The organism is Kitasatospora sp. NPDC048722 (assembly GCF_040650235.1).
GTDB lineage: Bacteria > Actinomycetota > Actinomycetes > Streptomycetales > Streptomycetaceae > Kitasatospora.
The window spans coordinates 54764-100724 of sequence record NZ_JBEZGX010000032.1 but is presented as its reverse complement, the minus strand read 5'-3'; the positions used below and the strand labels follow the sequence as shown (position 1 = coordinate 100724).

General features: G+C 73.9%; 42 protein-coding genes. 25 read left to right on the top strand and 17 right to left on the bottom strand.

Annotated features, from left to right (window positions below):
* Positions 1 to 154: 154 nt before the first annotated feature.
* Positions 155 to 301, bottom strand: a complete 147-nt coding sequence (locus AB0C76_RS23590) for a hypothetical protein (RefSeq protein ID WP_359968762.1) — start codon at positions 299 to 301, stop codon at positions 155 to 157.
* A gap of 262 nt (positions 302 to 563) precedes the next feature.
* On the opposite strand from AB0C76_RS23590, the gene AB0C76_RS23585 reads away from it, so the two are divergent.
* From AB0C76_RS23585 to AB0C76_RS23545, 9 genes are all read left to right on the top strand, one after another.
* Positions 564 to 1364: a pentapeptide repeat-containing protein gene (locus AB0C76_RS23585; RefSeq protein WP_359968760.1), complete on the top strand. Its 801-nt coding sequence runs from the start codon at positions 564 to 566 to the stop codon at positions 1362 to 1364.
* A gap of 201 nt (positions 1365 to 1565) precedes the next feature.
* Positions 1566 to 2354 carry a response regulator transcription factor gene (locus tag AB0C76_RS23580; protein WP_329928966.1) on the top strand — a complete coding sequence of 263 codons (789 nt, stop codon included), beginning with the start codon at positions 1566 to 1568 and terminating at the stop codon, positions 2352 to 2354.
* A 12-nt stretch (positions 2355 to 2366) separates the two neighbouring features.
* The gene (locus AB0C76_RS23575; RefSeq protein WP_359968757.1) at positions 2367 to 3884 is read left to right on the top strand and encodes a HAMP domain-containing sensor histidine kinase; all 1518 of its coding nucleotides are present in this window, start codon (positions 2367 to 2369) and stop codon (positions 3882 to 3884) included.
* A gap of 135 nt (positions 3885 to 4019) precedes the next feature.
* On the top strand, positions 4020 to 5348 hold the full coding sequence (locus tag AB0C76_RS23570) for an EF-hand domain-containing protein (protein WP_359968754.1): 1329 nt from the start codon (positions 4020 to 4022) through the stop codon (positions 5346 to 5348).
* 443 nt (positions 5349 to 5791) lie between these two features.
* Positions 5792 to 7336, top strand: a complete 1545-nt coding sequence (locus AB0C76_RS23565; protein ID WP_359968751.1) for a cytochrome ubiquinol oxidase subunit I — start codon at positions 5792 to 5794, stop codon at positions 7334 to 7336.
* Between the two features lie 19 nt (positions 7337 to 7355).
* On the top strand, positions 7356 to 8357 hold the full coding sequence (cydB, locus tag AB0C76_RS23560; protein ID WP_359968748.1) for a cytochrome d ubiquinol oxidase subunit II: 1002 nt from the start codon (positions 7356 to 7358) through the stop codon (positions 8355 to 8357).
* A gap of 1 nt (position 8358) precedes the next feature.
* Complete coding sequence (gene cydD / locus AB0C76_RS23555; protein WP_359968745.1) at positions 8359 to 11880, top strand: thiol reductant ABC exporter subunit CydD; 3522 nt, start codon at positions 8359 to 8361, stop codon at positions 11878 to 11880.
* A gap of 26 nt (positions 11881 to 11906) precedes the next feature.
* On the top strand, positions 11907 to 13715 hold the full coding sequence (locus AB0C76_RS23550) for a GAF domain-containing protein (RefSeq protein WP_359968742.1): 1809 nt from the start codon (positions 11907 to 11909) through the stop codon (positions 13713 to 13715).
* Between the two features lie 189 nt (positions 13716 to 13904).
* Positions 13905 to 14366 (top strand): hypothetical protein, encoded by a 462-nt coding sequence (locus tag AB0C76_RS23545; RefSeq protein WP_359968739.1) that lies wholly within the window; start codon positions 13905 to 13907, stop codon positions 14364 to 14366.
* 132 nt (positions 14367 to 14498) lie between these two features.
* On the opposite strand, the gene AB0C76_RS23540 is transcribed toward AB0C76_RS23545, so the two are convergent.
* A complete protein-coding gene (locus AB0C76_RS23540) occupies positions 14499 to 15362 on the bottom strand; it encodes an HAD family hydrolase (RefSeq protein WP_359968768.1) in 864 nt (287 codons plus the stop codon).
* A gap of 178 nt (positions 15363 to 15540) precedes the next feature.
* On the opposite strand from AB0C76_RS23540, the gene AB0C76_RS23535 reads away from it, so the two are divergent.
* On the top strand, positions 15541 to 15735 hold the full coding sequence (locus AB0C76_RS23535; RefSeq protein WP_359968736.1) for a hypothetical protein: 195 nt from the start codon (positions 15541 to 15543) through the stop codon (positions 15733 to 15735).
* Positions 15736 to 15751: 16 nt separating this feature from the next.
* Here the strand turns inward: AB0C76_RS23535 and AB0C76_RS23530 are convergent, their stop codons facing one another.
* Both AB0C76_RS23530 and AB0C76_RS23525 read right to left on the bottom strand, forming a co-directional pair.
* Positions 15752 to 16645, bottom strand: coding sequence for an LLM class flavin-dependent oxidoreductase (locus tag AB0C76_RS23530; protein WP_359968733.1), 894 nt, complete (start codon positions 16643 to 16645; stop codon positions 15752 to 15754).
* A gap of 340 nt (positions 16646 to 16985) precedes the next feature.
* Complete coding sequence (locus tag AB0C76_RS23525; protein WP_359968730.1) at positions 16986 to 17897, bottom strand: serine/threonine-protein kinase; 912 nt, start codon at positions 17895 to 17897, stop codon at positions 16986 to 16988.
* 86 nt (positions 17898 to 17983) lie between these two features.
* Between AB0C76_RS23525 and AB0C76_RS23520 the strand changes: the two genes are divergently transcribed.
* From AB0C76_RS23520 to AB0C76_RS23465, 12 genes are all read left to right on the top strand, one after another.
* Entirely contained in the window at positions 17984 to 18529 is a 546-nt protein-coding gene (locus tag AB0C76_RS23520) for an RNA polymerase sigma factor (RefSeq protein WP_359968727.1), read from the top strand.
* Positions 18526 to 19374, top strand: a complete 849-nt coding sequence (locus tag AB0C76_RS23515; protein ID WP_359968724.1) for a hypothetical protein — start codon at positions 18526 to 18528, stop codon at positions 19372 to 19374. The genes AB0C76_RS23520 and AB0C76_RS23515 overlap by 4 nt, the downstream gene beginning before the upstream one ends.
* Positions 19375 to 19468: 94 nt before the next feature.
* Positions 19469 to 20173: a hypothetical protein gene (locus AB0C76_RS23510; protein ID WP_359968721.1), complete on the top strand. Its 705-nt coding sequence runs from the start codon at positions 19469 to 19471 to the stop codon at positions 20171 to 20173.
* Between the two features lie 274 nt (positions 20174 to 20447).
* Positions 20448 to 21041 carry a hypothetical protein gene (locus AB0C76_RS23505; RefSeq protein WP_359968718.1) on the top strand — a complete coding sequence of 198 codons (594 nt, stop codon included), beginning with the start codon at positions 20448 to 20450 and terminating at the stop codon, positions 21039 to 21041.
* Between the two features lie 268 nt (positions 21042 to 21309).
* Complete coding sequence (locus AB0C76_RS23500; RefSeq protein WP_359968716.1) at positions 21310 to 22203, top strand: hypothetical protein; 894 nt, start codon at positions 21310 to 21312, stop codon at positions 22201 to 22203.
* A 52-nt stretch (positions 22204 to 22255) separates the two neighbouring features.
* Positions 22256 to 23176, top strand: a complete 921-nt coding sequence (locus AB0C76_RS23495) for a hypothetical protein (protein WP_359968713.1) — start codon at positions 22256 to 22258, stop codon at positions 23174 to 23176.
* Positions 23173 to 24072, top strand: coding sequence for a hypothetical protein (locus tag AB0C76_RS23490; protein WP_359968710.1), 900 nt, complete (start codon positions 23173 to 23175; stop codon positions 24070 to 24072). Before AB0C76_RS23495 ends, AB0C76_RS23490 begins: the two co-directional genes overlap by 4 nt.
* The gene (locus AB0C76_RS23485; RefSeq protein ID WP_359968707.1) at positions 24069 to 25133 is read left to right on the top strand and encodes a hypothetical protein; all 1065 of its coding nucleotides are present in this window, start codon (positions 24069 to 24071) and stop codon (positions 25131 to 25133) included. Before AB0C76_RS23490 ends, AB0C76_RS23485 begins: the two co-directional genes overlap by 4 nt.
* A gap of 165 nt (positions 25134 to 25298) precedes the next feature.
* Positions 25299 to 26255 carry an ABC transporter ATP-binding protein gene (locus tag AB0C76_RS23480; protein ID WP_359968704.1) on the top strand — a complete coding sequence of 319 codons (957 nt, stop codon included), beginning with the start codon at positions 25299 to 25301 and terminating at the stop codon, positions 26253 to 26255.
* Entirely contained in the window at positions 26245 to 27141 is an 897-nt protein-coding gene (locus AB0C76_RS23475; RefSeq protein ID WP_359968701.1) for an ABC-2 transporter permease, read from the top strand. The genes AB0C76_RS23480 and AB0C76_RS23475 overlap by 11 nt, the downstream gene beginning before the upstream one ends.
* 45 nt (positions 27142 to 27186) lie before the next feature.
* Positions 27187 to 28104 carry an ABC transporter ATP-binding protein gene (locus AB0C76_RS23470; protein ID WP_359968699.1) on the top strand — a complete coding sequence of 306 codons (918 nt, stop codon included), beginning with the start codon at positions 27187 to 27189 and terminating at the stop codon, positions 28102 to 28104.
* A gap of 29 nt (positions 28105 to 28133) precedes the next feature.
* Positions 28134 to 28850 (top strand): ABC transporter permease, encoded by a 717-nt coding sequence (locus AB0C76_RS23465; RefSeq protein ID WP_359968696.1) that lies wholly within the window; start codon positions 28134 to 28136, stop codon positions 28848 to 28850.
* Between the two features lie 60 nt (positions 28851 to 28910).
* On the opposite strand, the gene AB0C76_RS23460 is transcribed toward AB0C76_RS23465, so the two are convergent.
* From AB0C76_RS23460 to AB0C76_RS23410, 11 genes are all read right to left on the bottom strand, one after another.
* Positions 28911 to 30164 (bottom strand): MFS transporter, encoded by a 1254-nt coding sequence (locus AB0C76_RS23460; RefSeq protein ID WP_359968694.1) that lies wholly within the window; start codon positions 30162 to 30164, stop codon positions 28911 to 28913.
* A 72-nt stretch (positions 30165 to 30236) separates the two neighbouring features.
* A complete protein-coding gene (locus AB0C76_RS23455) occupies positions 30237 to 30968 on the bottom strand; it encodes a FadR/GntR family transcriptional regulator (protein ID WP_359968691.1) in 732 nt (243 codons plus the stop codon).
* Positions 30969 to 31094: 126 nt separating this feature from the next.
* Complete coding sequence (locus AB0C76_RS23450; RefSeq protein ID WP_359968688.1) at positions 31095 to 31955, bottom strand: HAD family hydrolase; 861 nt, start codon at positions 31953 to 31955, stop codon at positions 31095 to 31097.
* Positions 31956 to 31993: 38 nt separating this feature from the next.
* On the bottom strand, positions 31994 to 33271 hold the full coding sequence (serS, locus tag AB0C76_RS23445; protein ID WP_359968686.1) for a serine--tRNA ligase: 1278 nt from the start codon (positions 33269 to 33271) through the stop codon (positions 31994 to 31996).
* Positions 33272 to 33778: 507 nt separating this feature from the next.
* Positions 33779 to 34714, bottom strand: coding sequence for a prephenate dehydratase (gene pheA / locus AB0C76_RS23440; protein ID WP_359968683.1), 936 nt, complete (start codon positions 34712 to 34714; stop codon positions 33779 to 33781).
* Positions 34715 to 34834: 120 nt separating this feature from the next.
* Positions 34835 to 36100, bottom strand: a complete 1266-nt coding sequence (gene efeB / locus AB0C76_RS23435; protein ID WP_359968680.1) for an iron uptake transporter deferrochelatase/peroxidase subunit — start codon at positions 36098 to 36100, stop codon at positions 34835 to 34837.
* A gap of 2 nt (positions 36101 to 36102) precedes the next feature.
* Positions 36103 to 38133, bottom strand: a complete 2031-nt coding sequence (locus AB0C76_RS23430) for a FixH family protein (protein WP_359968677.1) — start codon at positions 38131 to 38133, stop codon at positions 36103 to 36105.
* Positions 38134 to 38144: 11 nt separating this feature from the next.
* The gene (locus AB0C76_RS23425) at positions 38145 to 38663 is read right to left on the bottom strand and encodes a copper chaperone PCu(A)C (protein WP_359968675.1); all 519 of its coding nucleotides are present in this window, start codon (positions 38661 to 38663) and stop codon (positions 38145 to 38147) included.
* Positions 38664 to 38715: 52 nt separating this feature from the next.
* Positions 38716 to 39384, bottom strand: a complete 669-nt coding sequence (locus tag AB0C76_RS23420; protein ID WP_359968672.1) for an SCO family protein — start codon at positions 39382 to 39384, stop codon at positions 38716 to 38718.
* A gap of 77 nt (positions 39385 to 39461) precedes the next feature.
* A complete protein-coding gene (locus AB0C76_RS23415; protein ID WP_359968669.1) occupies positions 39462 to 40223 on the bottom strand; it encodes a YcnI family protein in 762 nt (253 codons plus the stop codon).
* A 183-nt stretch (positions 40224 to 40406) separates the two neighbouring features.
* Positions 40407 to 41249 (bottom strand): hypothetical protein, encoded by an 843-nt coding sequence (locus AB0C76_RS23410; RefSeq protein ID WP_359968667.1) that lies wholly within the window; start codon positions 41247 to 41249, stop codon positions 40407 to 40409.
* Between the two features lie 229 nt (positions 41250 to 41478).
* Here AB0C76_RS23410 and AB0C76_RS23405 point away from each other — a divergent pair, with 229 nt between their 5' ends.
* Entirely contained in the window at positions 41479 to 42114 is a 636-nt protein-coding gene (locus AB0C76_RS23405; RefSeq protein ID WP_359968664.1) for an ATP-binding protein, read from the top strand.
* Between the two features lie 12 nt (positions 42115 to 42126).
* Here AB0C76_RS23405 and AB0C76_RS23400 read toward each other — a convergent pair whose 3' ends face one another.
* The gene (locus AB0C76_RS23400; protein ID WP_359968661.1) at positions 42127 to 43008 is read right to left on the bottom strand and encodes an LPXTG cell wall anchor domain-containing protein; all 882 of its coding nucleotides are present in this window, start codon (positions 43006 to 43008) and stop codon (positions 42127 to 42129) included.
* A 95-nt stretch (positions 43009 to 43103) separates the two neighbouring features.
* Entirely contained in the window at positions 43104 to 44042 is a 939-nt protein-coding gene (locus tag AB0C76_RS23395; protein ID WP_359968659.1) for an LAETG motif-containing sortase-dependent surface protein, read from the bottom strand.
* Between the two features lie 231 nt (positions 44043 to 44273).
* On the opposite strand from AB0C76_RS23395, the gene AB0C76_RS23390 reads away from it, so the two are divergent.
* Complete coding sequence (locus AB0C76_RS23390) at positions 44274 to 44504, top strand: hypothetical protein (RefSeq protein ID WP_359968656.1); 231 nt, start codon at positions 44274 to 44276, stop codon at positions 44502 to 44504.
* Positions 44505 to 44533: 29 nt separating this feature from the next.
* Complete coding sequence (locus tag AB0C76_RS23385) at positions 44534 to 45856, top strand: amidase (RefSeq protein ID WP_359968653.1); 1323 nt, start codon at positions 44534 to 44536, stop codon at positions 45854 to 45856.
* Positions 45857 to 45961 lie beyond the last annotated feature (105 nt).

The window sequence follows — 45961 nt, the reverse complement described above, 5'->3', positions numbered from 1 at the left end:
AAACGCTCGGCTGGGAAACCCCAGCCGAGCGTCTGCATAAACTCATCGCGGCCTAGACAACCGACCACGTGTTGCAACGACCCCTAGAAACCGCCGTCGTCGGGCGGGGGCCTTCGTGCGTGTTGAACCTCGCCGTCGTCCGGACGTTTGATCCTCAGGTCGCGACGACGCCGAGGGCGACGGTGACGATCGCGATCGCGAGGAGGGCGAGGAGGACGGCGCCGACGACGAGCAGAGTGCTCGAGGCCGCGCGCTGCTCCTGGCTCGACCACAACCGCTCCCGCCGCATGTGGTTCGCCATCACGGCGGGGGCGGACGGGCAGTGCGCTACCCGGCCCCGGACGGAAACTCGTTCAACCGGAGGCTTTGAGAGACGGGCGATGGACCGCGAGCGACACCTGTGGCGTCGATCCGCACCTCATGAGGTTCGCCGGCCGACCCGCGGTGGCGGGAACCGGTGGGGGCTGGTATCGGTGGAAAGTGAGGTCTGCGGGGCGCAGGTCGTGCCCCGGTTCCAGTCGGCCGCGCGCCCGGTCGTGTAGTGCGCAGAATGTGGTTCTCCCATGCCCGGAATCAGTCCTTGGCAGTGGATTCTGGTTGGAATCCTGGTACTCGTGGGAGTGTTCCTCGCCGCTCTCGCCTGGCGGCTGGCAGCGCACCCCACGCTGACGGGGGACAGCCAGGCCGAAAGCAGCGTGCTCTCCGGGGTGGGTGGTGGTCTGATCGCCGGATTCGCCGTCGGGCTGTCGGTGATGTTCCTCCAGCAGGCCATCGGGAAGTCGGAGGAGGCGGCGGCCTGGCGGGCGGACGTGGCGATCGCCTCCACCATCCCCGGGTTCGACTCCCACGCCCATTCGATCAAGGGACTGAACTTCAGCGGCAAGAGCCTGCGGGACGCGGATTTCAGTCACCAGGACCTCACCGACTTCGAGTTCCGCGACGCCGATCTCCGGGGAGCCGACTTCACCGGTGCGGACCTCAGGAACGCGGACCTGATCGGAGCGCGCGTCACGGCGGCCGAACTCAGGGGGGCCAAGTTCGAAGGTGCCCTGCTCCAGGACGCGGACTTCAGCTGGAGCGACACGACCGTGATAGGCACGCTCGCCGGCGCGCAGGCCAACGAACGGACCTGCTGGCCACCGGGTTTCCTGAACGACCCGCTCATGCGGGGTGTCGATGCCGAGCAGTGGCGCAACGTGGCGGACAACACGGTCCATCCGCCGTCCAAGGGCAAGGAAGGGCCGTGCAGCCCGCTGGAGGTCGGCAGCCAGGAGAGCACCGGGGATTCCACCAACGGATTCGTACCGCTCCTCCTCTCGACCCAGTGGCCCTATGCCACGGTCCGGGCAGTCCGGCCGTCGTGATCGGGGGCGGCCCCGGCACGGGTTCCGCCCGGCCGCGATCCGCCCTACCCGCCAGTACGCACACCATCCAGCCCGTCGCCGTGGGCCTGTCGGCCAAAAACCGACCGATAAGGTGTTAATCCAACATTCATCCATGCCGCATAGCCTCCGGGGGCTAGCCTCATGCTGAACGCCATCGTCCGACCGGGAGGCGAAACCCCCGTGCAAGGCACTGTGACCACGCCAGGCGGCTCCGCCGTGGCCGGCGGGCCGGGTGAGGCCTTCCTCCTCGTCGTCGACGACGAGCCCAACATCCGTGAACTGCTCTCCGCCTCCCTGCGGTTCTCCGGCTTCCGGGTCGCCTCCGCCGCGACCGGCACCGAGGCCCTGCGGCTGATCGCCGACGAGCGCCCCGACCTCGTCGTCCTCGACGTCATGCTCCCCGACCTCGACGGCTTCACCGTCGTCGAGAAGCTGCGCGAGCAGACCAGCCGCGGCCAGATCGCCGGGCCCGCCCACGGCCACCCCGGCGACCACCTCCCGGTGCTCTTCCTCACCGCCAAGGACGGCGTCGGCGACAAGGTCCAGGGCCTCGCCGCGGGCGCCGACGACTACGTCACCAAGCCGTTCAGCCTCGAAGAGCTGATCGCCCGGATCCGCGCCATCCTGCGCCGGGCCGGCGGCCCCGCCGAGGACGGCCGACTGATCGTCGCCGACCTCAGCCTCGACCCCGTCGCCCACGAGGTCACCCGCGGCGGCATCCCGGTCTCGCTCTCGCCGACCGAGTTCAAGCTGCTGCACTACCTGATGGCCAACGTCGGCCGGGTCGTCTCCAAGGCCCAGATCCTCGACCACGTGTGGGCCTACGACTTCGGCGGCGACCTCTCCATCGTCGAGTCCTACATCTCCTACCTGCGCCGCAAGCTCGACTCCGGCCCCGCCCACGGCCCCAAGCTGATCCACACCGTGCGCGGCATCGGCTACGCCCTGCGCCGGCCCCCGCAGGGCTGACCGGCCCCGCCCGTGCCGACCCGCTTCACCTCCCAGCTCTCGCTGCGCGCCCGGCTGCTCGTGCTCGTACTCGCCCTCGTCACCACCGGACTCGTGGTCAGCGACACCATCGTGCTCGGCACCGTCCGGATGCAGCTGGTCGAGCAGCTCGACCAGCAGCTCCAGCGCTTCGGGCTGCCGCTGTCCCACCGGTCGCCGGGCAAGCTCAGCCCGCCCGACGCCGGGGGACGGCCGACCGTCAACGGGCGGCGCGGGCAGGGCCTGCCCAGCCAGTACCTGGTGCAGTACCTCACCTCCGACGGCAAGGTGCAGGGCGTCATGCGCCAGCCCGTCTCCGACAGCGACCCGGCGCCCCAGCTGGCCGGCCTGGACCCGGCCGCCACCGCCCCCGACGTGCCCTTCGACCTGCCCGACCAGCGCGGCCACCGCAGCTGGCGGGTGCTCGTCCTGCCGCTCCAGCCGGCCAAGGCGGCCGGCCCCGGGACGGTCGCCAGCCCCTACGCGTCGCCGCTCGTCACCCCGACCTACCTGATGGTGGCCGTCTCCCGCGAGGACATCGACGCGACCATCGGAAAGCTCCGCACCTCCTTCCTCGCCATCGGCGGCGCCGTGTTCGTCCTCATCGCCGCCCTCGGCTTCTTCGCCGTCCGCACCGGGCTGCGCCCGTTGCGGCGCATCGAGGCCGGCGCGGCCCGGATCGCCGCCGGCGAGCTCTCCCACCGCATGCCCGGACCCTCCCGCCGCACCGAGGTCGGGCGGCTGTCCATCGCGCTCAACGGGATGCTCACCCAGATCGAGGCCGCGTTCGCCGCGCGCGCCGAGTCCGAGGCCCGCATGCGGCGGTTCATCGCCGACGCCTCGCACGAACTGCGCACCCCGCTGGCCGGCATCCGCGGCTTCACCGAGCTGTACCGGATGGGCGCGCTGCCCACCGAGGAGGACGTGCGGCGCACCATGACCCGGATCGAGAGCGAGGCCGTGCGCATGGGCGCCCTCGTCGAGGACCTCCTGGTGCTCGCCCGGCTCGACGAGGAACGCCCGCTCGACCTCGCCCCGATGGACCTGCGCACCCTCGCCGCCGACGCCCTCCACGACCTCACCGCCCTCGACCCGACCCGCCCGGTCGCCCTCACCGGCCCGGCCGGGACGGGTGCCCCCGGCGCGGCCCCCGTCCTCGGCGACGAGGCGCGGCTGCGCCAGGTCGTCACCAACCTGGTCGGCAACGCCGTCAAGCACACCCCGCCCGGCACCCCCGTCCGGATCGGCGTCGGCGGGGCCCCCGGCGGCGTCTGCCTCCTGGAGGTCGCCGACGCCGGCCCGGGGCTCACCGAGGACCAGGCCCTCCAGGTCTTCGAGCGCTTCTACCGCGTCGACCCTTCCCGCAGCCGCCACGACGGCGGCGGGGCCGGCCTCGGCCTCGCCATCGCCACCGCCCTCACCCACGCCCACGGCGGCACCCTGACCCTCGAAACCTCCCCGGGCGCCGGCGCCACCTTCCGCGTCGAGCTCCCGACGACCACGGCCTCCTGACCCCGATCGGGTGAATCCAGGCTGTTCCCCGGGCCCCTGCCCCGGTCGAGTGCGACGGTTCCAGCGGCTCGGTAGAGGCGGTCGCGGGGACCGGAAGAGCTGAAGGGGCGGGTGGCGGTGGGGTTTCGGCGGGACTTGGCCGAGTGGCGGGTGGCGCTGGTCGCGTGGCGACTGCTGGTGTTGCAGGCGGCGCATCCGGTGGTCGGGGCGGGGATGGACGAGCACTCGACGTACCGCGCGCATCCGTGGCGGCGGGTGGAGCACACGCTGGGGAGCGGGCGGCGGCTGTTCCACCAGGACGCCGACGCGCTCCGGCGGGAGATCGCGCGGCTGGAGCGGGCGCACAAGCGGATCCGCGGGACGGACGCGGACGGGCGTGCGTACGACGCGAAGGACGCGGCGACCAGGGCGTGGGTGCTGCTGACGCTCTTCGAGGCCGTCGTCACCATGCGGGAGCTGGGAGGTGATCCGTACGACCGCGGCGAACTCGACCAGGCGTACCGCGAGTTCGTCGAGGCCGTCGCGGCGTTCGGTCTTCCGGACGGTGAACTTCCACGGTCCGCAGCCGACCTGCCCGGGTACTTCGTCAAAGTCGCCCGCGAGCAGCTGGAGTTCACCGAGTCCGCCCGCTACCTGCTGTTCGACATCCTGCGCGAGGCGCCCCGGCCGCGCCGGCTCCGGTTCCTCGGGGACGCGGGCTGGCGCGCGGTGCGGGCGGTGGTGGCCCGGGCGGTGACGGCGCTGACGGTCGCCGACCTGCCGCCCGTCGTCCGGGAGCGTCTCGGTCTGGTCCGCACCCGCCGTGCCGCCCTGCTGTCCCGGCTGCTGCACCGCGGCGCCGGGGGCGTCCTGCGCCGTCTGCCGGACCACCTGCGCTACCGTCCCCCGGAGCAGCGCCCGCCGTCCCGATGGCGCCCGACGCGGCGGGACGCCCGCCGGCCCCGGCTGGACCGGTTCTTCCGCGAGGTGCTCGACCAGACCGGCGACGGCCGGCTCACGGTGCACGACCTGCGGGCGATGGCCCACAACGTGTGCTGGCAGCTGGAGCTCGACGACGCCGGCGAGGCCGCCGTCCACACGGCCTTCGAGGGCTGGTGGGAGCAGCTGCGCGAGAGCATGGACGCCGACGGCGACGGCGAGGTGAGCCGCGAGGAGTTCGTCGCCGCCACCATCGCCGGCTGCGACCGCGACCCCGCCTACCTGGAGGCCGGCCTGCTGCCCGCGTTGCGCGCCGTCTTCACCGCCGCCGACACCGACGGTGACGGCCACCTGGACGCCGACGAGTACCGCGCCGTCTTCGGCGGCCCCCGCGTCCACCCGGCCGAGCTCTCCCACGGCTTCCGCCGGCTGGACACCGACGGGGACGGCCGGATCACCCTCGACGAGTTCCTGCACGGCTTCACCGCCTTCTTCACCGCCCGCGCCGCCTCCACTCCGGGCACCCACCTCCTCGGCCGTCCGTAGCGCCTCCTGCGATCGGCTGCCACCGGCGGGCCGCCCCCGAGCGGGAGGCGCAGGGCTTAGGGGCCGGACCCGGGGCCGGATCCCGCGCGGCCGTCGGCGGGGTTGCTCACGCGCGACGGCCGGGAGCCCGCCGCGGTGGAGGCGGCACCGAAGGGGCGGCCGTGTCAAGTGCCGGGTCGTCCAAGACGATCACCGGATCCGCCCGAGCGTTCGTTGTCGCTGCCGCGGGCGGCTCCGCAGACTGTGCGCACCGCCTTGCAGGCCTTCGCCCTGGTCAGACCCAACCCCGCGTGAGGACCCCCCGTAAGGATGATGGATACTGGCCCTTGTGAACGTGTTCACGTTCACAAGCGGACAAGCTTGCGTGGTTAGGCAGCGGTCTACGGCTATAGAAGAAGTTTGTCCTGAATGTGCCCGAAAGGGCAGGTTGGAGAGAGGGCGACGTGGAACTGGCAATCGCTCACGAAACCATCGCCAGATGGCAATTCGGCATCACCACCGTCTACCACTTCCTCTTCGTCCCGCTCACCATCAGCCTGGCCGCCGTCGTGGCCGGGCTGGAGACCGCCTGGGTGCGGACGAACAAGGAGAAGTACTTCCACGCCACGAAGTTCTGGGGGAAGCTCTTCCTGATCAACATCGCGATGGGCGTGGTCACCGGGATCGTCCAGGAGTTCCAGTTCGGGATGAACTGGTCGGACTACTCCCGGTTCGTGGGCGACGTCTTCGGGGCCCCGCTCGCGATGGAGGCGCTGATCGCCTTCTTCTTCGAGTCCACGTTCATCGGCCTGTGGATCTTCGGCTGGGACAAGCTGCCGAAGAGGATCCACTGCGCCTGCATGTGGATGGTCGCCCTCGGTACGGTGCTCTCCGCCTACTTCATCCTCGCCGCCAACTCCTGGATGCAGCACCCGGTCGGCTACGTGGTCGACCCGGTCACCGGCAAGGCGCAGCTCACCGACATCACCAAGGTGCTGTTCCAGAACACCACCCTCACCGTCGTCGCGCACACCCTGACCGCCGCCTTCCTCACCGGCGCGGCCTTCATGGTCGGCATCGCCTCCTTCCACCTCTGGAAGGCCAAGCGCAAGCCGGAGACCGCGGACCCCAGGAAGACCGCCGTGATGCGCACTTCGCTGCGACTCGGCCTGGTGCTGGCCGTCGTCTTCGGCCTGGGCACCGCGATCAGCGGCGACTCGCTCGGCAAGGTGATGTTCGAGCAGCAGCCGATGAAGATGGCCGCCGCCGAGGCGCTGTGGGACACCCAGTCGCCGGCGCCGTTCTCGGTCTTCGCGATCGGTGACGTCAGCAAGGGCCACAACTCGGTCGAGCTGGAGATCCCGGGGATACTCTCCTTCCTCGCGCACAGCGACTTCAGCTCCTCCGTCCCCGGCATCAACGACACCGCGGCCGCCGAGGCAGCCAAGTACGGCGGCGATCCGAAGGACTACATCCCGAGCATCTTCATGACCTTCTGGGGCTTCCGCCTCATGATCGGCTTCGGGATGACCTCCTTCGTGGCCGGCCTGGTCGGGCTCTGGACCACCCGGCGCAGATTCCTCCTGCACCCCGACTTCCGCACCGGCGACACCGAGGTGCCGCGGCTGATGCTAACCCCGAAGCGCGAGCTGGGCCCGCTGCTCACCAAGTGGAGCTGGCGGATCGGCATCCTGACCATGGGCTTCCCGCTGATCGCCAACAGCTTCGGCTGGATCTTCACCGAGATGGGCCGCCAGCCCTGGGCCGTGTTCGGCCTGATGACCACGGCCAGTGCGGTCTCCCCCAACGTGAGCGTCGGCACCCAGGTCGGGGCCCTCGTCACCTTCACCACGCTGTACGCGATCCTCGCCGTCATCGAGGTCCGGCTGCTGGTCAAGTACGCCAAGGCCGGTCCGGTGGTGTCCGAGCAGCCGCCGACCGTGGACCCGTCCCTGCGCGGACCGTCCGCGGACGAGGACGCCGACAAGCCGCTCGCGTTCGCCTACTGAGCACCACAGGGGATCTGACATGCAACTCCACGACGTCTGGTTCGTCCTGATCGCCGTCCTGTGGATCGGCTACTTCTTCCTGGAGGGCTTCGACTTCGGGATCGGCGTGCTCACCAAGCCGCTGGCCAGGACCACCGCCGAGCGGCGGGTGCTGATCAACACGATCGGCCCGGTGTGGGACGGCAACGAGGTCTGGCTGCTGACCGCCGGCGGCGCGACCTTCGCGGCCTTCCCCGACTGGTACGCGACGCTGTTCAGCGGCTTCTACATCCCGCTGCTGGCCATCCTGGTCTGCCTGATCGTGCGCGGCGTGGCCTTCGAGTACCGGGCCAAGCGCGACGGCGAGCGCTGGCAGCGGAACTGGGAGGAGGCCATCTTCTGGACCTCGCTGATCCCGGCCTTCCTGTGGGGCGTGGCCTTCGCCAACATCGTGCGGGGCGTGGACATCGACGCGCAGAAGAACTACGTCGGCACCTTCTGGGACCTCCTCAACCCGTACGCGCTGCTCGGCGGTCTGGTGACGCTCAGCCTCTTCACCTTCCACGGCGCGGTGTTCGCCGCGCTGAAGACGGTCGGCGAGATCCGGCTGCGGGCGCGCCGGGCCGCGCTCCTGGTCGGGACGGTGACGGCGGTGCTGGCGCTCGCCTTCCTGCTCTGGACCCAGGCCGACAGCGGCAACGGCCGGAGCCTGGTGGCCCTGGTGATCGCCGTGCTGGCCCTGGTCGGCGCCTTGGTGGCCAACCAACTCGGCCGTGAGGGATGGGCGTTCGTCCTCTCCGGGACGACGGTCGTAGCCGCCGTGGCGACGCTCTTCCTGGCGCTCTTCCCGAACGTCATGCCGTCGACGCTGCAACCCGAGTGGAGCCTGACCGTCACCAACGCCGCGTCCTCGCCGTACACGCTGAAGCTGATGACGGTCGTCGCGGCCGTGTTCACCCCGCTCGTGCTGCTCTACCAGGGCTGGACGTACTGGGTGTTCCGCAAGCGCATCGGCGTCCAGCACATCCCGGCCGGGCACTGACATGAGGCCGGTCGACCCGCGACTCCTCGGGCACGCCCGCACCACCCGGGCCTTCCTCGCCGGATCCGTGCTCCTCGGCGCGGCGGGCGCCGTCCTGGTCGTCGCGCAGGCGAGCCTGCTCGCCGGGATCGTCGTGCGCGGCTTCCAGGACAGGGCGACGCCCGGGGAGCTCACCACCCCCCTGGTGCTGCTCGCCCTGACCGCCGTCGGACGGGGGCTGGTCGGCTGGCTCACCGAGCTCACCGCGCACCGGTCCGTCGCCCGGGTGAAGTCCACCCTGCGGCGCCGGCTGCTCGACCACGCCACCGCGCTCGGCCCGGCCTACCTGGCGGGCCGGCGCACCGGCGAGCTCACCACCCTCGCGACCCGCGGCGTCGACGCCCTCGACGACTACTTCGCGCGCTACCTCCCGCAGTTGGCGCTCGCGGTGGCCGTTCCGGTGATCGTGCTGCTGCGGATCGCCGGGGCCGACTTCACCTCGGCCGCGATCATCGCCGGCACGCTGCCGCTGATCCCGCTGTTCATGGTGCTGATCGGGATGGCCACCCAGTCCCGGATGGACCGGCAGTGGCAGACCCTCGCCCGGCTCTCGCACCACTTCCTCGACGTGGTGGCCGGCCTGCCCACCCTCAAGGTGTTCAACCGGGCGCGCGCGCAGGCCGCCACGATCGCCCGGATCACCGCCGACTACCGCCGGGCGACCCTGCGCACGCTGCGGATCGCGTTCATCTCCTCGTTCGCGCTGGAGCTGCTCTCCACGCTGTCGGTCGCGCTGGTCGCGGTGTCCATCGGCTTCCGGCTGGTGGACGGCACGCTCGACCTGGAGACCGGGCTGCTGGTCCTCGTCCTCGCTCCCGAGGTGTACTTCCCGATCCGCCAGGTCGGCGCGCTGTACCACTCCAGCGTGGAGGGGCTGACGGCGGCGGACGAGATCTTCGAGGTGCTGGAGACGCCGCTGCCCGCCGCCGGGGTCGTCCCGGCCCCCGCGCTCGCCGGCGCGACGGTGACGGCGGACGGCCTGGTCGTGCGGCACCCCGGGCGGACGGAGCCCGCGCTGGACGGCGCCGGGCTGACGTTGCGTCCGGGCGCCACCGTCGCCCTCACCGGACCGAGCGGGGCCGGCAAGTCGACCCTGGTGTCCGTCCTGCTCGGCCTCACCGCGCCGGACGCCGGCACCGTCCGGATCACCGCCGCCGACGGCCGCACGTACGACCTGGCCGAGCTCGACCCGGCCACCTGGCGGCGGCAGATCGCCTGGGTGCCGCAGCACCCCCACCTGTTCGCCGGGACGGTCGCCGAGAACCTGCGCCTGCACCGGCCGGAGGCGAGCGACGCCGAGCTGTGGACGGCGCTGCGGTCCGCGCACGCACTGGACTTCGTGACGGACCTGGACGCCGTCCTCGGCGAGGACGGCGCCGGGCTCTCCGCCGGGCAGCGGCAGCGGATCGCGCTCGCCCGCGTGCTGCTCGCCGACGACCGCCCGCTGGTGCTGCTCGACGAGCCGACCGCCAACCTGGACGGCGCCTCCGAAGCGGCCGTCGTGGACGCCGTCCGGGCGCTCGCCGAGGACCCGGCGCGCACGGTCCTGGTGGTGGCCCACCGGCCCGCGCTGCTGGCCGTCGCGGACGAGCGGGTGCGGCTGGCGGGTGCCGCCGCTCCGGCCGCCGCCGCTGCCGTCCCGCACCCGGCCCACAGCGGTCGGCCGGTGGCCGCGACCGCCGTCGAGGACGAGACCCCGGCCGGCACCGCCGCGCCCCGGCTCGCGCTGTCGATCCTGCTCGGCGCGCTCGCCCTCGGCTGCGCCGTCGCCCTCATGGCCACCTCGGGCTACCTCATCTCGTACGCCTCCGAGATGCCGCCGGTGCTCTACCTGATGATGGCCGTCACCTCCGTCCGTGCGTTCGGCATCGGCCGCAGCGTCTTCCGGTACGCCGAACGGCTCGTCTCGCACGACGCCGTGCTGCGCACCCTCGGCACGCTGCGCGCAGCCGTCTACCGGCGGCTCACCGTGCTCGCCCCGGCCGCACTGCCCGCGTTCCGGCGCGGCGACCTGCTCTCCCGGCTGGTCGCCGACGTCGACGCGGTCCAGGACCACTACCTGCGCTGGCGACTGCCCGCCGCCGTCGCCGGCGTCGTGTCGCTCGCCGCGGCCGTCGCGATGGGCGCCTTCCTGCCCTCCGCCGGCGCCGTCCTCGGCATCGGACTGCTGCTCGCGGGCGCGGTGGTGCCGGCTCTGGCCGCTCGCTGGTCGGCCGGCGCCGAGCGTCGGCAGGCCCCGGCGCGGGGGCGGCTCACCACCGCCGTCGTCGACGCCTTCTCCGGCACCGCCGAACTCACCGTCGCGGGCGCGCTGCCCGGCCGGCTCGCCGCCGTCCGCAGGGCCGACGCGGCGCTGACCGGGCTGGCCGCCCGCTCGGCCGCCACCACCGCACTCGGCACCGGGCTGATCACTCTGCTCGCCGGACTGACGGTGACCGCCGCCGCGGCCGTCGGCCTGCGCGGCGTGCACGCCGGGGCGCTGGCGCCGGTCTGCCTGGCCGTCGTCGTGCTCACCCCGCTCGCCGCGTTCGAGGCCGTCACCGGGATGCCGCTCGCCGTCCAGGCCCGCCAGCGCAGCCGCGCTGCGCGGGCCCGGCTGGACGAGGTACTGGAGGCGGAGCCCGCGGTCGCCGAGCCGGCCGACCCGGCGGCGCTGCCCGCGCAGCCGCTGCCGATCGCCGTGCGCGGCCTGGCGGTCCGCCACCCCGGCCGGACCGAGGACGCGCTGTCCGGAGTGGACCTCGACCTCGCGCCCGGGCGCCGGATCGCCGTCGTCGGCCCGTCCGGCTCCGGCAAGACCACGCTCGCCCAGGCGCTGCTGCGCTTCCTGGAACCACGTGCGGGCGGCGTCACCTTCGCCGCCGGCCGTCCACAGGCTGTGGACGGCCGCGCGCTCTCGGGCGACGACGTCCGCCGGGTGATCGGCCTCTGCGCGCAGGACGCCCACGTCTTCGACAGCTCGCTCCGGGAGAACCTGCGCCTCGCCCGGCCGGGCGCGGACGAGGACGAACTGCGCGCCGCCCTGGCCGCCGCCCGGCTGCTCGACTGGACGGACGGCCTGCCGGACGGCCTCGACACCATGGTCGGCGAGCACGGCGCCCGCCTCTCCGGAGGCCAGCGCCAGCGCCTCGCGCTCGCCCGGGCCCTGCTCGCCGACTTCCCGGTGCTCGTCCTCGACGAGCCCGCCGAACACCTCGACCTGTCCACCGCCGACGCGCTCACCGCCGACCTGCTCGCCGCCACCGCCGGCCGCACCACCGTCCTGATCACCCACCGGCTGGCCGGGCTGGACGACGACACCGTGGACGAGGTGCTGGTGCTGGACGGCGGCCGGGTGGCCGAGCGGGGCCGCTGGTCGGAGCTGCTCGCGGACGGCGAAGGGCGGCTGCACGCGATGTGGCGGCGGGAGCGGGAGGCGGACGGGCTGCTGGTGGCCCGCCAGTGCCACGCCACCGGCCGCCCGGTCGCGCCGTCCTTCGGATGAAAACCGTACAAACTAGGCTCATCTTCATGGACCCCACGCCAGACCTCCCCGCCGCCGCACCGGAGCCCACCCCCCACCGGGTGCCCGAGATCGCCTCGCTCGGCCTGGACACCCTGGTCACCGAGGTCGCCGAACGCCTCCAGTCGGCCGCCGCCGTCACCGACCGGATGCAGCGGCTGCTGGAGGCCGTCGTCTCCATCGGCGCAGGACTCGACCTGCACGCCACCCTGCACCGCATCGCCACCGGCGCCGCCGAACTCGTCGACGCCCGGTACGCGGCCCTCGGCGTGATCGCCCCCGGCGGGCACGGCCTGGCCGACTTCATCCACGTCGGCATCGACGACGCGACCGCCGCCGAGATCGGCGAACTGCCCGCCGGGCGCGGCATCCTCGGCGCGCTCATCGACCGCCCCGAACCGCTGCGCCTGGCAGACCTCGGCAGCGACCCGCGTTCCTCCGGGTTCCCGCCGCACCACCCGCAGATGAAGACCTTCCTCGGCGAGCCGATCCGGGTCCGCGACGAGGTGTTCGGCAACCTCTACCTGACGGAGAAGAAGGGCGGCGGCGCCTTCACCCCCGAGGACGAGCAGGTGGTGAACGCGCTCGCCGCCGCGGCCGGCGTCGCCATCGAGAACTCCCGCCTGTACGAGGAGGGCCGGCGCCGCGAGCGCTGGATCGCCGGCGCCGCCGCCGTCACCACGGCGCTGCTCTCCACCGACGAGGCCGAGGTCGCGCTGACGGTCGCCGCCGAGCAGGTGCGGGAGCTGGCGCACGCGTCGCTCGGCATGATCCTGCTGCCGACCGCCGCCGACGGCGAGGACGTCTCCCAGATGCGCGTCGCCCACGCGTCCGGCGAGGCGGCCGAGTTCGTCCGCGGCGAGCTGCTGCCCAAGGACAGTTTCGCCACCCGGCTGCTCGCCGGCGAGAGCGTCCACCTCGACGACATGTCGAGCGACCCGACCGTGGTGATCCGGCTCGCCCGCAGCTTCGGCCCGTCCATGGCCGTCCCGATGGTCGCCGCCGGCCGGGTCCTCGGTGGGCTCTGCGTCTGGCGACCGCGCGGTGCACTGCCCTTCACCGACAGCGAGAAGCAACTCGCCGAGACCTTCGCCTCGCAGGCCGCGCTGGCCCTGCGGCTCGCCGAGGGCCAGCGCGACCAGCAGCGCCTCGCCGTCTTCCAGGACCGCGACCGGATCGCCCGCGACCTGCACGACCTCGTGATCCAGCGGCTGTTCGCCACCGGGATGATCCTGGAGAGCGCCGCCCGCCGCTCCGTCGTGCCCGAGGTGAAGGTCGGGATCGGCAAGGCGGTCGACGAACTCGACGCCACCATCCAGGAGGTCCGCACCACCATCTACGCGCTCCAGCACGACAACCACGGCGACGTCCCCGACACCCTGCGCACCCGGGTGCTGCGCGAGGCCAGCCAGGCCGCGGCGGCGCTCGGCTTCAAGCCCGCGGTGAGCTTCGTCGGGCCGGTGGAGAGCCTCGTCGGAGACAAGACCGGGCGTCAACTGCTGGCCGCGCTGAGGGAGATGCTCTCCAACACCGCCCGCCACGCCCGGGCCTCCCGGGTCGGCGTGGAGATCGACGCCACCATCCACCTCGACGACGCCGGGCACCCGGTCGGCGGCGACCCGGAGTCGCTCGACCGCGGCGGCCGGCCCGGCGTGCTGCTCACCGTCACCGACGACGGCGTCGGCATCCCCGCAGGCGGCCGGCGCAGCGGCCTCCTCAACCTCACCCGCCGTGCCGAGGCCCTCGGCGGCGACGCGTGGCACGAGGGCGGCCCGTACGGGAAGGGCACGAGAGTCCGCTGGACGTCCCGGCTCTGAGGCCGGGGGAGGACCCGGAACACGAACGGTTCGGGGACGACGGGGGAGGGGCGGTGGTGGATTGGTGATAGCTGAACAAGGGAGAACTTCCCGACCAACGGCGTAAGTTGTCGGCGTCCGCCCCTTCCGGCGTGTCCGTGTGCACACATAGCTTTGCTCCGTCTCGGAGGGGAACCGGACGGGGGAGCAGTGGACGCGTCGGGCCGCGGTCACGCCGCAGCAGGACCAGCGAGCCGAGGGGGGTTCCGCACCGAGCGGGCGCCGGACGGGCGCTACCGCTGGCAGCTCAAGGCGCCCAACGGGCGGGTGGTCGCCATCACCCCGGTCGCCTTCGAGACGGTCGGCGAGGCCGAGCGCGGCTTCGAAGGGCTGCGCGCCGGCGCCGCCGAACTCACCGCGCGCATCACCCACGTCCGGGACGGCATCGGATGGATCTGGGTCGTCCCCGGCTACCGCAGCCTGCCCGAGGTGCGCTCCAGCCGGGCCTACGAGCGGTACGCCACCTGCCAGAACGCGTTCCGCCGCTTCGTCGTGCTGCTCGCCAAGCAGCCGGCGCGCGAACTGCCGGGGCGCGAGCCGCCCGAGCGCGAACTGCCGGCGCGCGAACGGCCGGGGCGGACCGCGTCGCTCAGACGCCCCGATGGCCGCTGAGCGGCGCGGCCCCCGGCTGTTCGTCGTGCGGGCGGACGACCGCCGCGTCGGCCGAAAGCGCTGCGCGCGGCCGACGGGCGGCCGCTCGGCGTGGGCGTCGCCTGGAAGCCCGCGCGACCGGCGCACCTCGGACTACGTCAACGGCCGCTTCGGCTGAGGGAGCCCGAGGATCCGCTCCAGCACCGCGGCGACGCCGTCCTGCTCGTTGCTCACGGTGTGCAGCGGCACCGCCGCCAGCACCTGCGGGTGCGCGTTGGCGACGGCGTACGCGGTGCCGGCCCAGTCCAGCATCTCCAGGTCGTTCGGCATGTCGCCGAAGGCGACCACCTCGGCGCGGTCGATGCCGTGCCCGGCGCACCAACGGGCCAGCGTGCTGGCCTTGGTGACGCCGGGCGCGCTGATCTCCAGCAGCGGGATCGGCGCGGACCGGGTGATCTCCGCCAGGTGCCCGGCGGCCTCGCGGGCCTCGCCCAGCAGCTTGTCCGGGTCGAGGTCCGGGTGCTTGGCCAGCAGCTTGAACAGGCCGCGCACCGGCCCGCCCGGCCCCAGCAGCAGCTCCGCCGGGCCGACCGGGTGGTCCACGTCCTCGCCCCACATCGGCACCTCGTACCCGGGCTCGCGGGCGAACCCGGCCGGGTACTCGAAGGCGAAGGACGTGCCGGGCAGCTTGGCACGCAGGATCGCGACCACGGCCAGGGCGGTCTCCGCCGGCAGCGGGAAGGCCTCCAGCAGCTCGCCGCGCCGCACGTCGACGACCGCGCCGCCGTTGGAGCAGATCGCCACCCCGTGCCCGCCGATGTGCGGACTGACCTGCTGCATCCAGCGCGGCGGGCGCCCGGTCACGAACACCACCCGCACCCCGGCCGCCTCGGCCGCGGCGAGGGCGTCGGCGGTGCGGTCGGTGACGGTGCCGCCGCTGCACAGCAGGGTGCCGTCCAGGTCGGTGGCGATCAGGCGGGGGGCGCGGGGTTCGGTCACCGGTCCATCTTCGCCCATCGGCGGGGTACCGGTCACCGGCGGGACCGTCACCCGTCCTCCGACCCCGGTCGGCCTTCTTTCGGCCCCGGAAGCGTCGTTTCCGGCCGATTCGACCGGGGCGGGGGTGTCCGGCTTCCGCCCTCCGGGCAGGACCCGCGTGGCCGAGCAGACAGCCTCCCCGTCGGCAGGAAGAGCCATGCCCACTCGCCAGCTTCGGGACCAGCCGCTCCCGACCGCCCCTCCCGTGGCCCGCGTCGCCTCGCGCGAGCCCGTCCTCCTCGGCGACGTGCTGTTCCACGCCCTCGCCGAGATCGCCCGCCGGGGAGCCCCGGACGGGCCCGCCGAGCCGGAGCCGAAGCTCCCCGCCCAGCGCACCCGTCCGCACCCGTGATCCGGCCCGCTCGCTCCTAGCTGTCGCCGAGCTGGGCGAGGCCCTCGGTGGCGATGTCCTCGAAGACGGCGAGGTCGTTCTCGAAGATCGAGTCCGGCACCGGCCAGTGGATCACCAGCTCGGTGATGCCCAGCTCCCGGTAGGTGCCCGCCCAGTCGACGAAGGCGCCCAGCGACTGCAGCGGCTTCTCCGCCGTCGAGCCCTGGAGCATCACCTTCTCCAGCGTGGCGACGTCCCGGCCGGTGGCCTCGCAGGCAGCGGTGAGCTTCGCGATCTGCTGCGCGATGACCTCGGGCGCCTGCTCCACCGGCACGTCCGCCGGCCCGCGCGGGTCGCCGTACGTCACCCAGCCCTGCCCGTGCTCGGCGGCCAGCCTCAGCCCGCGCGGGCCGGTCGCGGCCACGTAGAACGGGACGCGCGGCGTCTGCACGCAGCCGGGGATGTTCCGCGCCTCGACGGCCGAGTAGTACGTGCCGGCCTCGGTCGTGGCGTCCTCGCGCAGCAGCCTGTCCAGCAGCGGCAGGAACTCGCCGAAGCGGGCCGCCCGCTCCTTCGGTGACCACGCCTCCTGGCCCATCGCCGTCGCGTCGTAGCCGACGCCGCCGGCGCCGATGCCGAGCGTCAGCCGCCCGCCGGACACGTCGTCCAGCGTGATCAACTCCTTGGCCAGCGTCACCGGGTGCCGGAAGTTCGGCGAGGTCACCAAGGTCCCGAGCCTGATCCGCTCGGTCGCACACGCCGCCGCCGTCAACGTCGGCACCGACCCGAACCACGGCTCGTCCCGGAACGACCGCCACGACAGGTGGTCGTACGTGTACGCGGCGTGGAACCCGAGTTCCTCGGCCCGCTGCCAGATCTTCTGCCCCTCGCTCCACCGGTGGATGGGGAGGATCACCGTGCTCAGACGCATACCGTCGACCCTACGGCAGCCGCCAGCGGCCATCGCCCTCCGACTTGACGAGCTCTTCGTCCCGAGTGAAGCCGGTGCCGCGCCCCGGCCAGGTTCGGGAGCGCATTGGTCCGCGTCGTGGGAGACGATGACTTCGAGGCTGTCGCCGGTTTCGTCCTCGTGGACGATGGCTGCGGTGCCGACGGCGACTGCGGGGTGGGCGTCGGCGAGTTGGTCGGCGGTGACCTGTCCGTCGGTGGCGGCGGTCAGGTGGCGGCGGAGGGCCTGGATCCTTCACAAGTTCGCGGCCGGATTCCTCGCCGGGACACGACCGCCGGTGCCGGCTGGCTCCCTGCCGCTTTCAGCGCTGCAGCCAGCTCAGCAGGGTCGTCGCCGTGAACACCGTGCCCGACGCCAGACAGACCGCGCGCGGGGTCAGCCACCCGGGGCCCTCCAGGGGCCGGGACTGCGGGACCGGAGCCAGCAGCGCGTCTGCGAAGGCCTGGGCGGTCGGCGGTCGGTCCGCCGGGTCGACGGACATCGCGGCCCGCAGCAGCAGGGCGACGTTCGGTGGGAGCTCCGCTCCGGCTGGGGGCGCCGGTAGCGTCGAGGCGGTCGGCTGGTCGGTCATCAGGGCTGTGGCGCGTCCGCCCGGGCCGAAGGGCTTCTGCCCGGTCAGCAGCTCGTAGGTCACGACGGCCAGCGCGTACACGTCGGCCCTCCCGTCGAACCCGCCGGTCTGGAAGGCCTGTTCCGGTGCCATGTACGCGGGCGTGCCCGTGGTCACCGTCAGCCCGGACGCGTCGGCCAGTTGCTTCGCGCTGCCCAGATCCGCCACCAGCACCGCGGCGGGCGCAGGGCCGGTGGCGAGCAGCAGGTTGGACGGCTTGACGTCGCGGTGCACCACGCCCGCCTCGTGCAGGACCTGGACCGCGTAGCCCGCCTCCGCGGCCAGCCGCAGCGCCTCCTGCGGGTCGCACTGCCCGACCCGGTCCGCCAGGGTGCCGCCGCGTACGTAGTCCATGACGAAGTAGGGCCGGTCCTCCTGCACCCCGACGTCGTGCACCCGGACCACCCGCGGGCTGGCGATCCGGCGCAGCAGCCTCGCCTCCGTCAGGAACCGCTCGCGCACATCGGCGTTGACGGCCCAGTTCTCGGCCAGCACCTTCACCGCGACCTCGGTGTCGAGCTCCGGATCGTAGGCCTTCCAGACCGTCGCGAAGGAGCCGGCTCCGAGCCGCTCCAGGAGGAGGTAACGGCCGAGCTTGCGCATGTGGCAGCATTCTGCCGGAGTCGGTGGGAGTGCGGAACTCCCGTTCGGCGGGTGGGATGCCAGGCGGGACGAAACGGGGGGATCCGGTGTTCGAGGAAGGCGAACTGGAACGGCTCGTGGCGGCCGCTCAGGCGGGGGACCCGGGGCCGACGGAGCACCTGCTGGCCAAGCTGCGGCCGGTGGTGCTGCGCCGCTGCTCGCGCTTCCTGCCCCACCACGCCGACGCGGAGGAGGCCGCGCAGGACGCGCTGCTGTCCATCAGCACGCACCTGGGCGAGTACGGCGGCCGCGGCTCCTTCCTGGGCTGGGTGACGGTGATCGCCTCGAACGCCGCCCGGTCCACCTACCGCTCGATGCGCCGGCGCGCCGAGGACAGCCACGCCGACCTCCCCGAGTCCGTCGACCCGCGCACCACCAGCGTCATCGCCGGGACCCGGCTCGACCTGATGGAGGCGCTGGCCGCGCTGGAGCAACAGCACCCCACCCTGGTGGAGGCCTTCGTGCTGCGTGACCTGGGCGACCTGACCTACGTCCAGGTGGCCGAGCAGCTGGACGCCCCGTTGGGCACGGTGAAGGACCGTATCCACCAGGCCCGCCGCTTCATGCGCGAGCGCCTGGTCACCGGTCCGTGAACGGCGCTCCCGCGGCGGGCGGCGGCCGCGCCGTCGTCCGGCCCCGGTCCGCCGTCGCCGCTCTGGTGGCCGCCGCCGCGCTCGGGCTGGCGACCGGCTGGTTCGTCCTGCCACCGCCCCCCGGTGCCACCGCGCACCCGGCAGCACGGTCGGATGCCGCGGCCGGCGGGGCGTCCCGGGGCGCGACCGCTCCCGCGACGCCCGGCGGGTCCGTCCCGACGCCCGTGTCCGCGGCCTCCGGATCCGCCTCGCCGACCGGTGCGACCGGGCCGGTGACGACCGCGAACCTTCTGGAACCCGGGGCGTTCAGCCCGGACGTCGGCATCGGGCAGATCCACGTCACCGACCGGTACGGCGACGGGGTTTACGCCAACTCGGCCTGCACCGGCGAGAAGACCCTCAGTCAGACCCTGGGCGGGCCCGGTGCCCACTTCCGCGGGCTGATGACCAGCCCCCGCACCAGCCCAGGCGACCCCACGCTGGCCGCCGACCGCGTCGACCAGGTCGCCCGCGAGGTCGCCGCCGAGGCCCCGAGCCCCTCCCTGGCGCAGAACTTCACCGAGCGCCTGCTGCTGGAGGAGGTGGCCTGCCAGGAGGAACCGCCGGGGCACTGGGTCTTCGGGGTGACCACGACGCTGCGGCTCGCCCCGGACGTCACCGCGAGCTGGATGGGCACCTACCAGGGATCGCTCAATACCACCGGCAGAGCGCCCGAGGGCGAGGAGCCCTGCGGCGGCATCGCCGCGCTGCGCAGCGGCAACCACTACGGGGTGCTGGAGGTCGACGCCTGCCTGGGGACGGCCGCGATGGACCGCGTCGTCAGGACCGCTCTGTCACAGCTGTGAAACAGCCCGTCAGGGCTCCAACTTTCCCTCCCCCGGCGGCATCTCCCCGGTCGTACGAGGACGCAGCAGGCGTCCCGACCAGCAGGGGGACCAGATGACCGAGAACCACGCCGTCCAGCCGAAGTCCGTTCGCCGCAACCGGGTCGCCGCCGCGGCCTGCTTCGCCGCCGCACTGGTCACGGCCAGCGTCGTCGGCACCCAGTCGGCCACCGCCGACGGGGCCGCGAGCAACGCCGCGAACCGCACCGCGGTCGCCGCCCAGCCGGCTGCTGCCGCGGTCGCCACGCCCGGGCTCGGCTCCGCCGGCCTCGTTCAGAGCGAAGACTTCCGGCAGGGCCTGAACCCGGTCGGCGCGACCGTTGCGCTGACCGGACGCCAGGGGCTGTCCGCGTGCTCCGGCGAGGAGACGATGCGCGACCTGACCAAGGGCAAGGCCACCGCGTACGCGTCCGTGACCTGGACCTTCGACACCGATGGCCGACTGTTCGAGTCGGCCGCGAGCGCTCCCACCGAGACCGCGGCCACCACCTGGGAGAAGCAACTCGTCGGGCTCGTTCAGGACTGCCAGGACGAGCCCGACGGCCACTGGCACTACGGCGCGGCCCACACCCTGACCGTCACCGGCGGCACCGCCCGCTGGTACCCGGCCTACAACGGCGACGGCACCGTCAGCGGCGGGGTCGCGGTCCTGCGCAGCGGCACCAAGGTCGCCATCGTCGAGCTCACCGGCCAGCCCGCCGGCGCCCCGACCTACGTCGAAGGCATCACCGCCGCAGCTCTGAACCGCCTCTCCTCCTGAACGGCAGCCCCGCTCCGCCCGGCGGAGCGGGGCCGGCCCCGAACATCGAAGAGGCTCGCACGCCCCGGGGCCGTGCACCGATGGACGGGGAGGATCACGGTGCTCGGTCGCATGGCTCCGACCCCACGTCGCCGGTGCACCGGTGTCGGGTGGTGCCGGGGACGCCCAGGGGCGCGGGGGTGCCGGTGCGGGCGTGCGTGGAGCGACGGTGGGAGGCGCTAGTCTGTCCGCCGCACCGATAACCTGATCATGCGTCACACGGGGGTTAGTCGCCATGCTCGTTTCCAGGAAGATGCTCTCCGCCGCCCTGGTCGCCACGGCCGCGTTCGGCCTGGCCGCCTGCGGCCCGGACAACCCGTCCGACCAGGCCGGCGGCGGCTCCGGCACCGCCGCCGCACCCACCGGCGCGCCCGCCACCGGTGGGGCCTCCGGCGCCGCCTCGCCGACCGGGAAGGCCAAGCCCACCGGCAAGCCGTCCGCCGGCGCCACCGACGGCGGCCCGGAGGGCTTCTGCACCCACGACCCGCTGCCGGCCGGGCAGAAGTGGATCGTTCCGGTGAAGGGCACCAACGGGACCACCCTGGTCTACAAGGACACCAAGGACGCCTGCGGGGTCGACGACGTCGCCCTCGAACCGACCGGGCCCGACAAGACCGCGCAGTTCGCCCCCACCTTCAAGGCCCAGCTGCGGTCGGTGGTGAAGCCGCCGATGGATGCCAACGCGGAGACCCTCGCCAAGCACGTCAACGAGTGCATCGCGACGCCGGGCAGCGACAAGGGCGTCTACCCCTGCCAGAACAACGTCTTCAAGGTGACGCTCGACGCCTCCGGCAAGGTCGTCGAGATGTGGGAGACGGCGGTTTCCTGAGGCGCGGCCGCCCGCGCCGGTAGGCGGGCGGCGCAGGGCGAACGGGGCGGATCGGCGGTCGACGCCGGTCCGCCCATTGCGTTTGGATCACGGCGTGCCCGATTCATCGGGAATTGGGGCGGAACGTGGTGATGATTTTGTTGGCGGATTTCTCACCGGGCTCTCATACTTCCTGCTGAGACGCGTGCCGGACGGTCCGGAGAGCCGCTGGGGGGCGGTGTGCGAGGGGCCCGCGCGCGACATTCCACGTTTCCCTGGGGGGAGTTCCTTGTCCGCGCCCGAAAACGAGCACCCCGCGGAGCAGCCGGTAGCTGCTCAACCCGATTCTCCCGGTGCCGAGTCGCCCGCGGCGCCGGTTGCCGCACCGACGGCGGAGCCGCCGGCCGAGCCCGTCGCCGGGGTGCCCGCGCGCCGGCTGCCGCGCGCCGTCGGCATCGCGCTCGCCACCGCCGGGCTGCTCGCCGTCACGGCGACCAGCGCCGCCGTGACCGTCGCCGTCGGCAAGCCGGACGCCCGCCCGGCCGCGGCCGCACCCGCGCCGACGGCCGCCGCGTCCGCGTCCGGGACGGCCTCCGCGAGCCCGACGCCCACCGCCGTGCCGCTTCCGACGCCGACCGCCGTCCCGACCGCGCCCAAGCCGGCCAGCACCGTCAAGGGCACCGTCAGCGGCGGCAAGCACGACGGCGACCTGCGCTACTTCCTGCTCCCGATCCCCGACGGCGGTGAGTCGTACGGGCCCGTGGACGGGGCGAAGCTGAGCAACGACGACGTCGCCGAGCTGTTCGGCAAGCAGGACGGGATCATGGACATCCTCGGCTCGTACGGGTACAAGGAGGGCGCCACCCGGATGTACCGCACCGCCGACGGCAAGGCCGAAGTCACCGTCACCCTCCTGCATTTCGGCTCCACCGCGATGGCGACCGAGTTCGTCAAGGGCTACACCGTCAAGTCGCAGGACCCGATCGACATCGACGGCGACCCGAACGCCCACGGCTACGTCCACAAGCCCAAGCAGCAGGCCTACACCGGCTCGATGACCGGCATCTCCAGCCAGGGCGACGTCCAGTACACCATCGACGTCGAGGTGAAGGGGACGCCGGACAAGGCGCTGCTCAGCGAGCTGATGAAGCGGCAGCGCGAGTGGCTCGCCTCCGGCGGCTGAGCCCGCACCGCCGCCCGCCCGCCGTCGTCCTTCCTTCTCCTGGAGCCACTTCGTGACCACCGAACCCGTGGAGCCGTCGCCCGGCGACGTCCCTCCGCCGGCCGCGCCGCCCGCCGCGCCGCCGGCCCCGGCGCCCGCCGCGCCGCCCGCCGCGCCGCCCGCCGCGCCGCCCGCCCCGGCGGTGCCGCCGCAGCCCGCTGCCGCGCCCGGGGCCGTCGCGCCCGACGCCGCTGTCCCCGACGCCTGCGCGCCCGACCTCCTGGCCGTCGGGCCCGAGCCCGCGCCGCGCGCCCCGCGCCGGCCCCGGCCGGTGCTGCTGGCCGTGTGCGGCCTGGTGCTGGGCGTCCTCGGTGGCGGCGGCGTGGGCTACGCCATCCAGGCGCAGCGCCCGCCGACGCCGCTCCCGCCGCTGCAGGTCGCACTGCCCTCCTACCCGGCCGTGACGGTCGACCCGACCGCCTTCGCCGCCGAGCAGCCGCAGCCGCTCGCCATCGACGGCGACCTGCGCAAGCTCCTCCTCACCGCGCCGGAGGGCAGCAAGCCGTGGGGCGACAACCCGGACAAGCCGTCCTGGGTGTCGGCTGGTGACCTCGCCGAGCACGCCGGTGACTCGGTCCGCGAGTTCAAGGACCTGAACTCGCGCGGATTCCGGCGCGCGGTGGAGGTCGACTGGGAGAAGGACGACGTCAAGTACCGCGTGGCGCTGGTCCAGTACGCGCCGGAGCACGCCTCGGAGGCGAAGTCGCGCGCCGACCTCTTCCGTTCGCAGCCCTTCGAGAAGGGCGCCAACGGCGGTTACAAGGTGTTCGACCAGCCCAGCTACTGGTCCGACAGCAAGGAGCCGTACTACTACGGCCACGCCGTGGCCCAGCGCGGCACCGTCGTGATGGAGGTCGAGGTCTTCGGAGCCAAGCCGGTGACCTCGAACGCCCTGGAGGACCTCGCCAAGCAGCAGTGGGAGCGGCTGATATGAGCGACAGCACCGTGACCGGGGCCGAGACCCCCGAGCAGCCGCACGCCACCCCCGTGCAGCCCGCCGCCGAGCAGCCCGCTCCGGAACTGCAGCCCGCCGCTGAGCAGTTCACGTCCGAGCAGTTCGCGTTCGGGCAACCGGCCCCCGTCGCCCCGCGCCCCCGCCCGGCCTCCGGCCGCCTGCTGCGCGCGGGTGCCGCCACGGTCGCCGCCGCGCTGGTCGGCGTGGCCATCGGCATCGGCATCATCAAGACGCAGTACGACGACCCCGCCCCGGCCGCCGCCGGCCCGTCCGTCGCGCCGGCGCCGACCGCGACCGCCACGCCCTTCGGCGCCAAGTCCAACGGCAACCACTTCGGTTCGCTGCGAGACCTGCTGCTGCCCGTCCCGGCCGGTTTCGAACTCGGCCCGGACGAGGGCGGCTACGGCAACGACGACGAGATCGGCGCCGAGCAGCTCAGCGCCGAACTGGACGAGGAGCTCCAGCAGATCCCCAAGGACAAGCGGGACAAGCTCCGCGCCTACTGGGAGGGCCTGCACGTCAAGGCCACCGGTGTGCGGACGTACCGGTCCGAGGGCGACGACCTGGTGGTCGGCCTGAAGCTGCGCCAGTTCAACCAGCAGGAGGTGCAGAAGCTCAACGAGTACACGGCGGTCTTCAGCGACACCGGCCTGTTCCGGCTCGGCCCGGAGATCCCCGGCCACCCGGAGGCGCACTGCTACCTGATGCCGGCGCCGCCGTCCGCCCCGCTCGACTACCTGGAGTGCTCGGCCGCCGAGGGCGACCTCCTCGTGGTCATGAACGTCGAGGGCGTGGCGCCGCTGCCCAAGGACAGGATCGTCGCCCTCTTCACCGCGCAGCTCGACCGCCTCGCCCGCCCGGGAGCGTCCGTATGACCGACCACGTCACCCCGCAGGACCCCGCGGGCACCCCCGTCCCCCCGCCCGCTCCGCCCGCGCCGACCGCCCCGACCGCCCCGCCCGAGCCCGCTGTGCCGGCCGGCCCGGCGCTGTCGGAGGTGGAGCTGGTGCCGCCCCCGCCGGCCGCTCCCGAGACGCCCGAGGAGCGCGAGGCCCGCCTCGCCCGCCGCACCCGCCGCCGCAAGGCGGTGGTGCGCTGGGCCGCCGCCACCCTGGTGTGCGCGCTCGCCGGCACCGGGACGGCGATGGCCCTGACCGTTCCCGAGCGCACGGACATCCCGGGCCTGGCCACCGAGAGCGACGGCCGCTACACCTTCCCCGCGCTGGCGTTGCCGCCGCAGCCCCCGGCGAAGGGCCCGTCGGTGCGGAAGGACAAGCAGCCGCACCGCGCGGACCTCCGCTACCTCGTGCTGCCCGCGCCCAAGGAGGCCGGCGGCTCGCCGGGGCCGGTGGTCTTCCCGAGCCCGACCGCGACGCCCTCGGCCTCCGGCTCCGCGAGCCCGTCCGCCGCCGCGTCCGCGAGCCCGTCCGCGAGCGCGTCGCCGTCCGGGACGGCGGCCCCGTCGGCCGCTGCCGGGCCCGGTGCGGCGACCGCCGACTGGGCCCCCTGCGACGCGGTCCTCGACGAGCAGCAGAACCCGGCCGACCTGCGCGCCCTGCTGCTGCAGAACGCGTGCCGCGCGGCCGCCGTCCGGGAGTGGACGGCCTCCGACGGCACCCGCACGCAGATCCGGCTGCTGCGCTTCGGCTCGTACTCCGAGTGCTGGGACGTCTTCTCCGCCCTGCGCGCGAACAGCCTGCCCAAGGCCCTGCCCGGGGCGAAGGCCGGCTCGCACGACGGCTGGGACACCCTCCCGAACGTCGACCTCGCGGTCAAGGAGTCCTCGGTGCAGGGCGGCAAGGGCGACCCGACGGCCCGGATGGCGTACCTCGGGGCGAACGACGTCCTCGCCGTCATCACGATGACCAACCCGAAGGGCGTGCCGGTCGCTCCGTTCCGCCAGGTGGCCACCCTGCAGTCCGATCTGCTGAACTGACGAGGCGTCAGGCAGTCGGCCGGGCCGGCCACGTCACGAGTGGTCGGCCCGGCCGATTCCGTCCGACCCCTAGGGGAGAGCCCGCCGGCGTCATACCGCAGCATCATCCACGGTTCGTCATTCCAGCTCATGGTCCCTGCGGCGCGGGCCCGTTACGTTGGGGGCGTGTCCACTCCTGTCATCAAGACGGACGACCTCTCCAAGAGGTTCCCCCGGGTCACCGCCCTCGACCGGCTCACCGTCGAGGTGCACCCGGGGGTCGTCGGCCTGGTCGGCGCCAACGGGGCGGGCAAGTCCACCCTCATCAAGATCCTCCTCGGGCTCGCCCCGGCGACCTCCGGCACCGGCCGGGTCCTCGGCCTGGACATCGCCACCCAGGGCCCGGAGATCCGCGAGCGCGTCGGCTACATGCCGGAGCACGACTGCCTGCCGCCGGACGTGTCGGCCACCGAGTTCGTGGTGCACATGGCCCGGATGGCCGGACTTCCCGCCGCCGCGGCCCGCGAGCGCACCGCGGACACCCTCCGCCACGTCGGCCTGTACGAGGAGCGCTACCGCCCGATGGGCGGCTACTCGACCGGCATGAAGCAGCGGGTCAAGATGGCCCAGGCACTCGTGCACGACCCGAAGCTGGTGCTGCTGGACGAGCCGACCAACGGCCTCGACCCGGCCGGCCGGGACGAGATGCTGGCGCTGATCCGCCGCGTCCACCGGGACTTCGGCATCTCGGTGCTGGTCACCACCCACCTGCTCGGCGAGCTGGAGCGCACCTGCGACCACCTGGTCGTCATCGACGGCGGCAAGCTGCTGCGCTCCTCCTCCACCGCCTCCTTCACCGAGGCGACGGCCCTCCTCGCGCTCGAAGTCACCGACCACCCGGATGACCTGGTGCCCGACCCCGGCGCCGCCGTCCTCGAACGCCTCACCGCCGCGGGCCTGTCCGCCACCCCGGACGGCTCGCACGTGCTCCTCGTCCGGCTGGCCGGCGACGACACCTACGACACCATCCGCGACACCGTCGCGGACCTCGGCCTCGGCCTGGTCCGGCTGGAACAGCGCCGGCACCGGGTCGCCGAACTCTTCACGGACGAGTCCAAGGGAGGTCCGGAGGATGCCTCCTGAGAGCAGGCCCGTCGACGCCGGCGTCATCCACGACATCGGCTACCGCGGCTACGCCGGCCCCCGCCTCGGCCGGGGCTACGCGACCCGCTCGCTGTTCACCCAGAGCCTGCGCGCCGCGTACGGTCTCGGGCGCTCCGGCAAGTCCAAGGTGCTGCCGATGCTGGTGCTCGGCGTGCTCACCGTGCCCGCCGTCATCATGGTCGCGATCGCGCTGTTCACCAACGCCGCCGAGCTGCCGCTGGACTACCCGCGCTACCTGTCGTCCTTCGGCCTGATCGTCTCGATCTTCCTGGCCTCGCAGGCGCCGGTGCTCCTCTCCCGGGACCTCAGGTACCACACCGTCCCGCTGTACTTCTCCCGTCCGATCACCCGCGGCGACTACGTGCGGGCCAAGTTCGCGGCGATGTTCAGCGCCCAGTTCCTGCTGATGGCGGCGCCCCTGGTGGTGCTCTACGCCGGCGCGCTGCTGGGCCGGCTGGACTTCGCGCACAACACCGAGCACTTCCTGATCGGCCTGGTGGCCGCCGTGCTGTACGCGCTCGTGCCGACCTCGGTCGCGATGGTGATCGCCGCCGCCACCCCGCGCCGCGGTTTCGGGGTGGCCGGGATCATGGGCTACCTCGTGATCAGCTCGGTGGTCGTGGCGATCCTCACCCGGATCGGCACCGGCTTCGAGGTCACCGTCCCGGACTCCGCGCAGTGGGCCGCGCTGCTGTCGCCGAACGACCTGGTGGAGAGCCTGACCAACCAGCTCTTCGACGTCGGCGGCTCGGTCGGCCGGATGCACGCTCCCGGCGCGCTCGGTGCCGCCGTGTTCCTCGCCGTCGCCGCCGGGATGGCGGCCGGGGCGTACGGGCTGCTGCTGCGCCGCTACCGCAGCGTCTGATCACACGCGGCGTCCGACGACCGCAGAGCCCAGGAGGGGCACGCAATGGCCACCATCACCATCGACAAGGTCTCGCGCTGGTTCGGCAACGTGGTCGCCGTCAACGACATCAGCATGGCGATCGGTCCGGGGATCACCGGCCTGCTCGGCCCGAACGGCGCGGGCAAGTCCACCCTCATCCACATGATGAGCGGGTTCCTCGCGCCCTCCACCGGCACGGTCACCCTGGACGGCGCGCCGATCTGGCGCAACCAGGAGGTGTACCGGAAGATCGGGCTGGTCCCCGAGCGGGAGTCGATGTACGACTACCTGACCGGCTGGGAGTTCGTGCTGGCCAACGCCGAGCTGCACGGCCTGCCCGATCCGGGCGCCGCCGCCCGCCGTGCCCTCGGCCTGGTGGAGATGGAGTACGCCCAGGACCGCAGGACCGGCACCTATTCCAAGGGCATGAAGCAGCGGGTCAAGATGGCCTCCGCGCTCGTCCACGACCCGGCCGTGCTGCTGCTCGACGAGCCGTTCAACGGCATGGACCCGCGCCAGCGGCTCCAGCTGATGGACCTGCTGCGCCGCTTCGGCGCGGACGGCCGGACGGTCCTGTTCTCCTCGCACATCCTGGAGGAGGTCGAGCAACTCGCCCGGCACATCGAGGTCGTGGTGGCCGGCCGGCACGCCGCCTCGGGCGACTTCCGCCGGATCCGCCGGCTGATGACCGACCGCCCGCACCGCTACCTGGTCCGCTCCAGCGACGACCGCCGGCTGGCCGCCGCCCTGATCGCCGACGGTTCCACCGCGGGCATCGAGGTGGACGAGCGCGAACGGGCCCTGCGGATCCAGGCGGTGAACTTCCAGGGCTTCACGACGCTGCTGCCCCGGGTCGCCCGGCAGTCCGGCATCACCCTGTACACCGTCGCCCCGGCGGACGAGTCGCTGGAGAGCGTGTTCTCCTACCTCGTCTCCGCCTGACCTCAGCACGCCATCGGGAAAGGCCGACCATGAATCCGACCGTCGCCAGGCTGACGCTGCGCGGCCTGCTGGGCCGCCGCCGCGGCGCCCTGCTGCTGGTGGTCCCCGCCCTGCTGCTGCTCGTCTCGGCACTCGCGAGCGGGTCGAGCGGGGACGGGCACGACCTGACCGTCAAGATCCTCGGCCAGCTCGGCCTCGGCACTCTGGTGCCGATCCTCGGCCTGGTCGTCGGCACCGGTGTGATCGCCACCGAGATCGACGACGGCTCGATCGTCTACCTGCTCGCCAAGCCGCTGCCGCGCTGGGAGATCGTCACCACCAAGCTGTTCGTCGCGATCGGCACCACCTGGGTGTTCGCCGCCGTCCCGACCCTGCTCGCGGGCCTGATGCTGTACGGCACGAGGGACGGCGTCACGCTCGGCTACACCGTCGCGGCGCTGGTCGCGGGAGCCGCGTACAGCGCACTGTTCCTGCTGCTCGGTGTGGTCACCCGGCACGCGGTGGTCGTCGGCCTCGGCTACGCGCTGGTGTGGGAGTCGCTGGTCGGCAACTTCGTGGCGGGCGCCCGCACGCTCAGCGTCCAGCAGTGGGCCCGGTCGGTCGCCGAAACGGTGGCGGGGGACGCCGCGATCGGCGCGGACGTCTCCTTCGGGGTGGCCGTGCCGCTGCTGCTGGTGGTCACCGTCGCCGCGACCGTGCTGGCCGCGGTGCGGCTGGCCGGGCTGACGCTGGCCGGCGAGGACTGAGCCGGCGAGGACTGAGTCGGCCGGGGCCGGGGCCGGGGCCGGCCGGAACGGAACGGGCGGTCAGAGCGTCCGGTTGCGGCCCGCGCCCCAGCCGGCCGCGCCGACCACGGCGACCAGGACGAGCATCAGCGCGAGCGTCGCGCTCCACCCGCCGGTCAGCTGGTGCAGCGCACCCGCGCCGACCGGACCGGCCGCCGCGACGAGGTAGCCGATCGCCTGGGACATGCCGCCCAGCTGGGCGGCGCCGGCCGCGCTGCCGGTCCGCAGCACGATGAACGCCAGGCCGAGGCCGAGCGAACCGCCCTGCGCGACGCCGAGGATGGCCGCCGCGACCCAGGCGCCCGACACCGGCGCGACCAGCAGCACGGCGATGCCGAGGCCGTTCAGCCCGGCCATGGCCACCGCGAGGGCGCGCTGGCTGGTCATCCGGCCGGCGACCAGCGGCACCAGGAACGCGCCGGCCACCTGCAGCAGGTTGGAGAAGGCGAAGACCAGGCCGGCCTGGCCGCGGTCCATCCCGTGCTCGGCCAGGATGGTCGGCATCCACGCCACCAGGGTGTAGACCAGCAGCGACGAGATGCCCATGAACAGGCTGATCTGCCAGGCCAGTCCGGACCGCCAGATGCCCTCGATCGGCTTGCTCGCGCCGGCCCGTCCGGCGGCCGGGGCCGCGACGGCCGCCGCCCGCTCGTCGCGCGAGCGCAGCACCTGCGGCAGCCAGGCCACCGCCGCCACCAGGGCGAGCAGCGACCAGGCGCCCAGCGAGGCCTCCCAGCCGCCGCCCAGCGCGTGCTCCAGCGGCACCGAGAGACCGGCCGCGAGGGTCGCGCCGACCAGCATCGTGGTCGAGTAGACGCCGGTCATCGCCGCCGCCCGCTCCGGGAACTCCCGCTTGACCAGACCCGGCATGGAGACGTTCAGCACCGCGATCGCCACGCCGATGACCACGCAGCCCGCGTACAGCGCCGCCACCGAGGGCAGCACCCGCAGCAGCACGCCCGCGCCGAGCACCAGCACCGCGCCGAGCACGACGCGCTCGGTGCCGAAGCGCCGGGTCAGCCGGGGGGTGAGCGGCGCGCCGACGCCCTGGAACAGCACCGGCACGGTGGTGATCAGGCCGCTCGCGGTCGTGGACAGCCCGAAGGTGCGCTGGATCTCGCCGACCATCGGGGAGATCGCCGCGAGGCAGGCGCGCATGTTCAGCGCGACCAGCAGGATGCCGGTCAGCAGCAGGGCCGGGTGGGCCGGCCGGGACCGGACGGGGAGCGGGGCGGAGGAGGTGACAACCGGCTGCTGGGCACGGGTGACGGCCATGGGGGTGCTGTTCTTTCGGGGGTGAGAGGTGGTGCGGACGGCGGAAGGGCGCGCGGGCCCTGCTTCCGGGCCTTACTTCCGGGCCGCGATGGTCGCGAGGAGCTGCTCGACGGCCGCGATCGGCTCGGCGAGCAGCGCCCGACACGCCGCCTCGGCGCGGTCCGGGTCGCCGCTCTCGATCGCGTCCACCAGGGCCGCGTGGGTGGCGACGACCACCTCGGGCATGTCGTGGTCGCCGAAGGCCGTCCGCATCGACTCGCGCACCGAGGCGCCGAAGTAGCGGTAGACCTCGGCCAGCGCGGGGTTGTGCGCGGCCTCGACGACGGCGGTGTGGAACTCCAGGTCGTGCTCGACGGTGGCCTCGCGGCCGGCCCGCTCCGGGCTCGCCGCGATCACCTCGGCCTCGCGGGCCAGCGCGGCCCGCATCCGGGCGATGTCCTCGGGGGTGTGCCGCAGGGCGGCCAGGCGCGCGCCCTCGGTCTCCAGCGCCGCGCGGACCTCCAGGACGTCGCGGATGCCGGAGCGCTGGACGCCGCGCAGGACGGCGGCGGGGTCGCTGGTGCTGCGGACGAAGGTGCCCTCGCCCTGCCGGGAGACCAGCATGCCGGCGTGCACCAGCACCCGGATCGCCTCCCGGACGGTGTTGCGGCCGACCTGCAGCCGCTCGGCGAGCTCGTGCTCGGTGGGGATCTTGGAGCCCACCGGCCAGGTGCCGCCCGCGAGTTGCTCGCGCAGCTGGTCGATGGCGGTGTCCACGAGCGAGCGCCGTCCGGCCGCCTGCAGGCTGCTGCCGTCGCTGGTCATGCCGGTGCTCCCTCCGCTGTCCGTCACCATCGGTCGTCGGTCATCCTACAACCGCTTGCCCGGTCATCCTACAACTGGGGATGAACGTCGTGCGACGGGTCCGGGGGCGGGGGACGCCCCGGCCGCTCAGCGGGCCGGGTAGAGACGTTCCAGGACGACGGCCACGCCGTCCTCGTCATTGCTCGCGGTGACCTCGTCGGCCACGGCCAGGAGCTCCTCGTGGGCGTTGGCCATCGCGACTCCGTGGGCGGCCCAGCCGAACATCGGCACGTCGTTGGGCATGTCGCCGAAGGCGATGGTGTCGGCGGCGCGCACCCCGAGGCGGCGGGCGGCGACGGCCAGCCCGGTGGCCTTGGACAGGCCGAGCGGCAGCAGCTCGACCACGCCGGCGCCGGCCATGACGACGCCGACCAGGTCCCCGGCGACGCGGCGGGCGGCCTCGGCGAGGGCGTCGTCGGTCAGACCGGGGTGCTGGATGTAGAGCTTGCTGATCGGGGTGGTGAGCAGTTCGTCCCGCTCGACCCGGCACACCGGCAGGTCGGAGCCGATCAGCAGCTCGTAGCCGGGCCCGGCGAGGACCTGGCCGTCCAGCCCGTCCTGGTTGGCGGCCACTGCCAGCGGGCCGGTCTCGGCCTCGATCTTGGTGATGGCGAGCGCGGCGAGCCTGCGGTCCAGGGTGAGCGAGGTGAGCAGCTTGTGCGCGCCGGCGTCGTAGACCTGGGCGCCCTGGCCGCAGACCGCTATCCCGGTGTAGCCGATCTCGTCGAACACCGGCCGGGCCCAGACGGCGGAGCGGCCGGTGACGACGATGTGCAGCGCACCCGCGCCGGTGGCCGTGGCCAGGGCGGCTCGGGTGCGTGCGGAGACGGTCTCCTCGCCGGTCAGCAGGGTGCCGTCGAGGTCGGTGGCGACCAGCCGGAAGGGCAGGCCGCCACCGTGCGGGGCGTCGTCGCCGAGGGAGACGGGGCTGGGGCTGATGGTGCTCATGGGCCGTGCGTCTCCCGGGAGTTGCTGGTGGTGCGGTGTTACTTGGCGACCGGTTCGAGGACGGTGCGCCCGCCGAGGAACGGCCGCAGCGCCTCGGGCACGACCACCGAGCCGTCGGCCTGCTGGTGGTTCTCCAGGATCGCCACGATGGTGCGCGGGACGGCGACCAGGGTGCCGTTCAGGGTGGCGAGCGGGCGGGTCTTGCCCTCCTCGCGCATCCGGATGGCCAGTCGGCGGGACTGGTACTCGGTGGTGTTGGAGGTCGAGGTGACCTCGCGGTACTTGCCCTGGGTGGGGATCCAGGCCTCGATGTCGAACTTGCGGGCCGCCGAGGCGCCGAGGTCGCCGGAGGCGACGTCGATCACCCGGTAGGGCAGCTCCAGCGCGTTGAGGAAGTCCTTCTCCCACTGGAGCAGGCGGCGGTGCTCGTTCTCGGCGTCCTCGGGAGTGGTGTAGACGAACATCTCCACCTTCTCGAACTGGTGGACGCGGATGATGCCGCGGGTGTCCTTGCCGTAGGTGCCGGCCTCGCGGCGGAAGCAGGACGAGTAGCCGGCGTAGCGCAGCGGCAGCTTCTCGGCCTCGATGATCTCGTCCATGTGGTACGCCGCGAGCGGGACCTCGCTGGTGCCGACGAGGTAACGGTCCTCCTCCTTGAGGTGGTACACGTTCTCGGCGGCCTGGCCCAGGAAGCCGGTGCCGTCCATGGCGGCCGGGCGGACCAGGGTCGGGGTGATCATCGGGATGAAGCCGGCCGCGGTGGCCTGCGCGAAGGCCATGTTGACCAGGGCGAGCTCCAGCAGCGCGCCGACGCCGGTCAGGTAGTACGAGCGGGCACCGGCGACCTTGGCGCCGCGCTCGGTGTCGATCGCGCCCAGGATCTGGCCGAGCTCGACGTGGTCGCGGGGCTCGAAGCCCTCGGCGGCGAAGTCGCGCGGCGTGCCGATCTCCTCCAGGGTGACGAAGTCCTCCTCGCCGCCGACCGGGGCGGCCGGGTCGATGAGGTTCGCCAGCGAGCGGAGCAGGCGGTCGGCCTCCTCCTTGGCGGCGCCCTGTTCGGCGTCCGCGGCCTTGACCTCGGCGGCCAGGTCCTTGGTGCGCTGCAGCAGGGCGGCCTTCTCGTCGCCCTTGGCCTGGGCGACCTGCTTGCCCAGCAGTCGCTGCTCGCTGCGCAGTTCGTCGAAACGGGTGCCCGAGGACCGGCGCCGCTCGTCGGCGGAGAGGAGGGCGTCGACCAGGTCGACGTCCTCGCCACGGACGCGCTGCGAGGCGCGCACTCGGTCAGGGTCCTCACGGAGCAGGCGAAGGTCAATCACGCGCCCAAGCCTACCGGGCGGGGGCTCGTCCACCGGTACCGGTTTTCCCCTGGGGATAACTCCCCGCCACCTGTGGATAACTCCTGCGGGCAGCCCGCCGACGGTTGGTTATCCACAGGCGTGGGGCCGAGACTGTGGATCCTTGTGGAGCGCGGCCCTCCGGGTGATCGAACCAAGGAATTGAGGTTTCAAACCTCATTCGACCTTCTCGGGCGAGGGAATTGAAGCACTCGAACGGGTGATTTGCTGGCAGTCGGGTGACTCTGATCCGATTAGTCAACTCTGTGAAGCAAACCGATGATCTGACCGTTCTGCGCAGTGGCTATACCGGTTTGTCGACTCATCCCCAGGCCTGTGGATAACTTTCGGCTGTGGATAGCGAGCGGCCCTGTGGACAGCGGGTTCCGGGTCCGGACGTCCCTGTGGACGACGGGTGCGGTCACCCGCCCCGCCCGGAGGGGCCGGGCGAAAACGGTCGGAAAAGGTCAGAAAGACAAAGGGCGTCGCTCAGATGTCGCCGCGGCCGTCGAGGGCGCGCGAGAGCCAGTCGGCCGCCGCCGCGAAATCCTCGTCCGAGGTCCCGGGCCGCCGGTGCGAGGACTCCTGCCGGTCGGCGCGCGGATAGGAGCCGAGGAAACGCACCTGCGGGCAGATCCGCTTGAGGCCCATCAGCGCCTCGCCCACCCGGCGCTCGGACAGGTGGCCCTCGCAGTCGATGAGGAAGCAGTAGCTGCCCAACCCCTCGCCGGTCGGCCGGGACTCGATCCGCATCAGGTTGATCCCGCGCACCGCGAACTCCTGGAGCAGCTCCAGCAGCGCACCGGGGTGGTCGTCCGGCAGCCAGACCACCATCGAGGTCTTGTCCGCCCCGGTCGGCGACGAGACCCGCCCCGGCTTGCCGACCAGGACGAACCGGGTGGTCGCGTTGTGCGCGTCGGCGATCTCCTTGACCAGCGGGTCCAGGCCGTAGATCGGCGCCGCGAACTCGCCCGCGAACGCGCCGTCGTAGCGGCCCTCGGCCACCAGGCGGGCGCCGTCCGCGTTGGACGCGGCCGCCTCCCACCGCGCGTCCGGCAGGTTGGCCGCCATCCAGCGCCGCACCTGCGGCTGGGCCACCGGGTGGCTGGTGACGGTCTTGACCTCCGACAGCTCCGTGCCGGGCCGCACCAGCAGCGCGAAGGAGATCGGCAGCAGCACCTCACGGTAGATCATGAGCGGTGTGCCGGAGGCGAGTTCGTCGCTGGTCGCGGTGACGGCGCCCTCGACGGAGTTCTCGATCGGCACGAAGGCGCCGGAGGCCTCGCCGCCGCGCACCGCGTCCAGCACCAGCGGCACCGAGGCCAGCGGCACCAGCTCCCGGGTCGCCGCCTCGGGCAGGGTGCGCAGGGCCGCCTCGGTGAAGGTGCCCGCCGGGCCGAGGTAGGTGTAGCGGGTGGCCGACATGCCGTCTCCGTCTCGTCAGGTCGAAGTAGCCACCATAACCACTCCGTTCCCCGCCCAGGAAAGCGTTCCGATGGGCGGGATCCGGCGCCGCCGTCCAGCAGTTCGGCGGCGGGCGGCGGTTCAGCCGTCCAGCAGCTGCTGCCCCACGTACCCGCCCTGCGGGGCGCCGGGCGGCACGACGTACAGGCCGCTCGCCTCGTGCCGCAGGAAGCGGGAGAGGCCGTCCCCGCGGGACAGCTTGCGCTGCACCGGCGTGAAGCCCTGGCGAGGGTCGGCCTGGAAGGCGAGGAAGAGCAGTCCGGCGTCCGGCGAGCCGTCCGCCAACAGGCCGTCGTGGTAGGAGAATCCGCGCCGCAGCATGGCCGCGCCGCCGTTGGAGGCCGGTGCGGCGACCCGGATGTGCGCGTCGGAGGGGATCGCCAGGGCGCCGTCCCCGTCCTGGGCGGACAGGTCCACCGCGGCGTGCTCGCCGGCCCCGGCGGGCGTGCCGAGCGGCGCGCCGTCCGACTTGCGCCGCCCGACGACCCGCTCCTGGCGGTCCACCGGCAGCGCCTCCCAGTGGTCGAGCAGCATCCGGATCCGCCGGAACACCAGGTAGGAGCCCCCGGTCGTCCAGGCCGGCTGGTCGCCCCCGGCGGCGGCGAACACCTTGGTGGCGAAGCCGTCGTCGGTGGGCTTGGGGTTGTTGCTGCCGTCGATCTGGCCCATCAGGTTGCGGCCGGTCATCGGGTGCGGGGTGGCGCCCGGGGTACGGGCGAAGCCGGCGCACTGCCAGCGCAGCGAGGCCGTCCCGGCCGCCTGGCGCTGGAGCACCCTCAGGGCGTGCACGGCCACGAGGGCGTCGTCGGCGCCGATCTGGACGAACAGGTCGCCGTCGCCGCGCGCCGGGTCGAGCGCGTCGCCGGTGAAGGCGGGCAGCGGTTCGAGGGCGGCCGGGCGGTGGTCGGCCAGCCCGGCCTTGTCGAACAGGGCGGCCCCGAAGCCGAAGGTGAGCGTCAGCGAGCAGGGGCCGGCGTCCAGCGCGACCTGGTTCTCGAACTCCTCGGCCGGCTCCCCGGCGGTCAGCCGGGCCGCCGTGCGCGACCAGCGCCGGAGCAGGCCGCGCAGCCCGTCCCGCCCGGCGCCGTCGGACAGGTCGAAGGCGGCGAGCTGGACCCGGGCCTGCTGCGGTTCGAGGATGCCGGCCTGGTGCTCGCCGAAGAACGGGACCCGGGCCGCGCCGAGCGCCGGGCCGCCGCCCGCCCCGTCGCCCGCAGTCGGGCGCTCCAGGGCCACGGCTCCGGCGACCCCGGCGCCGACGACCAGCCCCGCGCCGGCGGTGCCGAGCAGGGCGCGCCGGGTGAGGCCGGTCCGTGCGGTGGTGCCGCCGGTGGTGCTGTCGGTCATGCTCAGCCGATCTTCAGGGACTTCGTCGGGGTGGTCTGGTCGATGTCGGAGGAGCGGATCTGCACCGACACCACCCAGTCCCCGGCCAGCGGCAGCTGTGCGGTGCCGCTCCAGCGGCCGGTGCCCTCCGGGGTCAGCGGCACGGGCAGCGGGCCGAGGTCGCGGTCCGGAAGGGTGAAGGCGAGCTGCACCTCGGGGACGTCCACCGGCTTGCCGTCCGTGCCGTCCAGCGCGAGCTTCACCTCGTTGGAGCCGGTCCCCGCCGGGTTGACGGTCACCGTCGCGGTGCCCTTGGCGTTCGGGGTGCGCCCCTTGGTGTCGTACGGGAGCTCGAGTTCCACGGTGCGGCCCGGCTGGGTCTGCGCGGGGGCGGCCCCGCCGGCCACCGGAGCCGCGGCGCCCCCGGCCTTGACCTCGCCCGCGACCCGCCCGGGCGGGGAGTTGGTGAGCATCGTGGTGACCACCAGCACGGCCACCGCGACCGCCGCCTCGGCCAGCACCGAGCGGCGCAGCCCGGCCCGGGTCGGGGTCAGGCCGCGTTCGCGGCCGGCGCTCGCCACGGCGGCCCGCTGGCGCTCCAGCTGGGCCTGGCGGACCGGGTCCTCGGAGTGCGCCGCGACGGCCACCGGCTCCGGCAGTTCGGCCGGTTCGACCTCGGTGGCCTCGGCCGGGGCCGAGCGCAGCCGGGCCAGCCAGGAGCGGGAGACCCAGGCGACGCCGAGCATCACGACCACGCAGCCGGTCTTCACCAGCAGCAGCCGCCCGTACTCGGTGCCGGTCAGCGCGCCCCAGCTGCCGAGGCCGCGCCAGGACTGGTAGACGCCGGTGACCACGAGCACCGCGACCGAGCCCAACGCGATCTTCGAGAAGCGGTCGACGACCTCCGCGCCGACGCCCTCGCGCAGCGCGACCAGCAGCGAGGCGAGGCCGCCCAGCCAGAGCGCCATCGCGATCAGGTGCAGGAGGCCGAGCGGCAGCGCCAGCCAGACCTGGATGCCCACCGAGGCGTGGTCCGCACCGACCCAGGTCGCCGCGAGGGCGACCGCCAGCACCAGCCCGCCGACGCCGAGCCCGAGCCGGGCCTCGCGCTGCGGGCGCCGGGCGGCGCGCCGCTCCAGCTCGCGCAGTTCGGCGGTCTCGGCGCTCTCGGTGGTGTCGGTGGTCGCGTCGTCGCGTCCGTCGCCGTGCTCGTCCTCGCCCTCCGGCCCCGGCTGACCCAACTGGCCGACCAGCAGCGACAGGAACACCCCGCTCGCCGCGAGCAGCAGCAGCCGGGCGGCCAGCGCGGTGCCGATCCGCTCGTCCAGCGTGGCGCGCACCAGCGACAGGTCGAGGGCCTGCCCGATCCCCGAGCCGCGCTCGTACGGCCCGCGCAGCATCAGCACCGCGACGGTGGACACCAGCAGCGCCACCCAGCCCGTCATCAGCAGCCGCTGCACCGAGCGCCGGGCCACCCCGGCGGGCCAGCAGATCAGCGTGAACGCGGCGGCGCCGGCGAGCAGCGCGAACGCGACGTACGCGACGGTGCGCCCGGTGCCGTACAGCGCGGCGACCACGCCGTCCGCCTTGGCGCCCTGGAGCGCGGTGGCGGACACCGACGTGTCCGAGGGGGCGCCGACGGAGAAGGTGAACGCGCCGCCGACGGGGTGCGAGTCCTCCGAGACGGCCCGCCAGGCCACCGTGTACGTGCCGTTGGCGAGGCCGGGGTTGAGCCCGACCCGGGCTGTGTCGGTCCTGCCGTCGGCGTGCCCCGGGTTGCCGGTGTCGACGGCCTTGCCGGCCGGGTCGAGCACCCGGACCGAGTCGCCGGAGAGCGACACGCCCTCGCTGAAGGTCAGCGTGACCGCCTGCGGGGCGGTGGCGAGCACCGAGTTCTGGTGCGGGTCGGTGGATTCCAGGGTGGCGTGCGCGGAGGCCGGTACGGCGCCGGCGAGCATCAGCGCGAACAGCGTGCCGAGCAGTCCGAGCAGGCCGGCGATGCGGCGGGGGGCGGTGCGCGGGGGTGCGATCCGGCGGTGCGAGGCCTTCTCCATGCTGGCGGACCCTAACTCTGGCCGGGACGGTAGGTGAGCTCCTTGACCGGCACCTTGACGGAGACGGTGCCGGACTTGGCGAAGGTCAGGTCGAGCTCCAGCTCGTCCCCGAGGGCCGGGGCCTTCTGCCATCCCATGATCATGAGATGGGTGCCGCCCCGGGTGAACTGCAGTGTGCCGTGCGCGGGCACGTCCAGCCGGTCGACCTGCTCCATGCTCGACGCCGTCGACCGGTGCATGGTGACCGACCCGGCGCCGGGGCTGGTCACCTTGACCAGCTGGTCCTCGCCGCCGTCGTTGCGCACGGTCAGGTAGCCGGCCGCCATCCCGCCCGCCGGGGGCAGCGGGATGTAGGAGTCGGCGACGCTCAGCCGGGCCGCCCCTCCGGCCGCCCCTCCGGCCGCGCCTTCCTGGCCGCCCGCCCCGCAGGCGGCCAGGAAGGCGCCGCCGCCCAGGGCCGTCGCCAGCACCGCGCCGGTGAGCGCCGTCCGCCGGAAGCCGAGCACCGTCCGCCCGTGCACGGCGCTCATGCGCCCGCCTCGCGCGAACCGCACCCCTCGATGACGAGCCCGCTCCGCTCGCTCATGCCGCGACCCCCTTGGCGAGCAGCGGCAGGTCGTGCTGGTAGGTCTTCACCTCGGTGCCGCTCATGTACAGCACGTGCGCCTTGTCGTCCGAGGGGAGGAAGGCCAGCACCTGCGCGCCGTGGGTGGAGGTGACGGTCCCGTCGGCGTTGACCACCGGGTCCTCGATCATGATGCCGAGCGACCGGGCGGCGGTCTTGACCTTCTCCAGGTCGCCGGTGAGGCCTATGAAGTCGCTGCCCATCGAGTCGAGCCAGGTGCGCAGCACCTTGGGCGTGTCGCGCTGCGGGTCGGTGGAGACGAACACGACGTCGATCTTCTGCCGCTCCTCGGGGGAGAGGCCCTTCATCGCGACACCGATGTCGCCCATGGTGGTCGGGCAGACGTCCGGGCAGCTGGTGTAGCCGAAGAAGAGCAGCAGGCTCTTGCCGTTGGTGCGCTGGCGCAGGTCGAAGGGCTGGCCCGAGGTGTCGGTCAGCGTCAGGTCCGGCTTCTCGAAGTTCTTGGCGAGCTTGGTGCCCTCGTACGGCGTGGCGTCCTTCTGCTGCGTCACCTTGGCGGCGGTCGAGCCGCCGCCGGAGGAGCCGCAGGCGGTCAGCGTGAGGGCGGCGGCCAGGGCGACGGCGGCCGCGCCGGCCAGGCGGGCGGTGCGGGTGGTGCGGGGCATGCGGGTTCCGATCGTGCGCGGTGGTCCGCCGGCGGGGCCGCTCCCGGGGCGCGGGAGCGGCCCCGCCGGCGCGGGGGTCAGGAGGCGGTGCCGCTCTTGCGGCGCAGGCCGATCACGCCGACGGCGGTGCCGATCACGCCGACGACGATGCCGACGACGCCGAGCACCCGGGCGGTGGAGTCGCTGCTCTTCTTGTCGCCGTCCGAGGCCTGGGCCTGGTCGGCGCTGTCGTCGTGCCCGTGGCCGCCCGCGGCCGGGGAGGCCGTGGCGGAGACGCCGTGGCCGTCGTCGCCGGAGGCCTTGGTGAGCTTCAGGACGGGCGCCGGGTGGGCCGGCTCGGGCTGGCCGGCCTGGGACTCGTCGATCCAGCGGACGACGTCGCCGTTGTCGTAGGTCTGCAGGGCCTTGAAGGCCATGCTGTCGGCGTCGGACGGCAGCGGGCCGAGCGAGACGCGGAACTCCTGGAACTGCCCGGGGGCGATCTTGGTGCCGGCGTCGGCGGTCCAGGTGATCTTGGAGACGGCCTCGTTGACGTCGGCGCCGTGTACCTTGATCGGCTTGTCGAGCTTGGCCTTCTCGACGGTCGCGGTCCAGCCCGGCATCGGCAGCGTCCGGACCGAGGCGAGCGGGTGGTCCAGCGGGAGGTTGACCTCCAGCTTCACGGTGCTCGCCGAGTCGCTCTCGTTCGGCACCCGGAAGTCGACGGCCGTGTAACCGCCCTGGGCGGCCGAGCCCGGGTTCACGGTGACGTGCGCGAAGGCCGGGCCGGCCAGCACCACGACGGAGGTGGCGGCGACGGCGAGGGCGGCCGCGATGCGGCGGGCGGGAAGGGAACGCATGGGTTCGGTGGTCTCCGTTCGGAGCTCGGCGGACCGGCCCGCCGGGATCAGGCCCGGTCGGGGTCCGCGCGTGGGGACGTGTGGGGTGGAACGGCGCACGGACCGCCGCGACGTGAACGCGGGTGCGGCCCGGCGACCTGCGCACGCCCGGTACCCGGCGGGAACGGGGTACCAGGGGGCTGGTCAGTACGCGAACACCCCGGCCGGCGGCCCGCGCCGCACCACGCTGTGCCGCAACGCGGCACCCCCGGGCAGCGGGTGCTCCCCGCCCCGGACACCGAACCGGCGGGCCGGGCCCGCCGCCCCGAACAGACCCCGCAGCAGCGCCGCGACCAGCGCGAACGCCGACCGCAGGGGCGCCGCCCAGTGCTCGCGCGCGGCCGTCGCGGCCACCCGCACCAGCCGCCACAGCGCCGCCTCGCCTCGCCGCAGCCACCAGCCGGCCACCAGGGCCGCGGCCAGGTGGCCCGCCAGCATCGCCGGCGTCATGCCGAACACGCCGCCCTGCCACCACGGCACGGCCGGGAACGCGGCCGGGTCCAGCCCCGCCGACGACACCAGCTGCTCGGCCGTCGGACCGCCCGGCAGCCCGGCCAGCGTGCCCGGGTGCGCCTCGTTGCAGATCAGCCGGCCGGCCACCTGCGGCAGGGTCAGCGGGCCGGAACCGCCGTGGTGCATCCCGGCCATCGAGCCGGCGGCGCCGGAGTCACCGAAGAGGGCGCCGAAGCCGTGGAAGAGGCAGTGCAGAGCCAGCTGGCCCGCGCCCAGCGCACCGGCGATGGCCGCCAGCGAACGCTCCCGCGCGCCGAACGCCACCGCGAGCACCAGCACCGCCGCGAAGCCCGTCGCGAGGGCGGGCAGGGCGACGTCGCCGCCGCCCGTCAGGGCGTGCCCGACGGCCGCGATCAGGGTGCAGACGAGGGCGAACGGAACGGCCCTGGCAAGCCGCAGGTCCCAGGCGGCGGCCCCCACCGGCGCGTCCGGTGCAGGGGCGCCCGGGTGCGGGGCGGCGGCGAGGGCAGTCATGGCCGGGCCATCATCTCATCGCCCACCACGCCACCGGGGGCAGGGTGGGAAATGCCTACGAATCCTCCGTCCGGCCGAGGCGCGTGCGCCCGCGTGTGCGCCGCTCGGCACAGACCACCGCGCCAGTCCATCCGCCGAACGGGCGGTCGCGGACCTTCGTCACGGTTCACCGGCGGAACGGCCGGAGATACCTAGTTGTATGTGGAGCCGCAGCCAGGAGGGACCTCCCGTGGACATCTGGTGGACTCTGCACCTCAAGCGCGACCCGGCCAGCGTCCCGCTGGCCCGGCGCATCCTGCTCGGTGCCATGGCGACGGCGGGCGTCGACCCGCAGATCGCCGACGACCTCGGCGTCGCGCTCAGCGAGGCCTGCGCCAACGCCGTCGAGCACGGCGCCGACGGGCGGCCCGACGATGGCTTCCAGGTCACCGCGTCGATCTGCGGCGACCGCCTGCGGATCGAGGTCACCGACTCCGGCCCCGGCCTGCCCGCGCCGACCGCGGCCCCCTCGCCGCTGCCCCGGCGCCGCCCGTCGGCCCCGCCCCAGGCCCACCCGGCCCCGCGCCGCTCCCGCCGCGGGCGCGCGACCGTCCCCGCCCGCGTGCTGACCGGGCACCGCCCGCGCCGTGACGGCCGCCCCTACGACACCCACGTCCTGCCCTGCCGCCCCCAGCCCCCGACGCTGCGCCCGGTGGACCTCGACACCCTTCCCGACCTCACCGCCGAATCCGGCCGGGGCCTCTTCCTCATCCACGCGCTCACCGACCACGTCCAGCTCCGCAACCACCCCCTGCGGGGGGCGATCGTGAGCTTCGACAAGATCCTCAAGTGGCAGGACGGCGCGCTGCTCCAAGCGGCGTCGTAGCCGTGCGCCGGATCAGTCCTCTTCGACCGCGGTGGTGCGGCGGCGGGTGAGCAGCAGGAGAGCGGCGCCCAGCGCGATGGTGGCGGCGCCGGTGACCGCGATGGGGGTGGAGTTGGTGCCGCCGCCGGTGTCGGCGAGCTGGCCGGCGGTGCGGACCGGGCTCGGCGCGGGGGCCGGGGCGGTCGTGCCGGAGGCGCCGGCCGGGGCGCGGTCGGTCACCGCGAAGGTGCCGCCGGTGCTCGCGGTCAGCTGGGGGCAGGTGTACTTCTTCGCCGGGGCCGAACCGATCGGCAGCACCTCGGACTTGGCCGCGAACGCGAAGCGGTAGTCCCCGAGCGCCGCGCCCGCTCCGGCCGTCACCCGCACCTGGAGGGTCAGCTTCTGGCCGTGCTCGACCCCGTAGGTGCCGGCGTTCGTCCCCGTGAGCGGCTTCCAGTCGCCGCCGGGCGCGCGCAGCTTGACGTCGAGCCCGGTGGCCGCGCCGTCCTTGCCGGCCAGCGTGAAGGTCGTGGCCAGCTCGCGGACCGTCGCGCTGCTGGTGTTGTCGAAGGTCACCGAGAGCTCGCCGGGCGCTCCGCCGGTCACCACGGCGCCGCCGGCCGGGCCGGTGGCGGTGGCCGGCATCGGGGAGGCCATCGGGCCCTCGGGGCAGTTGTACGGCCACGGCGAGCCGGTGGCCGCCGGGGTCGCGGCGGCGGTGGGCGTGCCGGCCGCGGTGGGCGTCGCCGCCGGGGCGGTGGTGGCGGGCGCGGTCGGCTCCCCGGTGGCCGGGGCGGTCGGGCTCGCCGAGGTCGTGGGGGCCGGGTCGGCGAGGGCCGGGGCGGCGCCGGCGGCGACCGTGCCGGTGGTGAGCACGAGCAGGGCGCAGGCTGCGGGCAGCCGGGGGGAACGCATGGTCGGGGCTCCAGCGGTGGGGTCGGGTTGTCGCTCTCCGGCTGGGAAGACCACCGAGGGGCGGGAACGGTTGTCCCCGCCCCTCGGTGAGTTGGTCAGCTGTTCGCGCCGGCCTTGCGACGGCGGAGGAAGAACAGGGTGCCGGCGCCCGCGACGAGCACCGCGGCACCGCCGACGGCGATCGGCAGGGTGTTGGACGAGGCGCCGGTCTCGGCCAGGTGCGGGCCCGCGGTGGCCGGGGCGGACGGCGACGCGGCGGTGGCGGTCGCCGGGGTGGTGGCGACCGGGGCGGTGGCGGCCGGGGCGGTGGCGGCACCCGCCTCGGCGACCTGGAAGTTGCCCTCGAAGTCGGCGAGGAACTGCGTGCAGGCGTTCGGCTTGTTGTTGGCCGGAGTGGGGACCTTGTCGTTGTCGAACGCGTCCGAGCCGGCCTCGTAGTTGCCGCCGTACTTGCCGGCCGGGGCCTTGGCGTTGGCGGCGATCCGCAGCTGGACGGTGAACTTCTCGCCCTTGGCCAGCTTGAAGTCCTGCATCTGCAGGACGCGGTCCTTGTCGGTCAGCTGCTTCCAGCCGCCGGCGGTCTTCAGCTGGATGGTGAAGAACTCCGGGCTCCAGTCGACCGGGCGCTCCTGCATCTCGTCGGTGAGGTAGAGCGAGTTGTGGACGACCGGCAGGTCGACGCCGCTGTTGTTCTCCCAGGTCAGGCTGACTTCGGCGGCCGGGCCGCCCTTGACCAGGGTGGTGCCGTACAGGCCGGTGCCGGTGACCTTGAGGAGCCCGCTCTGGTAGACACCGCCGTGGCAGCGGTCGCTGTTGGTCGGCGTGGGGACGGGCAGGCCGGTCGGCTTGGCGGTCGGCTCGCCGGTGGGGGCGGTCGGCGCCGGGGTGCCCGGGGCGGCCGTCGCGGTGGGGGCGCCGGTGGGGGCGGTCGGGGTCGGCGTGATGCCGACGGCGCTCGCGGTGGCGGCGCCGACCGTGGCGCCGAGCGAGAGCGCCACGAGGGTGGACGCGGCCAGGAGGCGGGAAGAGCGCACGGTCAATGCTCCAGATTCGGGTGAATTCTGTCCGTTTTCAGGCGACTTGGGGCAGCGACGGCGGGCGTCGGCGGTGGTCGCGCCCGCGAACCATACCGGTCGGGGGTGGCCTGTTTTCGATCAGGGGGTGTCGAAATGCGATCGATGTAAAAGGACGCCTGGTGCGGCCCGTGGTCCGGCCCGAGTCCGCCCCGGTTGCCGGGCCGTTCGGGGGGTCGGACGATGGGGGGCATGATGCACCAGATGCGAGCCGAGTACGGCGCCGGCGGTCGGTCGGACGGGGTGCGGCTGTGGCACGTGGTCCGGGGTGCCGAGCAGGTCGCGATGTGCGGTCGGGAGCTGGAGGCGGGGGCGCCGGTCCGGGACGTGGTGGACTGGGGGAAGACCCCCGAACTCTGCTGCCACACCTGCGGGGCGTACTACCTGCGGGAGTCGCCGTACCTGGGCGCCGAGCACCGGTAGCGCCAGGCGTGCGGGCTACCGTGATCGGCATGGAGGAACCCCTCGTCCGGCCCCGGTCGCTGACCCGCGAGGCCGCCGAACTGCGCGCCGGCGATCCGCCGTTGACCGAGTACGTCGATCGGCTGTGCGCTCGTGTCGAGCGGATCGACCCGCTGATCCACGCCTTCGTTCCCGAGCCCGGGCGCCACCGCCGGCTGCACCAGGAGGCCCGCGCGCTGGCCGGGCGGTACCCGGAGCCGGACGGCCGACCGCCGCTGTACGGGGTGGCTGTCGGGATCAAGGACATCATCCACGTGGACGGCCTGCCCACCCACGCCGGATCCGCCCTGCCCCCGGGCGTGCTCGCGGGGCCGCAGGCCGTCGTCGTGGACCGGCTGCGGGCGGCCGGGGCGCTCGTGGCGGGCAAGACGGCGACGGCCGAGTTCGCGGCCAGCGCGCCGGGTCCGACCCGCAATCCGCACCACCCGGGCCACACCCCGGGCGGGTCGAGCAGCGGGTCGGCGGCGGCGGTCGCGGCCGGGCTGGTGACTCTCGCGGTGGGCACGCAGACGGTCGGCTCGGTGATCCGGCCTGCCGCGTACTGCGGGGTCGTGGGCTTCCGGCCGACGTACGGACGGATCCCGATGGCGGGGGTGATCCCGAACGCGCCGTCCTTCGACACGCTGGGCGTGTTCGCCGCGGACGTGGCCGGGGCGGCCCTGGCGGCCGGACTGCTCTGCGACGGCTGGGACCGGGCCGGGGCGGGCGCCGTCCGGAGGCCGCCGGTGCTCGGCGTGCCGGACCGCCGGTACCTGGAGCGGGCCGACGCGGAGGCGCTGCGGACGTACGACGCGCAGGTGGAGCGGTTCGAGGCGGCCGGGATGACGGTGCGGCGGCTGGACTTCGGGATCGGGTTCGAGGAGATCGTCCGGCAGTTGCAGACGGTCAACCGCTTCGAGCTGGCCCGCAGTCACGCCGACTGGTTCGCCCGCTTCGGCTCCCTCTACCGCCCGGAGACGGTCGCGAGCATCCGGCAGGGCCAGGGCGTCGCGGCGGAGGACCGCGAGGCCGCGCTCCGGGCGCGCGAGCACCTGCGCGAGCTGGTCGCCGGGTCGATGCGCGAGCACGCGGTGGACCTCTGGCTGGCGCCGTCCGCCACCGGCGGGGCGCCGAAGGGCCTGCACAGCACGGGGGACGCGGTGATGTCGCTGCCGTGGAGCCACCTCGGCCTGCCCGCCGTGAGCCTGCCCGCCGGACGGACGGCGGACGGGCTGCCGCTGGGCCTCCAACTCGTCGGCGCGGCAGGCCGGGACGAATCCCTGCTGTCCTTCGCCGCCTTCCTGGAAACGGAGTCGGCGGGGCGCCGGCCCTAGGGGTGCCGGCGCGCAGCAGGCGCCGAGCGGCTGGTGGCCATCGCCGGAGGCGGCTAATTCGCCTTCCTGCCAAGGGCGTTCCGCGCCGGTCCGGGCCTGAACATC

Excerpts from the sequence above, each read along its gene's own strand:
- AB0C76_RS23530 (WP_359968733.1), bottom strand. The coding sequence starts at position 16,645 with ATGCGTCTGAGCACGGTGATCCTCCCCATCCACCGGTGGAGCGAGGGG.
- AB0C76_RS23430 (WP_359968677.1), bottom strand. The coding sequence starts at position 38,133 with ATGGAGAAGGCCTCGCACCGCCGGATCGCACCCCCGCGCACCGCCCCC.
- AB0C76_RS23460 (WP_359968694.1), bottom strand. The coding sequence starts at position 30,164 with ATGGCCGTCACCCGTGCCCAGCAGCCGGTTGTCACCTCCTCCGCCCCG.
- pheA (WP_359968683.1), bottom strand. The coding sequence starts at position 34,714 with ATGTCGGCCACCCGCTACACCTACCTCGGCCCGGCGGGCACCTTCACC.
- AB0C76_RS23585 (WP_359968760.1), top strand. The coding sequence starts at position 564 with ATGCCCGGAATCAGTCCTTGGCAGTGGATTCTGGTTGGAATCCTGGTA.
- AB0C76_RS23525 (WP_359968730.1), bottom strand. The coding sequence starts at position 17,897 with ATGCGCAAGCTCGGCCGTTACCTCCTCCTGGAGCGGCTCGGAGCCGGC.
- AB0C76_RS23540 (WP_359968768.1), bottom strand. The coding sequence starts at position 15,362 with ATGGGCGAAGATGGACCGGTGACCGAACCCCGCGCCCCCCGCCTGATC.
- AB0C76_RS23415 (WP_359968669.1), bottom strand. The coding sequence starts at position 40,223 with ATGCGTTCCCTTCCCGCCCGCCGCATCGCGGCCGCCCTCGCCGTCGCC.
- AB0C76_RS23470 (WP_359968699.1), top strand. The coding sequence starts at position 27,187 with ATGGCCACCATCACCATCGACAAGGTCTCGCGCTGGTTCGGCAACGTG.
- AB0C76_RS23385 (WP_359968653.1), top strand. The coding sequence starts at position 44,534 with ATGGAGGAACCCCTCGTCCGGCCCCGGTCGCTGACCCGCGAGGCCGCC.
- AB0C76_RS23390 (WP_359968656.1), top strand. The coding sequence starts at position 44,274 with ATGATGCACCAGATGCGAGCCGAGTACGGCGCCGGCGGTCGGTCGGAC.
- AB0C76_RS23400 (WP_359968661.1), bottom strand. The coding sequence starts at position 43,008 with ATGCGTTCCCCCCGGCTGCCCGCAGCCTGCGCCCTGCTCGTGCTCACC.
- cydB (WP_359968748.1), top strand. The coding sequence starts at position 7,356 with ATGCAACTCCACGACGTCTGGTTCGTCCTGATCGCCGTCCTGTGGATC.
- AB0C76_RS23490 (WP_359968710.1), top strand. The coding sequence starts at position 23,173 with ATGAGCGACAGCACCGTGACCGGGGCCGAGACCCCCGAGCAGCCGCAC.
- AB0C76_RS23485 (WP_359968707.1), top strand. The coding sequence starts at position 24,069 with ATGACCGACCACGTCACCCCGCAGGACCCCGCGGGCACCCCCGTCCCC.
- efeB (WP_359968680.1), bottom strand. The coding sequence starts at position 36,100 with ATGACCGACAGCACCACCGGCGGCACCACCGCACGGACCGGCCTCACC.
- AB0C76_RS23410 (WP_359968667.1), bottom strand. The coding sequence starts at position 41,249 with ATGACTGCCCTCGCCGCCGCCCCGCACCCGGGCGCCCCTGCACCGGAC.
- AB0C76_RS23475 (WP_359968701.1), top strand. The coding sequence starts at position 26,245 with ATGCCTCCTGAGAGCAGGCCCGTCGACGCCGGCGTCATCCACGACATC.
- AB0C76_RS23420 (WP_359968672.1), bottom strand. The coding sequence starts at position 39,384 with ATGCCCCGCACCACCCGCACCGCCCGCCTGGCCGGCGCGGCCGCCGTC.
- AB0C76_RS23450 (WP_359968688.1), bottom strand. The coding sequence starts at position 31,955 with ATGAGCACCATCAGCCCCAGCCCCGTCTCCCTCGGCGACGACGCCCCG.
- AB0C76_RS23455 (WP_359968691.1), bottom strand. The coding sequence starts at position 30,968 with ATGACCAGCGACGGCAGCAGCCTGCAGGCGGCCGGACGGCGCTCGCTC.
- AB0C76_RS23550 (WP_359968742.1), top strand. The coding sequence starts at position 11,907 with ATGGACCCCACGCCAGACCTCCCCGCCGCCGCACCGGAGCCCACCCCC.
- AB0C76_RS23510 (WP_359968721.1), top strand. The coding sequence starts at position 19,469 with ATGACCGAGAACCACGCCGTCCAGCCGAAGTCCGTTCGCCGCAACCGG.
- AB0C76_RS23535 (WP_359968736.1), top strand. The coding sequence starts at position 15,541 with ATGCCCACTCGCCAGCTTCGGGACCAGCCGCTCCCGACCGCCCCTCCC.
- AB0C76_RS23590 (WP_359968762.1), bottom strand. The coding sequence starts at position 301 with ATGGCGAACCACATGCGGCGGGAGCGGTTGTGGTCGAGCCAGGAGCAG.
- AB0C76_RS23465 (WP_359968696.1), top strand. The coding sequence starts at position 28,134 with ATGAATCCGACCGTCGCCAGGCTGACGCTGCGCGGCCTGCTGGGCCGC.
- AB0C76_RS23425 (WP_359968675.1), bottom strand. The coding sequence starts at position 38,663 with ATGAGCGCCGTGCACGGGCGGACGGTGCTCGGCTTCCGGCGGACGGCG.
- AB0C76_RS23505 (WP_359968718.1), top strand. The coding sequence starts at position 20,448 with ATGCTCGTTTCCAGGAAGATGCTCTCCGCCGCCCTGGTCGCCACGGCC.
- cydD (WP_359968745.1), top strand. The coding sequence starts at position 8,359 with ATGAGGCCGGTCGACCCGCGACTCCTCGGGCACGCCCGCACCACCCGG.